At 74.0% G+C, this 55,422-nt stretch carries 56 protein-coding genes and 4 pseudogenes (2 of these 60 cut by a window edge); 17 read left to right on the top strand and 43 right to left on the bottom strand.

The genetic code is table 11. The features are described 5' to 3' along the window. The 4 genes in view from ABD990_RS22070 to ABD990_RS22055 are tightly spaced (at most 44 nt apart) and all read right to left on the bottom strand, a layout consistent with a single transcriptional unit that may run on beyond the window. Positions 1-396: the 5' portion of a fumarylacetoacetate hydrolase family protein gene (locus ABD990_RS22070; protein ID WP_345382621.1), read on the bottom strand. The gene continues 579 nt to the left of window position 1, outside the view; 396 of the gene's 975 nt are visible here — the first part of the coding sequence; its start codon is at positions 394-396; its stop codon lies beyond the left edge, outside the window. A 10-nt stretch (positions 397-406) separates the two neighbouring features. Then, on the bottom strand, positions 407-1,345 hold the full coding sequence (locus ABD990_RS22065) for a VOC family protein (RefSeq protein WP_345382620.1): 939 nt from the start codon (positions 1,343-1,345) through the stop codon (positions 407-409). 30 nt (positions 1,346-1,375) lie between these two features. Then, a complete protein-coding gene (locus tag ABD990_RS22060) occupies positions 1,376-2,506 on the bottom strand; it encodes an FAD-dependent oxidoreductase (protein ID WP_345382619.1) in 1,131 nt (376 codons plus the stop codon). Between the two features lie 44 nt (positions 2,507-2,550). Further along, a complete protein-coding gene (locus tag ABD990_RS22055) occupies positions 2,551-3,537 on the bottom strand; it encodes a cyclase family protein (protein ID WP_345382618.1) in 987 nt (328 codons plus the stop codon). 107 nt (positions 3,538-3,644) lie between these two features. Here ABD990_RS22055 and ABD990_RS22050 point away from each other — a divergent pair, with 107 nt between their 5' ends. Further along, positions 3,645-4,550: a LysR family transcriptional regulator gene (locus ABD990_RS22050; protein ID WP_345382617.1), complete on the top strand. Its 906-nt coding sequence runs from the start codon at positions 3,645-3,647 to the stop codon at positions 4,548-4,550. A gap of 156 nt (positions 4,551-4,706) precedes the next feature. Next, positions 4,707-5,948, top strand: a complete 1,242-nt coding sequence (locus ABD990_RS22045; RefSeq protein ID WP_345382616.1) for an MFS transporter — start codon at positions 4,707-4,709, stop codon at positions 5,946-5,948. Between the two features lie 17 nt (positions 5,949-5,965). On the opposite strand, the gene ABD990_RS22040 is transcribed toward ABD990_RS22045, so the two are convergent. After that, positions 5,966-6,769 (bottom strand): TIM barrel protein, encoded by an 804-nt coding sequence (locus ABD990_RS22040; RefSeq protein ID WP_345382615.1) that lies wholly within the window; start codon positions 6,767-6,769, stop codon positions 5,966-5,968. Further along, a complete protein-coding gene (locus ABD990_RS22035; RefSeq protein ID WP_345382614.1) occupies positions 6,766-7,797 on the bottom strand; it encodes a Gfo/Idh/MocA family oxidoreductase in 1,032 nt (343 codons plus the stop codon). The genes ABD990_RS22040 and ABD990_RS22035 overlap by 4 nt, the downstream gene beginning before the upstream one ends. 134 nt (positions 7,798-7,931) lie before the next feature. Here ABD990_RS22035 and ABD990_RS22030 point away from each other — a divergent pair, with 134 nt between their 5' ends. Together ABD990_RS22030 and ABD990_RS22025 are read left to right on the top strand one after the other, a co-directional pair. Next, on the top strand, positions 7,932-8,957 hold the full coding sequence (locus tag ABD990_RS22030; RefSeq protein WP_345382613.1) for a LacI family DNA-binding transcriptional regulator: 1,026 nt from the start codon (positions 7,932-7,934) through the stop codon (positions 8,955-8,957). An 80-nt stretch (positions 8,958-9,037) separates the two neighbouring features. Beyond that, positions 9,038-9,382, top strand: a complete 345-nt coding sequence (locus ABD990_RS22025) for an MmcQ/YjbR family DNA-binding protein (RefSeq protein WP_345382612.1) — start codon at positions 9,038-9,040, stop codon at positions 9,380-9,382. 61 nt (positions 9,383-9,443) lie between these two features. Here ABD990_RS22025 and ABD990_RS22020 read toward each other — a convergent pair whose 3' ends face one another. Beyond that, on the bottom strand, positions 9,444-10,292 hold the full coding sequence (locus tag ABD990_RS22020) for a class I SAM-dependent methyltransferase (RefSeq protein ID WP_345382611.1): 849 nt from the start codon (positions 10,290-10,292) through the stop codon (positions 9,444-9,446). Positions 10,293-10,333: 41 nt separating this feature from the next. Beyond that, positions 10,334-13,573 (bottom strand): acetyl-CoA carboxylase family protein, encoded by a 3,240-nt coding sequence (locus tag ABD990_RS22015; protein WP_345382610.1) that lies wholly within the window; start codon positions 13,571-13,573, stop codon positions 10,334-10,336. Between the two features lie 825 nt (positions 13,574-14,398). On the opposite strand from ABD990_RS22015, the pseudogene ABD990_RS34480 reads away from it, so the two are divergent. Next, positions 14,399-14,617, top strand: a pseudogene (locus tag ABD990_RS34480) (hypothetical protein); the annotation flags it as partial. A 169-nt stretch (positions 14,618-14,786) separates the two neighbouring features. On the opposite strand, the gene ABD990_RS22010 reads toward ABD990_RS34480, so the two are convergent. Continuing rightward, complete coding sequence (locus ABD990_RS22010; protein ID WP_345382608.1) at positions 14,787-15,005, bottom strand: hypothetical protein; 219 nt, start codon at positions 15,003-15,005, stop codon at positions 14,787-14,789. A gap of 35 nt (positions 15,006-15,040) precedes the next feature. Here ABD990_RS22010 and ABD990_RS22005 point away from each other — a divergent pair, with 35 nt between their 5' ends. Continuing rightward, positions 15,041-15,205 carry a hypothetical protein gene (locus tag ABD990_RS22005; protein ID WP_345382607.1) on the top strand — a complete coding sequence of 55 codons (165 nt, stop codon included), beginning with the start codon at positions 15,041-15,043 and terminating at the stop codon, positions 15,203-15,205. A gap of 368 nt (positions 15,206-15,573) precedes the next feature. After that, positions 15,574-15,882 (top strand): YciI family protein, encoded by a 309-nt coding sequence (locus ABD990_RS22000; RefSeq protein WP_345382606.1) that lies wholly within the window; start codon positions 15,574-15,576, stop codon positions 15,880-15,882. Positions 15,883-15,984: 102 nt separating this feature from the next. On the opposite strand, the gene ABD990_RS21995 is transcribed toward ABD990_RS22000, so the two are convergent. After that, positions 15,985-16,644, bottom strand: coding sequence for a maleylpyruvate isomerase family mycothiol-dependent enzyme (locus ABD990_RS21995; protein ID WP_345382605.1), 660 nt, complete (start codon positions 16,642-16,644; stop codon positions 15,985-15,987). Between the two features lie 290 nt (positions 16,645-16,934). On the opposite strand from ABD990_RS21995, the gene ABD990_RS21990 reads away from it, so the two are divergent. Next, the gene (locus ABD990_RS21990; protein WP_345382604.1) at positions 16,935-17,675 is read left to right on the top strand and encodes a gamma carbonic anhydrase family protein; all 741 of its coding nucleotides are present in this window, start codon (positions 16,935-16,937) and stop codon (positions 17,673-17,675) included. Between the two features lie 6 nt (positions 17,676-17,681). On the opposite strand, the gene ABD990_RS21985 is transcribed toward ABD990_RS21990, so the two are convergent. The 6 genes from ABD990_RS21985 to ABD990_RS21960 are packed head-to-tail and all read right to left on the bottom strand — an operon-like array spanning position 17,682 to position 24,315. Next, positions 17,682-18,656, bottom strand: a complete 975-nt coding sequence (locus ABD990_RS21985; protein WP_345382603.1) for a 5-oxoprolinase subunit C family protein — start codon at positions 18,654-18,656, stop codon at positions 17,682-17,684. Beyond that, on the bottom strand, positions 18,653-19,540 hold the full coding sequence (locus ABD990_RS21980) for a 5-oxoprolinase subunit B family protein (RefSeq protein WP_345382602.1): 888 nt from the start codon (positions 19,538-19,540) through the stop codon (positions 18,653-18,655). Before ABD990_RS21980 ends, ABD990_RS21985 begins: the two co-directional genes overlap by 4 nt. Then, a complete protein-coding gene (locus ABD990_RS21975) occupies positions 19,537-20,895 on the bottom strand; it encodes an acetyl-CoA carboxylase biotin carboxylase subunit (protein ID WP_345382601.1) in 1,359 nt (452 codons plus the stop codon). Before ABD990_RS21975 ends, ABD990_RS21980 begins: the two co-directional genes overlap by 4 nt. Next, the gene (locus ABD990_RS21970) at positions 20,892-21,137 is read right to left on the bottom strand and encodes an acetyl-CoA carboxylase (RefSeq protein WP_345382600.1); all 246 of its coding nucleotides are present in this window, start codon (positions 21,135-21,137) and stop codon (positions 20,892-20,894) included. The genes ABD990_RS21975 and ABD990_RS21970 overlap by 4 nt, the downstream gene beginning before the upstream one ends. Positions 21,138-21,166: 29 nt before the next feature. Next, complete coding sequence (locus ABD990_RS21965) at positions 21,167-21,889, bottom strand: LamB/YcsF family protein (RefSeq protein ID WP_345382599.1); 723 nt, start codon at positions 21,887-21,889, stop codon at positions 21,167-21,169. Between the two features lie 47 nt (positions 21,890-21,936). After that, a complete protein-coding gene (locus tag ABD990_RS21960) occupies positions 21,937-24,315 on the bottom strand; it encodes a xanthine dehydrogenase family protein molybdopterin-binding subunit (RefSeq protein WP_345382598.1) in 2,379 nt (792 codons plus the stop codon). A gap of 149 nt (positions 24,316-24,464) precedes the next feature. Between ABD990_RS21960 and ABD990_RS21955 the strand changes: the two genes are divergently transcribed. Both ABD990_RS21955 and ABD990_RS21950 read left to right on the top strand, forming a co-directional pair. Beyond that, on the top strand, positions 24,465-26,003 hold the full coding sequence (locus ABD990_RS21955) for a helix-turn-helix domain-containing protein (RefSeq protein WP_345382597.1): 1,539 nt from the start codon (positions 24,465-24,467) through the stop codon (positions 26,001-26,003). A 137-nt stretch (positions 26,004-26,140) separates the two neighbouring features. Further along, positions 26,141-26,284, top strand: a complete 144-nt coding sequence (locus ABD990_RS21950) for a hypothetical protein (protein ID WP_345382596.1) — start codon at positions 26,141-26,143, stop codon at positions 26,282-26,284. A gap of 99 nt (positions 26,285-26,383) precedes the next feature. Here the strand turns inward: ABD990_RS21950 and ABD990_RS21945 are convergent, their stop codons facing one another. From ABD990_RS21945 to ABD990_RS21935, 3 genes are all read right to left on the bottom strand, one after another. Next, on the bottom strand, positions 26,384-26,995 hold the full coding sequence (locus ABD990_RS21945) for an FMN-binding negative transcriptional regulator (RefSeq protein WP_345382595.1): 612 nt from the start codon (positions 26,993-26,995) through the stop codon (positions 26,384-26,386). Positions 26,996-27,109: 114 nt separating this feature from the next. Continuing rightward, positions 27,110-27,820 carry an alpha/beta fold hydrolase gene (locus ABD990_RS21940; RefSeq protein WP_345382594.1) on the bottom strand — a complete coding sequence of 237 codons (711 nt, stop codon included), beginning with the start codon at positions 27,818-27,820 and terminating at the stop codon, positions 27,110-27,112. 123 nt (positions 27,821-27,943) lie between these two features. Then, positions 27,944-28,393, bottom strand: a complete 450-nt coding sequence (locus ABD990_RS21935) for a hypothetical protein (protein ID WP_345382593.1) — start codon at positions 28,391-28,393, stop codon at positions 27,944-27,946. Between the two features lie 217 nt (positions 28,394-28,610). On the opposite strand from ABD990_RS21935, the gene ABD990_RS21930 reads away from it, so the two are divergent. Continuing rightward, positions 28,611-29,183: an SDR family oxidoreductase gene (locus ABD990_RS21930; RefSeq protein ID WP_345382592.1), complete on the top strand. Its 573-nt coding sequence runs from the start codon at positions 28,611-28,613 to the stop codon at positions 29,181-29,183. Next, a complete protein-coding gene (locus tag ABD990_RS21925) occupies positions 29,180-29,644 on the top strand; it encodes a cupin domain-containing protein (protein WP_345382591.1) in 465 nt (154 codons plus the stop codon). The genes ABD990_RS21930 and ABD990_RS21925 overlap by 4 nt, the downstream gene beginning before the upstream one ends. 171 nt (positions 29,645-29,815) lie before the next feature. On the opposite strand, the gene ABD990_RS21920 is transcribed toward ABD990_RS21925, so the two are convergent. The 24 genes and pseudogenes from ABD990_RS21920 to ABD990_RS21810 all read right to left on the bottom strand — a co-directional run bounded on the left by ABD990_RS21920 (position 29,816) and on the right by ABD990_RS21810 (position 51,103). Continuing rightward, on the bottom strand, positions 29,816-30,595 hold the full coding sequence (locus ABD990_RS21920; RefSeq protein ID WP_345382590.1) for a glycosyltransferase family 2 protein: 780 nt from the start codon (positions 30,593-30,595) through the stop codon (positions 29,816-29,818). Between the two features lie 187 nt (positions 30,596-30,782). Beyond that, positions 30,783-31,334 (bottom strand): (2Fe-2S)-binding protein, encoded by a 552-nt coding sequence (locus ABD990_RS21915; RefSeq protein WP_345382589.1) that lies wholly within the window; start codon positions 31,332-31,334, stop codon positions 30,783-30,785. Then, complete coding sequence (locus ABD990_RS21910) at positions 31,324-32,187, bottom strand: FAD binding domain-containing protein (protein WP_345382588.1); 864 nt, start codon at positions 32,185-32,187, stop codon at positions 31,324-31,326. The genes ABD990_RS21915 and ABD990_RS21910 overlap by 11 nt, the downstream gene beginning before the upstream one ends. Next, positions 32,184-34,445, bottom strand: a complete 2,262-nt coding sequence (locus ABD990_RS21905) for a xanthine dehydrogenase family protein molybdopterin-binding subunit (RefSeq protein ID WP_345382587.1) — start codon at positions 34,443-34,445, stop codon at positions 32,184-32,186. The genes ABD990_RS21910 and ABD990_RS21905 overlap by 4 nt, the downstream gene beginning before the upstream one ends. Positions 34,446-34,705: 260 nt before the next feature. Continuing rightward, entirely contained in the window at positions 34,706-34,978 is a 273-nt protein-coding gene (locus tag ABD990_RS21900) for an SRPBCC family protein (RefSeq protein ID WP_345382586.1), read from the bottom strand. A 192-nt stretch (positions 34,979-35,170) separates the two neighbouring features. Beyond that, entirely contained in the window at positions 35,171-35,716 is a 546-nt protein-coding gene (locus ABD990_RS21895) for an SDR family oxidoreductase (protein WP_345382585.1), read from the bottom strand. 68 nt (positions 35,717-35,784) lie between these two features. Then, positions 35,785-35,937: pseudogene (locus ABD990_RS21890) on the bottom strand (SDR family NAD(P)-dependent oxidoreductase); the annotation flags it as partial. Continuing rightward, the gene (locus ABD990_RS21885; protein WP_345382584.1) at positions 35,937-36,596 is read right to left on the bottom strand and encodes an enoyl-CoA hydratase/isomerase family protein; all 660 of its coding nucleotides are present in this window, start codon (positions 36,594-36,596) and stop codon (positions 35,937-35,939) included. The gene ABD990_RS21885 and the pseudogene ABD990_RS21890, both read right to left, overlap by 1 nt. Beyond that, positions 36,542-36,676 (bottom strand): hypothetical protein, encoded by a 135-nt coding sequence (locus ABD990_RS21880; protein ID WP_345382583.1) that lies wholly within the window; start codon positions 36,674-36,676, stop codon positions 36,542-36,544. The genes ABD990_RS21885 and ABD990_RS21880 overlap by 55 nt, the downstream gene beginning before the upstream one ends. Next, the gene (locus ABD990_RS21875; protein ID WP_345382582.1) at positions 36,673-37,728 is read right to left on the bottom strand and encodes a zinc-binding dehydrogenase; all 1,056 of its coding nucleotides are present in this window, start codon (positions 37,726-37,728) and stop codon (positions 36,673-36,675) included. The genes ABD990_RS21880 and ABD990_RS21875 overlap by 4 nt, the downstream gene beginning before the upstream one ends. After that, on the bottom strand, positions 37,725-38,030 hold the full coding sequence (locus tag ABD990_RS21870) for a DUF1330 domain-containing protein (protein WP_345382581.1): 306 nt from the start codon (positions 38,028-38,030) through the stop codon (positions 37,725-37,727). Before ABD990_RS21870 ends, ABD990_RS21875 begins: the two co-directional genes overlap by 4 nt. 54 nt (positions 38,031-38,084) lie before the next feature. After that, positions 38,085-38,237: pseudogene (locus ABD990_RS34475) on the bottom strand (SDR family oxidoreductase); the annotation flags it as partial. Between the two features lie 51 nt (positions 38,238-38,288). Beyond that, positions 38,289-38,510, bottom strand: a complete 222-nt coding sequence (locus tag ABD990_RS21865; RefSeq protein WP_345382580.1) for a hypothetical protein — start codon at positions 38,508-38,510, stop codon at positions 38,289-38,291. Next, entirely contained in the window at positions 38,510-40,522 is a 2,013-nt protein-coding gene (locus ABD990_RS21860; RefSeq protein ID WP_345382579.1) for a hydantoinase B/oxoprolinase family protein, read from the bottom strand. Before ABD990_RS21860 ends, ABD990_RS21865 begins: the two co-directional genes overlap by 1 nt. Then, complete coding sequence (locus ABD990_RS21855) at positions 40,519-42,690, bottom strand: hydantoinase/oxoprolinase family protein (RefSeq protein ID WP_345382578.1); 2,172 nt, start codon at positions 42,688-42,690, stop codon at positions 40,519-40,521. The genes ABD990_RS21860 and ABD990_RS21855 overlap by 4 nt, the downstream gene beginning before the upstream one ends. A gap of 32 nt (positions 42,691-42,722) precedes the next feature. Continuing rightward, positions 42,723-44,057, bottom strand: coding sequence for an MFS transporter (locus tag ABD990_RS21850; protein ID WP_345382577.1), 1,335 nt, complete (start codon positions 44,055-44,057; stop codon positions 42,723-42,725). Beyond that, the gene (locus tag ABD990_RS21845) at positions 44,057-44,371 is read right to left on the bottom strand and encodes a uroporphyrinogen decarboxylase/cobalamine-independent methonine synthase family protein (protein WP_345382576.1); all 315 of its coding nucleotides are present in this window, start codon (positions 44,369-44,371) and stop codon (positions 44,057-44,059) included. Before ABD990_RS21845 ends, ABD990_RS21850 begins: the two co-directional genes overlap by 1 nt. After that, a complete protein-coding gene (locus ABD990_RS21840; protein ID WP_345382575.1) occupies positions 44,257-44,661 on the bottom strand; it encodes a hypothetical protein in 405 nt (134 codons plus the stop codon). The genes ABD990_RS21845 and ABD990_RS21840 overlap by 115 nt, the downstream gene beginning before the upstream one ends. A 454-nt stretch (positions 44,662-45,115) precedes the next feature. Beyond that, positions 45,116-46,297: an iron-containing alcohol dehydrogenase gene (locus ABD990_RS21835; protein ID WP_345382574.1), complete on the bottom strand. Its 1,182-nt coding sequence runs from the start codon at positions 46,295-46,297 to the stop codon at positions 45,116-45,118. A 116-nt stretch (positions 46,298-46,413) separates the two neighbouring features. Further along, entirely contained in the window at positions 46,414-47,406 is a 993-nt protein-coding gene (locus ABD990_RS21830) for an NADPH:quinone reductase (RefSeq protein WP_345382573.1), read from the bottom strand. A 24-nt stretch (positions 47,407-47,430) separates the two neighbouring features. Next, positions 47,431-47,964: an MmyB family transcriptional regulator gene (locus ABD990_RS21825; protein ID WP_345382649.1), complete on the bottom strand. Its 534-nt coding sequence runs from the start codon at positions 47,962-47,964 to the stop codon at positions 47,431-47,433. A gap of 12 nt (positions 47,965-47,976) precedes the next feature. Then, positions 47,977-48,189 (bottom strand): annotated as a pseudogene (locus ABD990_RS21820) (helix-turn-helix domain-containing protein); the annotation flags it as partial. 148 nt (positions 48,190-48,337) lie between these two features. Then, entirely contained in the window at positions 48,338-49,495 is a 1,158-nt protein-coding gene (locus tag ABD990_RS21815) for an acyl-CoA dehydrogenase family protein (RefSeq protein WP_345382572.1), read from the bottom strand. 15 nt (positions 49,496-49,510) lie between these two features. After that, the gene (locus tag ABD990_RS21810; RefSeq protein WP_345382571.1) at positions 49,511-51,103 is read right to left on the bottom strand and encodes an AMP-binding protein; all 1,593 of its coding nucleotides are present in this window, start codon (positions 51,101-51,103) and stop codon (positions 49,511-49,513) included. 140 nt (positions 51,104-51,243) lie between these two features. Here ABD990_RS21810 and ABD990_RS21805 point away from each other — a divergent pair, with 140 nt between their 5' ends. The 5 genes in view from ABD990_RS21805 to ABD990_RS21785 are tightly spaced (at most 8 nt apart) and all read left to right on the top strand, a layout consistent with a single transcriptional unit that may run on beyond the window. Continuing rightward, complete coding sequence (locus ABD990_RS21805) at positions 51,244-52,422, top strand: thiolase family protein (RefSeq protein WP_345382570.1); 1,179 nt, start codon at positions 51,244-51,246, stop codon at positions 52,420-52,422. A 2-nt stretch (positions 52,423-52,424) separates the two neighbouring features. Then, positions 52,425-53,237: an enoyl-CoA hydratase/isomerase family protein gene (locus ABD990_RS21800; RefSeq protein WP_345382569.1), complete on the top strand. Its 813-nt coding sequence runs from the start codon at positions 52,425-52,427 to the stop codon at positions 53,235-53,237. A gap of 8 nt (positions 53,238-53,245) precedes the next feature. Further along, entirely contained in the window at positions 53,246-54,031 is a 786-nt protein-coding gene (locus ABD990_RS21795; RefSeq protein ID WP_345382568.1) for an SDR family NAD(P)-dependent oxidoreductase, read from the top strand. Further along, positions 54,028-55,152 (top strand): CaiB/BaiF CoA transferase family protein, encoded by a 1,125-nt coding sequence (locus ABD990_RS21790; RefSeq protein ID WP_345382567.1) that lies wholly within the window; start codon positions 54,028-54,030, stop codon positions 55,150-55,152. Before ABD990_RS21795 ends, ABD990_RS21790 begins: the two co-directional genes overlap by 4 nt. A gap of 3 nt (positions 55,153-55,155) precedes the next feature. After that, positions 55,156-55,422, top strand: partial view of a TetR/AcrR family transcriptional regulator gene (locus tag ABD990_RS21785; RefSeq protein WP_345382566.1) — the beginning only. The gene runs 306 nt beyond the window's last position; 267 of the gene's 573 nt are visible here — the first part of the coding sequence; the start codon lies at positions 55,156-55,158; the stop codon falls past the right edge of the window.

The following is a 55,422-nucleotide window of genomic DNA, read 5'->3' as shown; positions in this document are numbered from 1 at the left end:
GAACAGCCCCGAGCCCGGCGGCACCGCGACGTCGTCGTGCGCGCCGACCAGCGCGTACGGGTTGGTGAAGTAGAAGGTCGGGGCCTCGTACCACTCCGGCACCACCCCGGCGCCGCCGGACACCGACTGCACCACGCCCTCGACGTGCTCCTCGAACGCCACGAAGTCCCGGACCGTCGGCGGGTCGAGCGGGGGCAGCAGCCGCAGCCCGGCGAGCGGTACCGCGTCGTCGGCCGCCTGCGCCCGCTCCCCGGCGGCGTGCAGCTCCCCGGCCTGGATCAGGTCCAGCACGGTCGTGCCGGCGGGCAGCCGCAGCAGCGACTCCCCCTCGACCCCGCTCTCGACGACGCCGCACCGGACGGTGCCGTCCGGCTCCTCGACGGTCGCGAACCTCATCGCCGCCCCCTCACACCGGCGGGGCCACGAAGAGCCCCTTGTCGACGTCGTTGAAGGACCGGGAGGCGACGAACTCGTTCATCGCGTTGGCCGTGCCCCACTGGTCGGACACCTCGGGCAGGGTGAAGTCGTAGAGGTGCGGGTGCCAGGTGTCCTCGTCGATCAGCTCCAGCTCGGTGGTGTACTCGACGGTGTTGCCGTGCGGGTCGAGGAAGTAGCTGAAGGTGTTGTTGCCGGCCAGGTGCCGGCCGGGACCCCAGATCTTCTCCACGCCCGCCCGGAGCAGCCGGCCGGTGCCGCGCATGTACTCGTCGATCCCCCGCATCTCGAAGGACGCGTGGTGCAACGACGGGTGCGGGCCACGGGCGATGGCCATGCTGTGGTGCCAGGAGTTGATCCGCAGGAACCACATCATCTCGCCCATGCGCGGGTGCATGAGCGTGTCCGAGAGCCGGAAGCCGAGATGGCGCTCGTAGAAGGCGCGGGTGCCCTCGGGGTCCGCCGAGTTGATCACCACGTGGGAGAGCCGCACGGGGATCGACTCGCCCTCCTCGATTGTGCGGTGCGCGCGGACGGCCACGTCCGCGCTGATCTCGACGGTGCGGCCCTCGTTGTCGAAGAACCGGAACCCGTAGCCGCCGCCGGGGGTGTCCAGCTCGCCGGGCTCGCGCACCAGCTGCACCCCGGCGGTGGCCAGGCGGGCGGCGAGGGTGTCGACATCGGCCGGGGTGGCCACGCCGAACGCGATGAGGTCGATGCGCTTGTCGGCGGCCTGGCGCAGCCGCACGACGTACTGCTCGGGCGAGCCCTCCGCGGCGAGGAAGGCGATCCCGGTGTCGGTGTGCTCGGTCGTGAGGCCCCAGGCCCCGGTGTAGAAGTCCTGCTGGCGGGCCAGGTCCGGCACGGCGAGGTCGACGTGCCGCAGGTGGGTGATCAGACGCTCGGTCACGGTCTCTCTCCGGATCTCACGGGAAGGGGGTCAGGCGGGTTCGGTGACGAGGGCGGCGATACGGCCCATGAGGCCGGGGACGTCGCCCTGCTCGTGGTCGAGCAGCCACTGTCCGAGCTGGACGGACGCCTCGACCACCGCGGTGGCGCGGGCGACGCGCCGCTCGGTGAAGGCGGTCCACAGGTCCGCGTCGAGGGTGTCGGCGGCGAGCAGGAGCTCGGCGAGGACCGCGGCGTCCTCGAGCGCCTGGGCGCCGCCCTGGGCCAGGGTGGGCGGGCAGGAGTGGGCGGCATCGCCGATCAGGACGACGCGGCCGCGGTTCCACGGCGCGGGTAGCACGTGGGTCTCGAACCAGGTGTAGTGGACCCGGGAGGGGTCGGTCAGCGTGGCGCGGACGTCGTCCCACGGGCCGTGGTAGGCCGAGGCCAGCTCCCGCATCGTGGCGAGCCGCTGCTCGGGGGTCAGCGCGCTGCGGTCCTGCGCGTCCTCCACGACGTAGGCGTAGAGGGAGTCCTCGCCGGTCGGGCAGTAGCCCGCGATGTAGCAGGGGCCGCCGTAGAACAGGTCGGTGCGCGTGACCGAGGCCGGCCGCGGACCGAAGGCGCGCCAGATGCCCATCCCGGTGGGGCGGGTCTCCAGCTCGATCCCGAGCATCCGGCGGACCGCCGAGCGGATCCCGTCCGCGCCCACGACCAGGTCGTAGCGGCCCGCGGAGCCGTCGGAGAAGCCGACGTCGACGCCGTCGCCGTCCTGGCGCAGAGCCGTCGCGGTCAGCCCGAAGCGGATCTTGACCCCGGCCGCCGCGGCGCGGTCGTGCAGGATCCGGGCCAGGTCCGGCCGCGGCATGCCCAGGGTGGCGGGCAGGTCCGCGCCGCCGGTGCGGGCGTCGGGGATCTCGGCCAGCAGGGTCCCGTCCGGGTCGGGGGCGCGCAGGCCGAGACTGTCGAAGCCGTGGCCCTTCTCCCGTACGCGCTCCCACACGCCGAGGGTGCGCAGCTCGCGCAGGGCGTTGCCCTGCAGGGTGATCCCGGAACCGACGGCGGCGACGTCCGGCTCGATCTCGATCAGGTCGACCGCGACGCCGCGGTCGGCCAGGTGGATCGCGGTGGCCGTGCCGGCGAGGCCGCTGCCGACCACGAGGACGGTGTTGACGGCGGGCATGGGACTCCTTCGTCCGGTGGCGTCGGGGACGCGGGTCGGTTCGGCTACTTGACGGCGACGGGAGCGACCGGGGCCCCTACCGCGCCGGTCACGGGCAGCGGGTCGGCGGTCAGGAAGAACTCGTAGGTGCCGTCGGCGGCGCAGTCGGCGGCCAGTGCGTCGAGGTCCCACATCTCGCCGAGGAACAGCCCGATGTGCGGGATGGCGACCTGGTGCAGGGGCTGGAAGGCCTCGTCGAACTCGTTGGGCCGCACCTCGAAGCCCCAGGTGTCGGTGGCGATCGCGGCGATCTCGGTGCCGTGCAGCCAGTCCGCGGTGGTGAACGACACCCCGGGGGCGGGGCCGCCGGCGTAGTCGCCCCAGCCCTTCCCCTCCGCGATCTCGCGGCGGGCCCGGGCGAGCCGCCCGGTGCGGACGAGCAGCAGGTCGCCGCGCCCGACGGCCACCCCGTGGGCGGCGATCGTCTCCTCGAGGTGCTCGGCGGTGATGGCGAACCCGTCCGGCAGCTCCCCGTCGGTGCCGAGGGAGGGGCCGAGAACCCGGCCGACGTCCAGCAGCACCCCGCGGCCGGCGATCCGGCCGGAGGCGGTCTCGATGCCGGTGATCCGGTCGCCCTCGCTGGTCACGACGTCGCCGGCGCGGCGGCCGTTCCACGCCACGCCGTGGTCGAAGATGTGGCCGAGCCCGTCCCACTGGGTCGAGGCCTGCAGCGGCATGAACACGACGTCGTCCGCCCCGCCGATCCCGTGCGGGAAGCCCTGGGTGCCGCGCTCGGCGTCCAGGCCGGTGTCGAGCATGGTGTGCACCGGGTTGGTGCGCCGCCGCCAGCCCTTCTGCGGGCCGTCGGCGTCGAAGCGCTGGGCCAGTGGGAAGCTCACTCCGCGGCGGACCAGGGCGGCGCCCTCGCGGCGCTTGGCCTCGTCCAGGAGGTTCAGGGTGCCCAGCACGTCGTCGGCGCCCCAGCGGCCCCAGTTCGAGCAGCGCTTCGCGGCGGCGGCGATGGCCCCCTCGGGGTCGGTGCGGTCCAGCATGTCGGTTCCTCCTCGAGCGACGGCCTCCACGGTCGGTGATCCGAGCGCATCAGGGAAGACGAAATGGGTGATGCGCGGTATCGAAACGGTGGATACGCTGCCGCCTCGTGAACCTGGCGAGCCTGGACCTGAACCTGCTCGTGACGCTCGACGCGCTGCTCGAGCAGCGCAGCGTGAGCCGGGCCGCCGAGCAGATGGGGCTCAGCCAGCCGGCGGTGTCCGCGCAGCTCGCCCGGCTGCGCCGGCACTTCGGCGACGACCTGCTGGCCCGGTTCGGCAACCAGTACCGGCTCACACCGCTTGCCGTGCAGCTGCGCCACCGCGTGCGCACCGCGCTGTCCGGGGTGGAACGCGTCTTCGCCGCCGAACCCGACTTCGACCCCGCCACCACCACGCGCGAGTTCTCGCTGATCATGACCGACTACGGCGTGGCCGTGCTGGGGCCCGAGCTCGTCGCGTGCCTGCGCGAGGAGGCGCCCGGGGCCCGGATGCGGTTCACCGCGAACACCCCGCAGGTGGTCGACAACGCCACCCAGACCCTCACCCACGCCGACCTGCTGCTGATGCCGCACGGCTTCCTCGACGCGCTCCCGCACGTCGACCTGTACCGCGACGACTGGGTCTGCCTGGTCGCCTCCGGCAACGCGGCGATCGGCGAGGAGCTCACCGTCGAGCAGCTGCGGACGCTGCCCTGGGTCGTCACCTACCACGGCCCGACGGCCTCGACCCCTGCCCTGCGGCAGATGCGGATGCTCGGCATCGAGCCGGACGTGCAGGTCGTCACGGAGAACTTCCTGACCGTCCCCGGCCTGGTCGCCGGCAGCGACCGGGTCGCGCTGCTGCAGCGCCGGCTCACCGACCGGATCCCCCAGGAGCTCGGGGTGCGCGCGCTGCCCTGCCCCGTCGACGTCGCCCCGCTCGTCGAGGCGATCTGGTGGCACCCGATGTACGACGACGACCCGGAGCACCGGTACCTGCGCGACCTCCTGACCCGGGTGGCGGGGCGGCTGTAGCGCCCGGCCCATCCACCGGGCTGATAACGCACTTCGGGAGAAGTGATTTCCGCTCGGGGCGCGTCGTCCCCACACTTCGTCGCAGGTCACGGCGAGGCCGACGCCCCCGTGCCGCTCCACTCCCGACGATCCCCGACGACGAGGTCAGGTGTTCCCATGTCCGACAGCCCTGCCCTGAACGCACCGCCACCCGGGGCGACGCGCCCCGCGACGCCGCCCGCCGCGGAGCGGACCGCGGGGCCCGCACAGCTGGTCCTGCTGCTCGCCGGCAGCTGTCTGTCCGTGCTCGGCGCCGTGCTCATCGCCCCGGTGCTGCCGCAGATGACGCAGGCCTTCGCCGGGACACCCGGCGTCGACGTCCTCGTCCCGGTGGTACTGACCGCGCCCGCGCTGCTGATCGGGCTCACCGCCCCGTTCGCGGGCGTCGTGGTGGACAGGATCGACCGCAAGCGCCTGCTGCTGGTCGCGATGCTGGCCTACGCCGTGTTCGGCACCGCGCCGCTCTACCTCGACTCGCTGGGCGCGATCGTGGTCAGCCGGGTCCTGGTCGGGCTGTGCGAGGGCGCGATCATGACCTGCTGCACCACGCTGATCGGCGACTACTGGTCCGGGGCGCGGCGGGCGCGGTACCTGGGCCTGCAGACGCTCGTCGCCACGCTGTCCGCCACGGCCTTCCTCGCGCTCGGCGGCGTCCTCGGCGCCTCGGGGTGGCGGACCCCCTTCTGGCTCTATGCCGTGGCCGCGGTGCTCGCCGTGCCGATGGCGCTCGCGATCTGGCAGCCCGCCCGGCCCGCGGCGCCGGCCGGCCGCCCGGCGCCCCTGCCCTGGCGGCAGCTGTTCGTGCCGTGCCTGGTCACGCTGTTCGGTGGGATGGTGTTCTACGCCCTGATCGTGGAACTGTCCTTCGTGCTCAGCGGGATCGGGATCACCTCCACGGGCACCATCGGCGCGATCAGCGCGCTGATGTCGCTGGCCACCGCCGCCGGGGCGGTCCTCTTCGGCCGGCTGTCCGGCCGGACCCCGCGCGCCCTGCTGCCCGTCGAGTTCGGGCTGTCGGCGGTCGGCCTGGTGCTCGTGTTCGCCACCGCCTCGCCGGTCGTGATCACCCTCGGTGCCGTCCTCACCGGGTTCGGCACCGGGATGCTGTTGCCGACCCTGCTGACCTGGGCGGTCAACCGGCTCGGCTTCGACCGGCGCGGTCGCGGCACCGGCCTGTGGACGGGCGCGCTGTTCCTCGGCGAGTTCCTGTGCCCGCTGATCCTCGCCGCCGTCGGCGCCGGCGTCGGCGGTCTGCAGGGGGCCCTCGCCGTCCTCGGTGTCGCGAGCGCAGTGGTGGGGCTGGTGATCGCGCTCGTCCTGCGGCGTCACGACCGGCCCCTGAACGTCACCGAGGACTGACAGCCGGCATCGGCGGCTCAGCGGCGCACGGTGAAGGCCTCGCGGAAGCGGTCGAGCGCCCGGTCGGGGTCGCCGGAGGCCCGGCCCTCGAGTCCGACGACGCCGGTGTAGCCGAGCCGGTCCAGGGCGGCGGCGACGGCCGGGTAGTGGATCTCGCCGGTGCCGGGTTCGCAGCGCCCGGGGACGTCGGCGACCTGGATCTCCCCGACCAGCGGCAGGGCGCGCTCGACTAGTGCGACGAGGTTCCCCTCGCCGATCTGGGCGTGGTAGAGGTCCAGGTTGAGCCGCAGGTGCGGGTTGTCGACGGCCTCGACCAGGGCGATCGTGTCCGCGGCGGGCGCGAACGGGACGCCGGGGTGGTCGACGGCGGTGTTGAGGTTCTCCAGGGTGAACACCCGCCCGGCCCGCTCGCCCAGCTCGGCGACGCGGGTCAGCGTCCTCGCGGCGGTCAGCCACATCTCCGGCGTGACGACCTGGGTGGGGACCACGGGCAGGCCGCGGTCGTCGAGGCCGGTGCCGTGCAGGTTGAGCCGCGGGCAGTCCAGCTGCTCGGCGACCTTGAGCGACTGCTCGGCGGTGCGCAGGAGCTCCTCGGCGCCGTCGGGGTCGGCCAGGGTGCCCGTGACGTAGCCGGTCATCGAGGAGAACGTCGCCCCCGTCCTCGCGAGGGCGTCGACGTCCTTGCGGGTCCAGTCCCAGATCTCGACCTCGTACCCGCGGTCGGCCAGTCGGCGGACGCGCTCCTCGAACGGGAGGTCGAGGAACAGCATCTCGGCGGAGACGGCGAGGCGGTAGCCGCTCCCGGTGGTCACGGCGCTCATTTCGCGACCTCCGCGATCCGCACCGGGCGGTGCTCGCGGACCGACCGCGCTGCGGCGAGGGCGACGGCCAGCGCGGCGCGGGCGTCCTCCCCACCGACCGGGGCCGCGGCACCGGTGCGCACGGCCTCGACGAACGCGGCCAGCTCGGCCACGTAGGCGCCGGCGAGCAGTTCCTGGTCGCTGCGGGCGGTGTCGATCGCCCGTCCGGCAGGGCCGGAGAAGACCATGCCGGTGCGGCGCCCGTCGCCCAGGGTGGCCATCCCGCCGGAGCCGAACACCTCGCCGCGCACGTCGTAGCCGTAGGCGGCCTGGAAGCACGCCTCGGCGATCCCGGTGGCGCCGTTGTCGAACGTCACCGTGACGACGGCGGTGTCGAGCAGCCCGCGGTCGCGCCACTCCGGCTCGACGAGGGCGTCCGCGGTGGCGTAGACCTCGACGGCCTCGGCACCGGGGTTGAGGAACCGCAGCGTGTCGAAGTCGTGGATCAGGGTCTCGTTGAAGATCGTGTCGGCGGCGACCCGGGACGGGTCGAAGCCGCCGGGATCGCGGGTCACCGAACGCAGCAGCCGCGGGGTGCCCAGCGTGCCCTGGTCGAGCAGCGCCCGGGCCGCGGCCCAGTCCGGGGCGAAGCGCCGGTTGAACCCGACCTGCAGCACCACACCCGCGGCGCGGACGGCGTCGATCGCGCGGTCCAGGTCGCCGAGCGACAGCGCGGCCGGCTTCTCGCAGAACACCGCCTTGCCGGCCCGCGCCGCCGCGACGATCAACTCCGCGTGGAAGCGGGCCGGCGCGGCGATGACGACGGCGTCGACGGCCGGGTCGGCGAACGCCGCCGCCGCGTCGATGTACGCCGCCGGCGCGCCCCACGAGGCCGCGAGCGTCTCGGCGGCACCGGGGGCCGGGTCCGCGACGGCGACCAGCCGCGCGCCCGGGAGCCGCTGCGCGAGCGTCCCGCCGTGGTAGGCGCCCATCCGCCCCGATCCGATCAGGGCCACGCCGACCGGCGCACCCTCGTCGACCTGGCTCATCCCACTCCTCCTCGAGTCGCACGCCGCCGCGCAACGTTCTAGAACGTTATAGCGAGAGGAGTATGGGGGCGCGCAGCCTCGCCGTCAACGGTCGACGCTAGAACGTTCTAGAAGTAGGCCGCTAGACTCGCCGCATGACGGACGTGTCCGGGCCGAGCCGCGGCCGCCGCACGACCCTCGCGGACGTCGCCGCCCGCGCCGGGGTCTCCGTCCCCCTGGTGTCCATCGTGATGCGCGACGCCCCCGGTGCCAGCGCGGCGACCCGGGAGCGGGTGCGGCGCGCCGCCGAGGAGCTGGGCTACCGGCCCGACATCCGGGCACGGCTGCTGCGCCGGGCCCGGAGCCGGCTGATCGGCGTCGTGTTCGGCGTGCAGCATCCCTTCCACGGCGACCTGGTCAGCGGCCTGTACACCGCGGCCGAGGCGGTCGGCTACGAGCTCGCGCTCAGCGCGGTCACCCCCGGCCGGGACGAACGCCGGGCCGTGGCGAGCCTGCTGCAGGACCGGTGCGAGGCGCTGATCCTGCTCGGCCCCCAGCTGGCGGCCTCGGACCTGGCCGAGCTCACGGCCCGGATGCCGGTGGTCGTCGTCGCCCGCGCCGTCCGGAACCGCGCCGTGGACGTCGTGCGCACGGACGACGCCGCCGGCCTGCACCTCGCCGTCGACCACCTCGTCGAGCTCGGCCACACCCGCATCGCCCACGTCGACGGGGGACGCGCCCCGGGCGCCGCCGAACGCCGCCGCGGCTACCGCAAAGCCCTCCACGAGCACGGCCTCGGCGCCGGGGAGCTGGTCCTGTCCGGCGGGCTGACCGAGGACGAGGGCGCCGCCGCCGCCCGGGCCCTGCTCGAGGCCGATCCCCGGCCCACCGCGGCCACCGTGTTCAACGACCGCTGCGCCACCGGCGTCCTCGACGTCCTCCGCCGCGCCGGCCTCTCCGTGCCGCGGGACGTGTCCGTGGTCGGGTTCGACGACAGCAGCCTGGCCCGCCTCTCCCACGTCGCACTCACCACGGTCGCCCAGGACACCGAACGGCTCACGGCCCTCGCCGTCGCCCGCGCCACGGCCCGGCTCGACGGGACCGCCCCGGCGTCCGAGCGGGAACAGGTCGTGCCACCCCACCTCGTGGTACGCGGGACCACCGCTCCGCCCCCGGGCTGACCCGCAGGATGATCGGCCTTCCGCGCGTGCACGGGATGTCGGGGTCCCCCGCTACGCTCCCGGCGTGCGCGGGAGGGGCGGTGGCTGACGCGGAGGACGTGCGCCGGCTCGCGCTGTCCCTGAAGGGCGTCGAGGAGATCGACAGCGACGGCTTCGACTTCCGCGTGGGCGGGCGCGGCTTCGTCTGGTCCTACCCGGAACGGACACCGGGGCAGCGGCGGGTGATCCGCACGGACGTGGCGGTGCTCTACGTCGGCGACGAGGCCGAGAAGCAGGCGCTGCTGCTCGGCGAGCCGGAGCTGTTCTTTACCACGCCGAGCTACGACGGACTGCCGCTGGTGATGGTGCGGCTGGAGCGGGTCGGGCCGGAGCGGCTGGAGGAGCTGGTGGTCGACGCCTGGCGGATGCGCGGCGAGCAGGCGTGAGCGATCGAGCGGATGCGCGCGGCCGGGCGACCGAGCGCGACCGGGCGGGGTGGCGGACGCCTCAGGGCCGGGCGAACTCCCAGATCACGACGCCGGGCAGCCCGGCGTACGCGGTCTCGGTGGCCTCGGGCACGAGCTCCGTGGTCGGGGTACGGGCGGCCTCGGGAGTCAGGGCCGGCTCCTCGACCCCGCTCACGACCAGGCCCGCCGCCAGCGCGGCCGCCGCGTAGTCGGTCACCCGGTGCCGGTGCAGCCGCACGAACGCCCGCCCGTCCCCGACCGGGAACTGCGCCTGCCAGCCCAGCTGCACGAGGAACGGGTGGACGTCGCTGATCAGGATCCGGCCGCCCGGCCGCACCACCCGTGCCAGCTCCGCGACGGCCGGGGCCACGTCCGGCAGGTGGACCAGGGCCAAGGCGCACAGCGCGGCGTCGACCGCGGCGTCGGGCAGCGGCAGGTCGGTGAGCCCTCCCTCGACGAACCGGCCGCCGGGGACCTTCGCCCGCGCCCGCTCCAGCATCTCCGCGGACTGGTCGACCCCGATCACGGTGTGGCCCCGTCCGGCCAGCCGGACGGCGTGCCGCCCCGTCCCGCACGCGGCGTCGAGCACCTCGCCGACCGGCCACGCCTCGAGCCGGCGCCGCACCGGCGGCTCCTCGATCGAGAACAGCCGCAGCGGGCCGTCGTACGTCGCGGCCCACCGCGCGTACCCCTCGCGCAGGCCGAGCTCGACGCCCAGCGGGCCCCGCAGCGACGGCTCCCGCCCGAGCCGTTCGAGCACCTCCCGGGTCTCCGCCATCCGGGCCGCCCGGGCGACCTGGGCCGCCCCGCGGTCGTCGGCGTGGAGCAGGCGCAGCAGCGCCAGGCCCTCCACACCGACGGTCAGCTCGCCCAGCGTCGGGTCGGTCACGGGCCCACGCTACCCAGGGGACGCAAGGGCCCCGGTCCTTCTCACCAGGTGTCGATGTTCGGCCGCACCTTCTCCGGCTGCGGGCCGACCTTGCGCTCCGGGAACGAGGAGACGATCCAGCGGCGGGTCTCGGCCGGGTCGACGACGTCGTCGATCTCGAAGACGGTGGCCACGGACAGCGCCTTGCCCTTCTCGTACTCGGCCGCGACGTACTTGCGGAACAGCTCCTCCCGCTCGGCCGGGTCGGCGACCGCCTCCAGCTCCTTGCGGTAGCCCAGCCGGACCGCGCCCTCCAGGCCCATCCCGCCGAACTCCCCGGTCGGCCACGCCACCGCGAACGCCGGCGCCTTCAACGAGCCGCCCATCATCGCCTGGGCGCCGAGGCCGTAGCACTTGCGCGTCACGACGAGCCCGATCGGCACGGACAGGTTGGCGCCGACGGAGAACATCCGGCTGAAGTGCCGCACGGTCGCGTGCGTCTCCGACTCCGGGCCGACCATGAAGCCGGGGGTGTCGCACAGCGAGACCACCGGCAGCCCGAAGGCGTCGCAGAGCTGCAGGAACCGCGCGGCCTTGTCGGCGGCGTCGTGGTCGATCGCGCCGCCGAGGTGCGTCGGGTCGTTGGCGATGAGCCCCATCGGCCTGCCCTCGACGCGGATCAGCGCGGTGATCATCCCCGCGGCCCAGGCGCGGCGCAGCTCCAGCACCGAGCCCACGTCGGCCAGGCCCTCGATCGCGGCGCGCATGTCGTAGACGCGCACCCGGTTCTCGGGGACGACGTGCCGCAGCGCGCGCTGGTCGGGCGCCTCCCACTCGCGCAGCGGACCCTGGAAGTAGGACAGGTACTGCCGCGCGACGCGGGTGGCCTCGGCCTCGTCGGGCACCAGGACGTCGACCACGCCGTTGGCGGCCTGCACGGACATCGGGCCGACCTCGTCCGGCGCGACCACGCCGAGCCCGCCGCCCTCGATCATGGCCGGCCCGCCCATGCCGAGGCTCGCCCCCTCGACGGCGATGATCACGTCGCACAGCCCGGCCAGCGCGGCGTTGCCCGCGAAGCACCGCCCGGCCACCACGCCGACCAGCGGGACCCGGGCGGAGAGCCGGGCGAACAGCTCGAAGGCCGGGACGTCGAGCATCGAGGCCCAGCTGCCGTCCGTGTCGCCGGGCCGGCCGCCGCCGCCCTCGGCGTAGATCACCACCGGCCAGCGCCGCCGCTCGGCGAGCTCGAAGACACGGTCCTTCTTCTTGTGGTTGGTGTGGCCCTGGGTGCCGGCGAGCACCGTGTAGTCGTAGGACAGCACGACGGCGTTCGCGTTCTCCTCGCCGACCAGGTCCCGGTTGATCGTGGCCGTGCCGGCGAGCATGCCGTCGGCGGGGGTGCGCTCGATCAGGTCGTCGAGCGAGCGGCGCAGCCGCTGGGCGGCGATGGCCAGGGGCCCGTACTCGATGAAGCTGCCCTCGTCGCAGAGGTCGGCGAGGTTCTCCCGGGCGGTCCGCAGGCCCGTGCGGTGCCGCTTCTCGACGGCGGCCCCGCGGCGGTCGTCGAGCCCGAGGGCGTGCCGCTCGCGCACCTCGGCGAGGTCCGGGCGGACGTGGTCGAGGTCGACGGCGGCCGCGGCCTCCGCCTCCTCGGCCGCCGCGGCGTCGGAGGTGAAGGCGAGCAGCGCGTCGCCGGGCGCGACCGTGTCCCCCGGCGCGACGACGACCGCGCCCACCCGGCCGGCCGCGGGCGCGGCCACGACGTGCTCCATCTTCATCGACTCGACGACGACCAGGGTCGCGCCGGCGCGCACGACCTCGCCCTCGGCGACCTCGACGGCGACGATCGTGCCGGGCGCATCGGCCCGGACCGCCTGCCCGTCCACCTCCCGCCGCTGCTCCGGCCCCGCCTCGGCCACGGTCTCGACGTACCGGTGCGGCCGGGTCGCGGCGAGGATCTCGGGGAGGTGGGCGTCGAGGAAGTCCGTGGTCAGCTCTCCGGCCACGAAGGCGGGGTGCCCGACGATCCCGGCGAGGACGTCGACGTTCGTCTCGACCCCCGCGAGGTGCACCTCCGACAGCGCCCGGTGCGCCCGGGCCGCCAGGGCGGCGAAGTCGGGCGACCGGTCGTGCACCACGAGCTTGGCCAGCAGCGGGTCGTAGCGGGCGCTGGTGCGGTAGCCGGAGTGGCCGGCGGCGTCGACGCGGATCCCGCGGCCGGCCGGCAGCTCGAAGGCGGTGAGCACCCCGGCGGACGGGGTGGTCGTGCCGTCGGGGTTCGTGCGTTCGAGGGTGATCCGGGCCTGCAGCGCGGCGCCCCGCGGCTCCGGCGCCTCCGCCTGCGTCAGCCGCAGCTCCGCGAGCGTGGCCCCGACCGCGAGCCGGATCTGGGTCTGCACGAGGTCGACGCCGGTGACCTCCTCGGTGATCGTGTGCTCCACCTGCAGCCGCGGGTTGACCTCGATGAACGCGATGCGTTCGCCGCTGACGAGGAACTCCACGGTGCCCAGGCCGGAGTAGTTCACGGACACGCCCAGCCGGACGGCCGCGGCGAGCAGCCGCGCACGCACCTGCGGGTCGAGCCCCGGGCTCGGCGCCACCTCGACGATCTTCTGGTGCCGGCGTTGCACCGAGCAGTCGCGCTCGCCGAGCTGGGTGACCGCGCCCGTGCCGTCGCCCAGGATCTGCACCTCGACGTGCCGTGCGGGGGCGAGCAGCTCCTCCACGTAGACCCGGTCGTCGCCGAACGCCGCACCGGCCTCGGACGCGCAGCGGGCCAGGGCCTCGTCGAGCAGCGCGGGATCGGTGACGCGGCGCATCCCGCGGCCGCCCCCACCGGCGACCGCCTTGACCATGACCGCCCCGGTCTCCGCCAGCAGGGCGTGCGCACCCTCGCGGTCGGCGGCGGCGGGCACCGGGATCCCGGCCGCGTCGGCCAGCGCGCGGGCCCGGGTCTTGTCGCCGAGCGCGGCGAGGATCTCCGGGGACGGCCCGACGAACCGGATCCCGCGCTCCCCGCACGCCTCGGCGAACCGGGGATTCTCGCTCAGGAACCCGTAGCCGGGGTGGATCGCGTCGGCGCCCGCCTCCTCCGCGGCCCGCAGGACGTCGTCGGCGTCGAGGTAGCCGGCCACGCCCGCACCCCGCAGCGCGACGGCGGCGTCGGCCTTCGCGACGTGCGGGGCGTCCGGCTCGTCCGTCGTGTGCACCGCGACGGCGGGAACACCCAGGTCGGCGGCGGCGCGGGCGATCCGGACGGCGATCTCGCCGCGGTTGGCGATCAGGAGGCGGGTGAACACGCTGGTCAGAACCTCGGCAATCGGTGGAGCGCGGCCGGGACCGCGACGGCGTCGTCACGAAGAGCGTTGTTGACGATGGCGTCACCGTCAATGACGTGGGCCTCTCGGGCATGGTGACGTGCCGGAACGCCCGGCCGCGTCCCCCGTCCGATCGACGAGCCGGACGAAGCAGTATCCGGGGCACGAGTCGCTCGTTGCACCGCCCAGCGGGCAGCCGGCCTGCTGGATGCGTTCCTTCTCTGGCATCGCCCTTCCGGGGCCGGCACCCGCGTCATCCCTCCCGCAGGGACGACGGCGGTGACCCGTGATCACGGGCGGAGGGCCGCGCCGACCGGCCTCGACCACCCTCCGGCCGTGATCGCCGCACCCGCCCGCGCGGCGCGGGCTCGTCGAGACGAACCTCACGGGTCGGTGCGGCCGCCTGGCGTTCTCCTCGCCGTCCGACGGCTTCTCACCCCGACCGGACGAGGCCGGACCCACGGGCGGTGGGACGGTGCCGCCCGCACCGGGCCCGCCGGGTCGCGGTGCCGGCACGGGGAGGGGACATGGACGAGCACACGAACGCCGTGCGGTCCCGGGTCGCCGGGCGCCGCGAGCAGGCGAGGACGGCGCTGCTCGAGCGCGAGGGGAGCTGGCTGATGGGCCGCTTCGCGCCCCGCGAACTGCTCGCCGCTGTTCGACGGCGACCGGGACCGGACGGTCCGCTACCTGCGGCGGGTGTTCGGGGCTTTGCTGCGCCGCACCGTCGACGCCGCGTTCGGCGCGCTCGCCCGCAGGGAGGACCCGCTCGGGGCGGTCGACGACGCCTGCCGGGCCGACTTCGCGATGTACGGCAGCTACTACGAGACCACCTTCGAGCGGACCGACGACCTCTTCGAGATGCGGATCGGGCGCTGCTTCTTCCGCGACTTCTTCGACCGGCACGACGCCCGGCCGGTCACCACCGTGCTGTGCGCCTGGGACGCGAACTGGATGACCGCGCTCGACCCCGCGCTGGGCGCGCTGGTCTCCGAGCGGACCTCGCTGCTGTCCCTCGGCGACGACGCCTGCCGCTTCCCGTCCTGCGCACGGACGACCCGCTCGCGCAGCACACGGACGCGCTGGACCGGTTCGGGAGCGGGGAGGAGTAGCCGGCCCCGCGACGTCGCCTCGACGTCAGGACGACGCCGGCCGCACGCCGGCGGGGCCGGACCCCCGCGGTCAGAACCCGCGGTCAGAACTCGCCGAAGTCCCCGCCCTCGAAGCCGCCGTCGAACCCGCCCTCGTCGACGGGCTCCTCCCCGGCGGCGAGGTCGCCGTCGAGGCCCGGGTCGTCGAAGAGGGCGTCGGCGATCGCGGTGCCGATGAAGGCGCCGGCCACGCTGGCCAGCAGGGTGCCGGCGATCATGCCGCCCGTCCCGGGCCCGCGGCCGCCGCCGAGGGTGCGTTCCATCGTGCCCGGCCGGCGCATCTCCGCGCGGGTGGGCCATGCGCGCGAGGGCCTGCGGGTCGCTCGAGGTCGCCCGCTCCGCCGGTGGCACCTGGTCGCTCAGCTCGGCCAGCACCTTCTGCCGCTGCTCGGGGGTCAGCTTCGCGAAGGCCTCGGCGTGCGCCTGCTCCACCGTCTCCGGCGGCGCGGTGCGCAGCATGTAGCGGTAGCGCTCGATCGCCGCCTCGTCCGGGTCCTGGGCGGCGCGCGGTCCGCCGTACCCGCCCTGCCCGTACCGCCCTGTCCGTGGCCGCCCTGTCCGTACCCGCCCTGTCCGTGGCCGCCCGGCGACCCCGCGGGTCCGGACGGTGCGAAACGCTCCTTGAGCTTGTCAAACAGGCCCACTCGAGTTCTCCTTCTCCGTGCACGACGGCAGGTCCACGCCCGCACCCGGACTTATCGGGCGAAACGGGCACGGCCGCTCAACGACCGCCGTCGCCCCGCGGTTCCCGCCCGCCGCATGTTCCCGCGACGATCAGGCCGGGCCGGTGATCGTCGTGACGGCGGCCGCCCGCGTGCGAGGATCGGCGGCATGGCCACGACCTTCGCCGTCATCTACTCCTACACGGACGACTCCGCCCTGCGGGACGACACCCGCCCCGCTCACCGCGACTACCTGCGCGGGTTCATCGACGACGGCACGCTGCTGGTCGCCGGGGCCTGGGCACCCGGCGAGGCACCCGGTGGCCTGTTGGTCTTCCGCGCCGAGGACAAGGCCGCGGTGCAGGCGATCGTGGACAAGGACCCCTTCACCACGGCGGGCGTGGTCGCCGGCGCCGACATCCGCGAGTGGGCGCCGCCGCTCGGGCCGCTGGCAGGCGCGCTCACCGGCCAGGCGTAGCCGACGCCGGGCCGACCTCGGCCGACCTCGGTCCGGCCTCGGTCCGGGCGTCGGTTCGGGCGTCGGCGCCGCGGGCCGGTCGACCCGCTCGCGGCGGAGGGCTCAGGCGAGCCGCCGGGCGAGCAGGTCCATGCCGGGGCCGCTCAGCCCCGCCAGGCCGGCGGGCCGGCCGGACGCGACGAGCAGCAGGTCCACCACGGTGCCGTGCACGGCCGGGCCCTGCCCGCCGGACCACTCCGCGTCCGTCGCGACCAGCTCGAGGCCGGTCACCCGCTTCGGCCCGCCGAGGAAGCGGCTGCCCGCGACGTACACGAGCGAGGGCAGCGCGACCGCGGGCGAGGTCGGGTACGGCCGCCCGAGGGGGCGGGCGATGTCCTGGGCGTGGATGACCAGGTCCATCAACGGGTCCATGGGGCCGCTGCCCGGGAACCGGCGCGACGAGTCCGCGCTCTCCCGCAGCTGGGCCACGAGCTCGGCGGGCGTGAACCGGGCCGCCCGCTCGCGCGCCACGGTCACCTCCATACGGTCGAAGCTGCCCCGGGCCCGGATCGCCTGGACGAGCACGAACCGGATCGTCGCGCGGGTGGTGACCGTCAGGTGGGCGACCACCTCCCGCACCCGCCATGCGGTGCACAGGGACTGAACGTCCCAGTCCGCGTCGTCGAGCCCGTCGAGGAAGCCGCAGAGGTTCAGGCGCTCGGTCCGCACGGCGGCCTCGATCTCGCCCGGCTCCAGGGTGGTCGCGTGCCGGTCGGCGTGCATGGGCGTCCATCCTCCGAGGTCGTGATCACGTTCCGCCGTTGGAGACCTCGGAGGCGCGCGGAACTCATCTGTGGGGCGAGGGAGGTGCGGCCGGTGAGGCCCGGCGTCGCACCCCCGCAGGCACCCGGACCTCCCCCGTGCGACGCGCAGCCGAGTGACGGACGTCCGTACCTTGTCGGCGCCCGGGTACCCGAGGACAATTTCCGTCCGCGCGAGGACCGGCAGGGAGCGCCGGGGTCGGCGGGACGCCCGCCGCCCCGGGCTCGTCAGGCGTTCACCGGGAGGCCGCCATGGCCGAGGAGTACCAGCCCCTTCCGCCGCCCGTGGGCCGCGACGCGTTGTTCGTCCGGCACCGGCTGCAGAGCCCGCGGGTGGCGCAGTCCGCGTACATCGCGCCGAACGCGGTGCTGTGCGGGGACGTCACCGTCGGCCCGCACAGCCGCGTCCTGTTCGGAGCGGTGATCACGGCGGAGGGCGGCCCGGTCGAGATCGGCGCCCACTGCGTGATCATGGAGAACGCCGTGGTCCGCGGCGTCGCGCGGCACCCGGCCCGGCTCGGCGACCACGTGCTCGTGGGGCCGCACGCCGCCCTGACCGGCTGCGTGATCGAGGGGGACACCCGGATCGCGACCGGCGCGATGGTGTTCAACGGTGCCCGCGTCGAGGTCGGCGCGGAGATCGACTTCCATGCCGTCGTGCACGTCAACACGCGCGTCCCCGCCGGCACCTTCGTGCCGATGGGCTGGTTCGCGGGCGGCGACCCGGCCGAGCTGGTCGCCCCCGGGGAGCACGAACGCATCCGGGAGCTGCTGGGCCCGCTCGACTACTCCGGCACCGTCTTCGGCGTCGGCCGCACCGACATGCCCGACATCGCCCGCCGCTACGCCCGGGCCCTGGCCCTGCACCACCGGGACACCATCCTGCAGCCCAGCCAGCACGACGTCCTGCCGGAGGAGCCGGCCGAGGGGAACGGCAACCAGCGGGGCCGGAGCTCCTCGACGAAGGTGACCGCGGACCAGCGGTTCCTGTAGCGGCGGTCAGGGCGCGAGCGCCTCCCGCAGCCGGTCCAGCCGCCGGCGGCGCTCCGCGCGGGCGGCGAGGGCCCCGTCGAGATCCACCTCCACGAACCGGGTCCTCGTGCGCGGCGCCGACTGGGCGACGACGTCGAGGTCCCCGGAGAGGACCGTCGCGACCATCATGTAGCCGCCGCCGGAGACGGCGTCCCGGTGCAGCACGATCGGCTCCACCCCGCCCGGGACCTGGATCGAGCCGATCGGGTAGGGCGCGTCCACGATGTTCGACGGGTCCTGCCCGGCCCCGAACGGGGGTTCCCGCTCGACGGTCTCCAGCTCCGCCCCGCCGTAGCGGAAGCCGATCCGGTCGGCGACGGGCGTGAGCGTCCAGGTGGTGTCGAGGAAGGTCGAGCGCCCCGCGGCGGTGAGCCGGTGGTCGTAGAGCCCCATCAGCACCCGGACCTCGACCTCCTTGCCCAACGCCGGTCGCAGGTCCGCCGGCACGCTCAGTCCGGCCCGCCCCGGCGCGCCGCCGATCGGCAGCACGTCCCCCTCGGTGAGCGGGCGCCCCTCGAGGCCGCCGAGGGCGCCGAGCCCGTAGGTGGAGCGGCTGCCGAGGATCTCGGGGACGTCGACCCCGCCGGAGACCGCCAGGTAGGCCCGGGCCCCCGCCTGCAGGTAGCCGAAGTCGAGCACGTCCCCCTCGGCGACCGGGAACGACTCCCAGACCGGGCGTTCCTCGCCGTTCACCTTCGGGACCATCTCGGCGCCCGCCACCGCGACCGTGGCCGCCGCGGTGAACCGCAGCTCCGGCCCCATGTAGACCATCTCCAGCACGGCGGCGCCGGCCGGGTTGCCGACGAGCAGGTTCGCCGCCGTCAGCGAGTACTGGTCGAGCGCGCCCGACGGCGGGATGCCCAGGTGGTAGTAGCCGGTGCGGCCGGCGTCCTGCACGGTCGTGGCCAGCCCGGGCTTGCGGACCTCGATCGTGCCGCTCATACCAGCACCTCCAGCAGGCGCGCGTTGTAGCCGTCGGGGTCGTCGAGGAAGGGCTGCAGCGCGAACTCGACCTCGCGGGCGGTGATGCGGAAGGTGCCCGCCTCCACCTCGGCGACGGCGGCGTCGTACTGCTCGCGGTCGATCGGCCGGAACTTGACGATGTCCCCGGGCCGGAAGAACACCAGGAAGTCCGTGAAGTCCGGCAGCGTCTGCGTCGGGTCGTAGATCGGGGCCGGGGTGATCCCGAACATCTGGTACCCGCCCGCGCCCCGCACGGAGTAGATGCAGGAGAAGCAGCCGCCGTAGCCGACCGTCTGCTTCGGGGTGTCCGTGCGCGGCCGCAGGTACTTCGGCACGAGGATCTGCCGCTCCCGGGGCACCATCTGGAACTTGAACGGCAGCCCGGCCACGAAGCCGACCATGGAGGTGAACCAGGGCGAGCCGGAGTGCGCGGCGATGAAGTCGTCCACGGACGAGTAGCCGTTGATCCGGGCCGCGTACTCGATGTCGGTGGCGTCCGGGTCCTGGTGGCGGTCCCGGAACCGCATCAGCGTCTCGGTGGTCCAGGGGTCGCGGTAGAACACCGGGATGTCCAGCACCCGGCTGGGCAGTGCCACGCTGCGCGCGTCGCCGACCTTGCGCTCGAGGTCCTTGAGGTGCTCGAGCAGGGTGCCCGGGTCGAGCACGTCCGGGTCGTAGCGGACCTGGTAGGACGCGTTCGCGGGGCAGATCTCGAGCAGCCCGTCGGGCCGTTCGTCGCGCAGCGCGGTGGTGATGGCCATGGCCCGGAAGTTGGCCTGCAGGCTCATCTCCTCGGCCAGCTCCACGAACACGAACTCGTCCCCGCCCCAGCTGTAGCGGGCCGCCTGCACAGCGGTGCTCACGCGCTCTCCTCCCGTTCGGCGAGCCAGCGCTCGAGGGTCCCGGTGTGGAACCGGCCGGCGGTGAACCAGTCCTGGTCGAGCAGCTCGCCGAACAGGCCCGCCGTCGTGGGGACGCCCGCGACGGAGAACTCGGCGAGCGCACGGCGGCCGCGGCGCAGGGCCTCGTCCCGGTCCGCGCCCCACACGACGATCTTGGCCACCAGCGAGTCGTAGAAGGGCGGCACCGCGGCGTCCGGCTCCAGCCAGGTGTCGCAGCGCACCCACGGGCCGGCGGGCAGCACGACCCGCCCGACGTTCCCGGGGGAGGGCAGGAAGTCCCGGGCCGGGTCCTCGGCGAGCACCCGGAACTCGACGGCGTGCCCGCGTGCCACCGGGACCTCCGGCAGCACGGCCCGCAACGGCTCCCCCGCCGCGATCCTCAGCTGCGCGGCCACGAGGTCGACGCCGGTGACGAGCTCCGTGACCGGGTGCTCGACCTGGATCCGGGTGTTCATCTCGATGAAGAAGAACTCGCCGGTCTCGTCGTCGACCAGGAACTCCACGGTGCCCGCGCTGCGGTAGCCGACCTCCCGGCACAGCGCGACCGCCGCCTCGGTCATGCCCCGGCGGGTGTCCTCGGCGAGCGTGGGGGCAGGGGCCTCCTCGACCAGCTTCTGCCTGCGCCGCTGCAGCGAGCACTCCCGCTCGTCGAGGTGCTCGGCGGCGGTGCCGTCGCCGAGCACCTGCACCTCGACGTGCCGGGCCCGCGTCACGAACCGCTCCAGGTACATCGTCCCGTCGCCGAAGGCCTTCTCCGCCTCCGCCGAGGCCTGACCGAACGCCGCCCGCAGCTCGCCGGCGTCCCGCACCACGCGGATGCCCCGGCCACCGCCGCCGGCGGCCGCCTTGAGCATCACCGGGTAGCCGACCTCGTCCGCCGCGGCCAGCGCCTCGTCGACGCCGGCCACCCCGCCGGGGGTGCCCGGCACCGTGGGCATCCCGGCGGCCCGGGCGACCTCGCGGGCGGCGACCTTGTCCCCCATGCGCTCGATCACCGCCGCGTCCGGGCCCACGAAGGTCAGCCCGGCATCCGCGACCGCGGCGGCGAAGGAGGCGCGCTCGGAGAGGAAGCCGTACCCGGGATGCACCGCGTCGGCCCCGGTCTCCTTGGCCGCGCCCAGGATCGCGTCCGCCACCAGGTAGCTCTTCGACGCCGGCGAGGGTCCGATCGCCACCGCGACGTCCGCGAGCCGGGTGTGCAGGGCGTCCGCGTCCGCCTTCGAGTGGACGGCGACGGTGCGGATCCCGAGGTCCCGCGCGGCCCGGATGACCCGGACGGCGATCTCGCCGCGGTTGGCGACGAGCAGGGTCCTCATCCGGTCTCCACCACCGCCACGGCCTGCCCGGCGTCGACCTCGTCCTCGTCCTCCACCAGGAACTCGACGACCCGCCCGCCGGCGCCCGCGGGGACCTGGTGGAAGGACTTCATGACCTCGACCAGGCCGACCGGCGAGTCCGCCCCGACCTCGTCGCCGTCGGAGGCGAACGGCGGGCTGCCGGGGTCGGGGCGCCGGTAGAACACGCCGGGGATCGGGGATCGGACCTCGTGTCGGGTCACCGCTGCACGCTCCTGGTGGGGTCGCCGGATCAGGACAGGTGGGGCTCGAGGGCCGCGTGGACCGCCCGGGCGAGCTCGACGGCGTTCGGCGTGTCCGAATGCACGCACACGCAGTCCGCCCGCACGGTCAGCTCCTTGCCGTTCACCGAGGTCGCCTTGCCCTCGGTGACGGCCCGCAGCGCCCGCTGCGCGGAGGTCGCCGGGTCGAACGCCTCGTGCTCGCGGGTGATGATCAGGGAGCCGTCGTCCCGGTAGTCCAGGTCGGCGTAGTACTCCGAGAGGAACCCGGGCCCGCGCGCGCCCCAGACCTCCTCGTGGACCGTGCCGGCCATGCCCATCAGGGGTACGCCGAACACGTCCGCGGCATCGGCGACCGCCTCCGCCACCTCGGGGTCCCGGGCGGCCATGCCGTACAGCGAGCCGTGCGGCTTGACGTGGTTGAGCTCCATGCCCTCGCGCCGCAGGAAGCCCTCCAGCGCGCCGATCTGGTAGATCACCGCGGCCGTCAGCTCGTCGCGCTCCATCTTCATCTCGCGCCGGCCGAAGCCCTCCCGGTCCGGCAGCGACGGGTGCGCGCCCACCTTCACGCCGTGCTCCTTGGCCAGCGCCACGGTCCGCGACATCACCCGCGGGTCCGACGCGTGGAAGCCGCACGCGACGTTGGCGACCGTGACGTAGGGCATCAGCCCCTCGTCGTCGCCGCAGCGGTAGATGCTGAACGCCTCGCCCATGTCGCAGTTGATCGCCACCATCGCCGGCTCTCCTCCCGTGCTCGCGGGGTGGGTGTCACTGGTGTCCGTCAGGGGTGTCGGTGAGTCTGCCCGCGCGCCTCGGTGATCGCCCGCCACACGGCCTGCGGGGTCGCCGGCATGTCCACGTGCCGCACGCCCAGGTGGGCCACGGCGTCGATCACCGCGTTGACCACGGCCGGTGAGGAGCCGATCGCCCCGGACTCGCCGATCCCCTTCACCCCCAGCGGGTTCGTCGACGACGGCGTGACGGTCTGGTCGAGCTCGAACCACGGCAGGTCGGTGGCGGAGGGGATGGTGTAGTCGGCGAGGGTGCCGGTGGTCGGGTTGCCCTCGGCGTCGAAGGCGGCCTGCTCGTAGAGCGCCTGCCCGATGCCCTGCGCGATGCCGCCGTGCAGCTGCCCCTCCACGATCTGCGGGTTCACCACGTGCCCGCAGTCGTCCACGGCCACGTAGCGGCGGATCCGGGTGTGGCCGGTCTCGGTGTCCACCTCGACCACGCACACGTGCGTGCCGAAGGGCCACGTGAAGTTGGGCGGGTCGAAGTGGTGCTCGGCGGTGAGGTTCGGCTCCATGCCCTCGGGCAGGTCCGCCGCGAGGGACGCCGCACCCGCCACCTCCTGGATCGTCACACCCGGGCCGGACGTGCCGGCCACCGAGAACCGCCCGCCGACGAACTCGACGTCCGCCTCGTCCGCCTCGAGCAGGTGGGCGGCGATCCGGTGCGCCTTGTCCAGCACCTTGCCCGCGGCCAGGTACACCGCGGTGCCGCCGACGGCGAGGCTGCGCGAGCCGTAGGTGTCCCGGCCGAACGGGGCGACCGCGGTGTCGCCGTGCAGCACCACCACGTCGTCGGGGTGCACGCCGAGCTTGTCCGCCACGAGCTGCGACCACGTCGTCTCGTGGCCCTGGCCGTGCGGCGAGGTCCCGGTGACGACCTCGACCCTGCCGCTGGTCGTCATCCGCACGGTGGCGGCCTCCCACCCGCCGGACTGCAGGCGCACCCCGGCCGCCACCTTCGACGGCGACAGCCCGCCGCTCTCGGTGAAGTTCCCGATGCCGACGCCGAGCTGCACCACCTCGCCGGACTCGCGGCGCCGCGCCTGCTCCTCGCGCAGTGCGTCGTAGTCGACCAGGGCGAGGGCCTTGCGCATGCACGCCTCGTAGTCGCCGGAGTCGTAGAGCACCCCGGACGGCACGGTGCGCGGCTCGAGGAACTTCGGGTGCAGGTTGCGCAGCCGCAGCTCGGCGGGGTCCATGTCCAGCTCGCGGGCCAGGTCGTCCATGATCCGCTCGTGGGCGTAGGCCGCCTCCGAACGGCCGGCGCCGCGGTAGGCGTCGGTCGGGGTGAGCGTGGTGAACACGCCGCGGCAGGTGAAGGAGTAGGCCCCGAAGTCGTAGAGCCCGCAGTAGGTGAACGCCCCGAACACCGCGATCCCGGGCGTGAGCAGCTGCAGGTAGGCGCCCATGTCCGCGAGCAGCTCGACCTTCATCCCGAGGATGCGGCCCTCCCGGGTGGCGGCCACCGCCATCCGCTGGACCTGGCCGCGGCCGTGCGTGGTGGCCAGGTGGTGCTCCGAGCGCGTCTCGGTCCACTTCACCGGCCGCCGCGTGCGCCGGGCCAGGACGAGCGCGAGGGCCTCCTCGGCGTACACGTTGAGCTTGGCGCCGAAGCCGCCGCCCACGTCCGGGGCCACCACCCGCAGCGCGGTGTCCGGCACCCCGCAGATCGCGGCGAGGATGTCGCGCACGAAGTGCGGCACCTGGGTGGAGGTGTACATCGTGAAGCGCCCGCCCACCGGCTCCGGCACGACGACGACCGCCCGCGGCTCCATCGGCGAGGCGATCACCCGCTGCTGCAGGTAGCGACCCTCCACCACGACGTCCGCCGCGGCGAACGCGGCGTCGACGTCCCCGGTCGCGAGCGGCCAGGTGTAGCAGTGGTTCGTGCCCAGCTCCGGGTGGACGAGCGGGGCGCCGGGCTCGAGCGCCGCCTCGACGTCGACGACGGCGGGCAAGGGCTCGTAGTCCACCTCGACCAGGTCGGCCGCGTCCCGCGCGGCGGCGGCGCTGCCGGCGAGCACGACGGCGACCCCGTCGCCCACGTGCTTGACCTCGGACACCGCGAGCGGCCGGTGGTCCGGGATCTTGATGTCCTCGGTGACCGGCCACCCGCAGGGGATGCCGGCGGCGAACTCGCCGTCGACGTCCCGCGCGGTGAGGACCTCGACCACGCCGGGCACGGCCCGGGCCGCGGCGGTGTCGATCCGGGTGATGCGGGCGTGCGGCACGGGGCTGCGCACCATCGCCAGGTGCAGCGTCCCGGCGGGCGCGATGTCGTCCGTCCACGTGGCCCGGCCGGTGAGCAGCGCCGCGTCCTCCTTGCGCGGCAGGCTCCGGCCGACGTAGCGCTCGGCGGTCTGGGTCACCGGATCACGTCCTTCGCGGTCGAGGAGTGGGACGGCACGCGCCTCGCCAGAGTGATCCACACCACGACGATGCACTAGTGTCCAGTTCGTCCCGTTACCCCGCCGGAACCAGACGATCCGTCCACCCGCCCGCGAGGAGGGGAGGCCCGATGCCGGTCACGCTCGGGGACCTGCTCGCCGACCGCGAGCTCGGCCTGTCCGTCGCGGTCGCCGGCCGGGGCCTCGACCGGCCGGTCAGCTGGGTGCACAGCAGCGAGCTGGCCGATCCCACGCCGTACCTCGACGGCGGCGAGCTGCTGCTCACCACCGGGCTTGCCCTCACCGGCACGGCGCCCGAGGACTACGCCGCGCGCCTGGCCGCCCACCGCCTCGCCGGCCTCGGCTTCGGCACGGACCTGGGCTACGCGCGGGTGCCGGCGGCGCTCGTCCGCTCCTGCACCGCGCACGGCCTGCCGCTGCTGGTGGTGCCCGAGCGCACCCCGTTCCTCGCCATCGCCAAGGCGGTGTCCGCCGCGCTCGCCGCCGAGTCCTACGCCCAGGTCGTGCGCACGGACCAGGCGCAACGCTCGCTCACCGCGGCCGCGCTGGGCCGCGGTGGCGCCGGCGGAGTGGTCCGCCGCCTCGCCGAGCTCCTCGACGGCTGGGCCGCGGTGGTCGACGCGGGCGACACGGTCCGCGTCTGCGCACCGCGCACCGCGGCCCGCCGGCTGTCCGGGCTGCGGTCGGAGCTGGCCCGGGTGCGCGGCCGGCACGGCGCCACCAGCGCGACCGTCGCGGACGGCGCGGACCACGTGGTGCTGCACCGGCTGCGGCTCCCCGGCCCCGGGGTGCTCGCCGTCGGCCGCCCGGCGCCGTTCAGTCCGGTGGACCTGCAGGTCGTCGGGGCGGCGGTCTCGGTGCTCACGCTGCTGCAAGCGCGCACGACCGCGGTCGGGCGGGCGGAGCGCGCACTGCGCACGGCGGTGCTGCGCGCGATGGTCGAGCTCCCCGGTCCGGGCGTGGCCGCGATCGGCGAGCCGCTCTGGGGCCGGCCGCCCGGGGAGGGCGCGCTGGTCCTGGCCCTGCGCGGGCGGTCCGGCTCGGCGGACGAGCTGCTCGACGCGCTCGAGGCGCTCGACGACGGGCCGCTGTTCTTCGCCGAGCTCGACGGCGCCGTCGTCGTGGTCGCCGAACCGGAGCTCGAGGCGGACGTGCTGGCCGCGACCGCCCGCGTCCCGGACGTGCGGGCGGGGGTGTCGGAGCCGGTGCGCGGGGCCGGCGACCACCCGCCCGGCGGCGCCCACAACGGCCTCCCGGTCGCCGGCCCGCTGCACACCGCCGTCGAGCAGGCCTCCCGCGCGCTCGACGCGGCCCGCCGGCTCGGGCGCGCCCGGGTGCGGTTCGCGGACCTGGCCGGGAGCGGCCTGCACGAGCTGGTGCCCGGGCGGGACGCGGCCGCCTTCGCCGAGGCGCTGCTGCACCCGCTGGTCCGGCACGACGCGCGCGGCCGGGGCGACCTGGTCGCCTCGCTGCGCGAGTGGCTCGCCCACCACGGGCAGTGGGATCCCGCGGCCGCGGCGCTCGGGGTGCACCGGCACACGCTGCGTGCCCGGATCGACAAGGCGGCGGAGCTGCTCGGGCGGGACCTCGACTCGCCGGGGGTGCGGGCGGAGCTGTGGTTCGCCCTGCACGTCCCGGCCCGCCCCTGACCGGGTGTCGGCCGATCGACCGACACCGGCGTCGTCCTGCGCGTCGACCGCCGGGCCGACGGTGCCGGGCAGCGATCCGGGGGACGGTTCTCGGTGTGGGGCCCGACCGCCCCGGATCACGCCGAAGGAGAGTCGCCATGAGCGCCACCGACACCCGCACCGCCACCCCCGCCGTCCCGGCCGGGCAGGGCTCCCCCGCCCGGACGGAGCCCGCCCGTCCCGGCACCCCCACGGCCGCCCTGGCCCTGCAGCGCCGGCTCGTCGCCGGCCTGGTCGGGTGACCATCGGGTCAGGGGCAGCCCCGCCGGGTGCGTCCGTCCGTCACGACGCCGGCGCTCCCGGGGCCGGCGCCTCAGGGCCGGTGCTTCAGGGCCGGTGCTTCAGGGCCGGTGCGCCGCGACGGCCTCCGCGCCGCGGGCGTCGCCGACCGAGTACAGGCCGTCGACGACGCCGTCGATGTCCGCGGCGGGCCGGTTCTGGCTCAGCTTGAACTTCGCCTCCACCCGCTCGATACGCACCTCGACGCCCACGATCGCGCGCAGCTGCCCGCGGAAGTACCTCTCCGGGGCGTCCTCGACGCGCCACGGCGCCGGCCGGCCCGCCTCGTGCAGGTCGGTCAGCCGCCGCACCACGTCCTCGATCCAGACGACGTCGTCGTGGACGGTCACGGTCCCGTGCACGTGCGCGGTCACGTAGTTCCACGTGGGGACGACCCGGCCGTGCTCGGCCTTCGAGGCGTACCAGGACGGGCTGACGTACGAGTCCGGGCCGCGGACGATCACCAGGCCCGGCCGGCCGTCGGCCCGCTTCCAGTGGTCGTTGGTGCGGGCGAGGTGGCCCAGCAGCACGCCGCGGACCGGGTCGTGGACGAACGGCAGCATCGTCGCCTCCAGCCCCTCCGGACCGTGGGTGACCAGGTCCGCGGCACCGTGGTGGGTCAGCAGCTGCTGCACGTCCCGGTCGTCCGGGGCGAAGTGGGTCGGCACGTACACGGGTGGCCTCGCTCCTCGTCGTCCGTCGTGGGACCGTCAGTCTGCGACGGTGAACGGCCCTACACGACGGCCGATCCGCGGTCGTTCCACCAGGCCATTTCGCGCGGCGTGTCCTCAGCTCCCCGACCGGACCGCCTCGGCGGCGGCCTCGATCAGCTGCAGCACGTCCTCCGGGTGCGAGACCATCGCCACGTGGTTCGTCGCGACCTCGACGGTCGTGGCGCCCATGCGGGCGGCGAACTGGCGCTGGGCCTCGGGCGGGATCGTCTGGTCGCCGTCCGCGACCAGGAACCAGGTCGGCTGCGACCGCCAGGCCGGGACGCCCATGACCTCCTCGACCGCCGACCAGGCCAGCGGCTGCTGCACGGCGCACATCACCCGCGCCCGGACCGGGTCGACGTCGGCCGCGAAGTGGTTCACGAAGTCGTCCTCGGGCAGCCACGCGAAGCCCTGCTCGTCGACGTCCAGGTGCGCCAGGGCCGGGCCCGGGGGTCCCTGCGCCAGCAGCTTGCCGATGGACTCGCCCTCGTCCAGGCCGAAGGCGGCGATGTAGACGATGCCGACGACGTTCGGTGCGTCCGCGCCCAGCGCGGTGACGATCTGACCGCCGTACGAGTGCCCGGCGACGAGGGTCGGGCCGTGCTGGCGGGCCAGCACCTGGCGGAGCCGGGCGACGTCGGCGGCCAGCGAGGACTCCGGGAACTGGGGCGCGGTCACGGTGTAGCCCTCGGCCTGCAGGCGTTCGACGACCGCGCTCCAGCTGGAGCCGTCGGCCCAGGCGCCGTGCACGAGGACGATGTTCGGTCGGCCGCTGGAGGTGGTCATGTCGTGCTCACGCCCGCGACGGTGTCGTGGACGTCCCGGTACTGCTCCACGGATCCGGCCCGGGTGGGTACGTCGTCGGCCATCGTTCGCTCCTCCGTCCAGCTCGGCTGTTCTCGGCTCGTCTCAGGAGGGCCAGGGGCTCGTGCCGCTGGTCCCGGTTCCGGCGGAGGTCCGCCGGTGGTGCACCGCCGCGTCCCTGAGCTCGGGGAGGTATCTCAGGACGTGCCCGGAGATGTCGGTGGCCGCCGACACCACGGCGTGGCTGAGCGCGCTGTCGTCGCCGGCGATGCGCATCTCGTGCGCGAGGGACTCGAGGAGCCGGGCGACCCCGGACAGCACGTACTCGCCGGGGAAGCGCTCGTCGAAGATCTGCTCCGCCCGGGCGCCGCGCAGCGCGGTGGCCGCCTCCATGAGCAGGGCGGGATCGCCGCGGAGGGTCCAGCGGTTCGAGAAGTCGTCCGTGCCCATGTCCTGCTCCAGCCCATCGCGAGTGCGCGTGCCGGCGGCGGTCGGCGTCGCGGCGGTCGTCGCGGTCGTCGCCCGGTGCGACTCGTCGACCGGCCGGGCGATCATCGGGATCCGTCCACGGGCCCGTCCCGGCCCTCGCTCCCGGGCGCCGCCCCGCCACACGAGACGGGGGGCCGCGTCCGGCATTCGACGCCGACGGCCGCGACGGCACTTCACCCGCCGGGGGTGATGGGCCGGGACACCGGCCTCCCCGAGGTCCGGTGTCGACACCCTCACCGGTGCGGGGCTCGAGGTCCTCCGGGGTGCGGACGTCGTCGTCGACGTGTCGAACTCGCCGTCGTTCGCGGACGACGACGTCATGCACTTCTTCCGCACCTCCACCACGCACCTGCTCGAGGCCGCGGCCGAGTACGGCGTGGCGCACCACGTGGCGTTGTCGGTGGTGGGCACCGAGCGGCTGGCGGGCTCGGGCTACTTCCGCGCCAAGATCGAGCAGGAGCGGCTGATCCGGGTGTCCGGGCAGGCGTACTCGATCGTGCACGCCACCCGGTTCTTCGAGTTCGTGCGGAGCATCGCGGACTCCGGCACCGTCGACGGCACGATCCACCTCGCGCCCGTCCTGATCCAGCCGATGGCGTCGGACGACGTCGCGGCCGCGGTCGCCCGGGTCGCCGTCGGCCCGCCGCCGAGGGCGGTGCGCGAGGTCGCCGGCCCGGAGCAGTTCCGGCTGACCGAGCTCGTGGCCAGGGGTCTGGCGGCCACCGGCGACCCCCGGCGGGTCGTCGCCGACGAGCAGGCCCGCTACTTCGACGTGCTGATCGACGAGAAGACCCTCCTTCCCGGCCCGGACGCCGAGCTCGGCCGGATGACCTTCGACGAGTTCCTGGAACGGTGAGCACCCATGTCCGTCGACCAGCCGCACCACCTCGAGGACCGGACGCGACGAGCCCGCCCCCGCAGTTCGAGGTCGTGGGCTCGGTGCCGACCCCGCCGGTACCGGACCCGTCCGAGACCATGACGCTCCTGGTCACCCTGCCGCCCGGCAGCACCGGCACCCCGCCGCACCGGCACACCGGGCCGGCCTTCGGGTTCGTGATCGAGGGCGAGATGATCGTCGACCTGGAGGGCGACCCCGAGCGCGTCGTGCGCGCCGGCGAGACGTTCTGGGAACCCGGCGGCGACCTGATCCACTACCAGCACGGCAACAACCTCGCCGACGCGCAGACGCGGTTCGTCGTGACCATGTTCGCCGTCCCCGGTCGGCCGATGCTCGTCCCGGTCGACGCCGAGGAGGACGTTCCTCAGGCAGGTCGCCCTCAGGTCAGCAGGGCCGCGGCCCGGGACGCGCCGCTGTAGACCCCCGCCCGGACGCCGTTGCGGGCGGCGCGCATCCGGGCCCGCCCGCCGGTGCCGCTGCGGTGCCAGGCCAGCAGCGCCTGACCCCACCGGTTGCGGGCCAGCCGGGCGGCGCCGGCGGTCAGCGCGATCCCGGCCCAGCGCTCGGCGACGTCGTCGAACCCGTCGCGGTTAGGCGAAGACCGCGGGCTGCACGTAGGCGAGGCCCATGGGCAGCCGGCGCATCATCGGCGCGTACTCGGTGAGCAGCTTCTCCAACGCGTCGTAGCGGGCGCCGCGGTCGGAGCTGATGCTCCCGGTCCGCATGAGCCGCATGTCCACCAGGTACCGGCGGACACCCCGGAACAGCGGCGTCGACGACCGGGCGCCGATCCGCAGCCACATCTCCTGGTCGACCGCGCTGGCCAGGCCGGTGTCGAACACGCCGACCTCGTCGAAGCAGCTGCGCCGCACGAGCAGCGAGCTGCCGTTGTGCGCGGGGTTGTTCTCGGCCAGGAAGCGGTCCATGTCGCAGACACCCGCGGGCTGCCAGCGCGGGCCCACGACCCGCCCGTTCTCCAGCATCACGCGGGTGTGGCAGAAGGTGGCGCCGACCCGGCCCCCGGCGCCCTCCAGAACGTCCAGCTGACGACGCAAGAACTCCGGGTGCCATCGGTCGTCGCCGTCCAGGAACGCGACGAACGGCGCCGACGACTCGACGATGCCGAGATTGCGCGCCGCGCCGGACCCGGCGTTGGGCGTGGAGATCAACCGGATGCGCGGATCGAGCGCCGCACGGGCCCGGACGACGTCGGCGGTGTCGTCGGTGGAGCCGTCGTCGATCACGAGGTACTCGAACCGACCCTCGGTCTGCCGCCGCACCGAGTCGATCGCCTCCCCGATCCAGGGGCCGACGTCGTAGGCCGGGGTGATCACCGACACGAGCGCGCCGCTCCGGCGCGAAGTGCTCATACCGGCTCCAACGATCCGGTTCTCCGCGCAACGTTCACCCTGACGGGTGGAACGGGACCTGCACAGAAGGGCGTATTCGTACAATTCCCCGAAATTTCCCCGGGCGATGCGAAGCCGGTCGGCTCGCCGCCGCAATCCCCTCGTTCCGGGCGGATCGGTGGTGTTCGGACGCCGACCGGCAGCCGGGTCAGGGCCCCTCTTCGGGCGGCGTCGGGGCGGCCGGTGCGTCCGGGCGCTCCCAGGCGCGGTCGGCGTGCAGGATCGCGTCGACGATCCCCTGGTAGCCCGTGCACCGGCACAGGTGACCGGACACGACCGTCCGGACCTCGTGCTCGTCGAGACCGCGGCGCTCGGTGAGCAGGCGGTGGGCGGTCATCAGCAGGCCGGGCGTGCAGAACCCGCACTGCAGGGCGTGATGGTCGGTGAACGCCTGCTGGATCGGGTGGAGCGGCTCGTCCGGTGCCGCCAGTCCCTCGACCGTCCGGACCTCGGCGCCCTCGGCCTGGACCGCGAGCAGCAGGCACGCGCGGACGGCCTCGCCGTCGACCTCGACGGTGCAGGCGCCGCACACGCCCTGCTCGCACGCGACGTGCGTCCCGGTCAGCCCGAGCTCGTCGCGCAGGGCGTCGGCCAGCGAGGTCCGGGTCTCCACGGTCATCCGGGCGGGTTCACCGTTCACGGTCAGCGCGACGATGACGGGGTCCGCCGCAGGGCGGACGAGCCGGTGGTCAGGCAGCACCGGGGACCTCCGTGTCCGGGCGGAGCACCCGCTCCAGCGCGCGGCGGACCAGGGTGCGGACGAGTACGCGGCGGTGGGCGGCGGTCGTGCGCTCGTCGTCGGTCGGGCGGCACTCGCGTGCGGCGATCTCGGCGATCTCCTGGGCGAGAGCGGGGTCTCCCGCCCCGCGCAGGCCCGCGACGGGGACCGCCCAGGGCACGTCGTGCACGCCGGCGCAGGCCACCCGCACCGCGTCGACGACGCCGGCGTGGACCCGCACGACCACGCCGACCCCGACGAGCGGCAGGTCGCCGGGACGCCGACCGAACTCGAGCCACGCGCTCCTGGTGTCGGCGGTGTCGAGCGGGACCGTCACGGCGACGGCCAGCTCGTCGGCCGCCAGCGCGGTCCGTCCCGCGCCGCGGTAGAGCTCCGCCGCTTCGACGGTCCGGTTGCCGCCCGCCGAGCGGACCTCCAGCGACCCACCGGTGGCGAGCAGCACCGTGGGCAGCTCGGCCGCCGGGTCGGCGAAGCAGAGGCTGCCGACCACCGTGCCGCGGGCCCGCGTGCCGGGACTGCCGACCCAGGGCAGGGCCGCGTCGAGCAGACCCGCCCCGGAACCCGCGCGGAGCACGGCGGCCTGCCGCACCGTGGCGCCGAGGCGGAGCCCCTGCCCGGTCGTGGTCCGCGTGCCCAGCCCGGCCACCCGGTTGACGTCGACCAGCAGGCCGGGCCGGTCCTGCCGCAGCGCCATCCGGGGCAGCAGGCTCTGTCCGCCCGCGAGGACCCGGGCGGCGGCGCCGCGCTCGGCGAGGAGGCCGAGTGCCTCGTCGATCGTGGACGGGCACGCGTAGTCGAACGGCGCGGGCTTCACCGGGCCGGTCCCCGGTGCGGGTCGACGAGCTCGTGCGGGCGGATCGGAGTGTGCGTCACGGTGATCCCGAGCGGGGCGACCGCGGCGGCGACCGCGCAGGCGACCGCCCCCGGCGTCGCGATCATGGCCGACTCGCCCATGCCCTTGATGCCGCCGCGGGTGTGCGGCGCGGGCGACTCCAGGTGCTCGAGGGCGACCCGCGGCAGGCAGCGGGCGGTCGGCAGGAGGTAGTCCGCGAACGAGGTGGCGCGCGGTACGCCGTCGGCGGCGTGGTCCGCGTCCTCGTAGAGGGCCGCGCCCACGCCCTGGGCGAACGCGCCGAGGGTCTGCCCGTCCACGATCATCGGGTTGATCACGGTGCCGCAGTCCTCGACCACCGCCGCGTCGACCACGTCGACCCGCCCCGTCCCGGGATCCACGTCGACGACCACGGCGACGCACCCGTTCGAGTAGGTGGCCGGCGGGTCGTAGAAGGCGGTGGCGGTGAGATCCGGCTCCGGCAGCGCCGCGCGGACGGCGGGGTCGGCGACGGCCGCGGTGGCGATCTCGGCCAGCCCGACCGAGCCGGAGGGGGCGACGGCCCGGCCGTCCCGGAAGGAGATCTCCCCCGGGTCGGCACCGAGCAGGTGTCCGGCCACCAGCGCGAGCTTCTCGGCGAGCCGTTCCGTCGCGTGCAGCAGCGCCCCGCCGATCACGGTCGCGACCCGGCTCGCGCGGGTGCCCGCGGTGCTCAACGGGGTGCCGGCGGTGTCGCCCGTCACGACGCGGACCCGCCGCGGGTCGCAGGTCAGCACGGACGCGACGACCTGGGCCAGGCTCGTGGCGTGGCCCTGTCCCTGCGACGGGGTCCCGACCACCGCGGTGACCGCACCGGACGCGGCCATCTCGACCCGCACCGAGTCGTGCGAGGCGAACGACCAGGAGGACTCCGCCGCCCCGGCCGAGCCCCAGCCCGACGGCTCGACGTACGGGCTGATCCCGACCCCGCGGTAGTGCCCGTCCGCGGTGGGCCCGGGGAGCACGTTCGCCGCGTCGACCAGCTTCGCCGCCCGCTCGATCGTGGCGAGGTGGCTGCCGCTGTCGTAGGTCATGCCCGTGGGCGTGGTGTAGGGCAGGTCGCCCGGCCGGATCAGGTTCTGCCTGCGCAGATCCAGCGGGTCGCGGCCGAGCAGCCGCGCGGCCCGGTCGATCAGCAGTTCCCGGGCCGTGTGCCCGCCCGTCCAGCCCACGCCCCGGTAGGGGGCGATCGGTGCCTTGGTGGTGAGCACCGAGCGCACGCGCCAGCCGGTCTCCGGGATGCGGTACGCGCCGGGCAGCAGCCCCGCCGCGAGGTAGGCCTCGATCAGGGCGCTCGCGGAGTTGAAGGAGTAGGCCCCGGCGTCGCCGAGCACGTCGCAGCGCAGGGCACGGAACGTGCCGTCGGCGTCGAGCGCCAGCGCCAGCTCGACGCGCTGGTCCTTGCCCTGCGGCCCGGCGACCGTGTTCTCCCGGCGGTCCTCCACCCACAGGACCGGACGGCCGACCGCGCGGGCCGCCAGCGCCACGGCGACCTCCTCCGGCGACGCCGGGATCTTCTGCCCGAACCCGCCGCCGACGTCGTCGACCAGCACCCGGACCGCGGCGAGGTCCATGCCGAGACAGGTCGCGATCTTCCGCTGGAGCAGGTGCGGGGACTGGGTGGAGGAACGCACGGTCAGCGCCCCGGCCACGGGGTCGAACGTGGCCGAACACGCACGGCCCTCCATCGGCGCGGCCGTGAGCCTGCCCGTGCTGAACGTCCCCTCGACGACGTGGTCGGCGGCGGCGAAGGCCGCCTCGAGACCGGGGGTCGCGCGCTCGCCGCGGTACACCTCGTTGCTGCTCAGGGTGGGGTCGAGAGGTGGCAGCGCCGTCGCCGTCCTCGGGTCGACGACCGGGGGCAGCACCGCGTAGCGGACCTCGACCAGGTCGGCGGCGTCCTCGGCCAGGGCCCGGCTCCCGGCCAGCACCATCGCCACGGCCTCGCCCACGAACCGCACGCGCTCCCCCGCGAGCGCGGGCTGCGGGGTCCTGACGAGGCCGGGCACGGCGACCGCGTCCACGAGCGGGATGTGCGGCAGGTCGGCCGCGGTCAGCACGGAGACCACCCCGGGGGCCGACATCGCCCTCGCGACGTCGACGCCGTCGACCAGGGCGTGCGGATGGGGCGAGCGGACGAAGCCGGCGTGCAGGCACCGCGCCGGCGGGACGTCGGCGGTGAACCTCCCGCGCCCACGCACGAGGGGGCCGTCCTCGAACCGTGGGAGGCGCGCCCCCAGGGAGGAGCTCGCGTCCGCGTCACGCACACCGACCACCCGCCGTCCTCGGCCGATCACTCCCCAGGTGTCGTGCCGCCGGCACACGTGCCCGGCGTCGCTCCGCAGTGCGGTGACGGCGGGAGCCGACGCCCCGCCGCACCGCTGCGGACGGTAACGGATCCCGGCGTGGGCGGGCGAGCGTTCGGATGGACGACTCGAGGCGGAGGTGCGAGCCGGAACGCTCACTCCCCCGGCGTCTCCGCCCGCCGCTTCAGCCCTTCGGCCTCGAGATCGACGTACCGCCGGACGGTCCGCACCATCAGACGCCAGACCGGGCCGGCCAGCAGACCGGTCTGCGCGAAGCGGAGGACGAGCGTGCACCCGCCGGCCGCCCGTCGGATCTCGTGCTCGGCCGTGGAGCGCAAGCCCGGAGCGTGCGAGGACCACGTGAACGAACGGCCGGGATCGACGTGGGTGACGGTCCACACCGCCGGCGGCAGGCGGGGCTGACGCACCCGGACCCGACGACCTACTGTTCACAAGGGAGCGCGGCAGGCTGCTCTGACGCTTCTACGAGCGCCAGGAGCACCCCGGGTCGCGCGTCGCGGGGACCTGGGCACTCCGGGGTCCTCTGATTCGCGTCATGGTTGATGTCATGGACGTCCCCAGAGTCGGCGGCGGCTCTCCGCGCCGGGTCGTCGGTGAACTCACGCTGCGCGCGGTGTCCGCCTCCTCATCAGGCCAGGCGCTCGCCCCCGTCGATCACCAGGGTCTCGCCCGTCACCCACACGGGCATCGTCGGAGACGAGGTAGGCCACCGCCGCGGCGACCTCCTCGACCGTGCCGAGGCGTCCGAGCAGGGTGTTCGCGCCCGCGGCCGCCTCCCGGCCCTCCCACAGCGACCGGGACAGGGCGGTCCGCACGACCCCGGGCGCGACGGCGTTCACCCGCACCCCCGGCGCGAGCTCGATGGCCAACTGCTGGGTCATGTGGACCAGCGCGGCCTTGGACGCACCGTAGACGCCGAGACCGGGCGCGTTGACGTAGGCGCCGACCGACGCGATGTTCACGACGACGCCGCCGTGGTCCCGCATCCACGCCCGCCACGCCACCCCCGCCCACAGCGCCGGCGCCCACAGGTCGACCTCGAGCGTCTTGAGGAACCGGGCGCGGTCCTGGTCCACGATCGGGCCGTGGGCCGGGTTCGTCCCCGCGTTGTTGACGAGGACGTCCAGCGACCCGAACGCGTCCACGGCGAACGCGACAGAGGCCTCGGCGGCAGGCTCGCGGTGTGGGCACCGAACCCGCGCACCCGCTCCGAGCCCAGGGAGTCCGCGGCCGCCTTGGCCGCCTCCTCCCGCCGGCTCGTGAGCACCACCGACGCGCCCCGGTCGAGCAGGGTCCGGGCGATCGCCAGGCCGATGCCGCGCGATCCTCCGGTGACGACGGCGGTGCGGCCGTCGAGGGTTCCCATCAGCGTTTCCCCGTGGTCTGTTCGAGGTAGCGGGCCGTCCAGCCGTCGTCGACGCGGCGGCACCACATCTCCAGCACCTCCCCCGGGTCCGCGCGCGCGATGCGGTCGGCGCCCTCCCGCCGCAGCTGGGCCTTGGTCAGCGCGAACGCGTCGGCGGGCGCGCCGACGGCGAAGGCGTCCGCCGCGGCGACCGCCTGGTCGAGCAGCGCGTCCGGCGCCACGACCTCGTCGACGAGTCCGAGGGCGTGGGCCTCGGCCGGGCCGTGGGTCTCCGCCTCCACGACCACCCGCCGCAGCGCGACCTCCCCGACCCGGTGCCGGAGGATCTCCAGCGCGGACTGTGGGAACGCCACCCCGACCTTCAGCTCCGGTGCTCCGAAACGACCGCGTCCGTCGGCCATCAGCACCCGGTTCGCGGCTGCGGCCAGTACGGCGCCCCCGGCGATCGCATGCCCGTTGACCGCCGCGACGGCCGGGACGTTCAGCGCGAACGCCGCGGTGAACAGCTCGTCGAGGGCGGGGAGGAACTCGCGGACGTACGCCGTACCCCCGTCCAGCAGCCGTCGGAGGTCGACGCCCGCCGAGAAGGCACGCCCGGCGCCCGTCAGAAAACCACCGGCCCGGTCACCGTGGAGAGCTCGGCCGTGAGTGCGCGGCACAGCTCCAGGTCCATGGCGTTGACCGGGCCGTGCTCGATCGTCAGGACGGTGACGGCCCCGCGCTGCTCGCGGGCGATCATCGGGCCGGGTCCAGGACGACCTTGCCGACGCCGCCGGTGCGGGCGGCGAGCATGGCGTAGGCGGCGGGCCCCTCGGAGAGCCCCCACCGGTGGGTGATCAGCCGGTCCGGCGCGAGCCGACCCGCCGCGGCGAGCGAGATCAGGGCGGGCAGCTCGCGCTGCGCCGAGCAGAGGCCGATCGCGAACTCCAGCTCCTTGGTCTGCGCCGCCTCCATCCGGAACGGGAAGGCGCCGTTGCGGCTCACCCCGATCACGCTCACCCGTCCCGCCTGCCGCGCCGCGCTCACGGCGAGCGCGATCGTCTCGTCCGCGCCGACCGCCTCGATCACGGCGTCGCACCCCTCCCCCGCCGTCAGCTCCTTGATCGACGCCTTCGGGTCCGTCGGGTCGACGGGCTCGGCGCCGTGCTCCACCGCCCACGCGCGTCGGTGGTCGACGGGGTCTGCGGCGAGCACGCGCGCGGCCCCCATCAGGAACGCCGACTGCACGGCCAGCTGGCCGACCGGCCCCAGACCGATCACCGCGACGACGTCCCCGGGCGTGATCCGGGCCCGTCGCGCCCCGTACCAGGCGGTGGGGGCGTTGTCGGTCAACAGGATCGCGGTGTCGTCGGTGACGCCCGCGGGGACCCGCAGCATGTTCATGTCGGCGTGGGGCACCGCGACCGCCTCGGCCTGGCAGCCGGGGAGGCGCTGGCTCATGCCGTAGCAGAACTCCTTCCACGGCTCGCGCCGGTGCTCGCACGCCACCACATGGCCCCGAGCGCAGGTGGCGCACCAGGCGCAGCCGATCGAGGCCGGGAGCAGCACGCGGTCGCCGACAGCGAAGCGACGCACCTCGCTTTCGACCTCCACCACCTCGCCGACGGCCTCGTGGCCGACGCAGTACCCGGTGTCGTGGCTGAACCCGTGTCCGGCGTAGACGTGCAGGTCGCTGCCGCACACGCCGGCTGCGCTCACCTGGACCACCGCGCCCAGCTCGTCGGCGGGCTTGGCGTCCGGGACGTCGACGACGCGGACGTCCTGCGGCCCGCTGTAGGTCAGTGCTTTCATTCCGGGAGGTGCACCCCGCTGCCGAACGCCACCCCGAGCAGTACGGTCGCGGACTTCTCCCGCAGGTGCTTGACCTCCGTGTACTCCGGGCTGTTCCACCAGCGGTCGAACTCGGCCTCGTCGGCGAACTCCAGCAGCACGACGACGTCCGGGTCCCCCTCCCCCTCGATCACCTTGTGGCCGGTGTTCACGCTCAGCGGTCTGCACTCGTAGGCACCGAGTGTGGCGGCCGTCCGCTGTTGGTACTGCGCGAACACCTCGGCGTCGTGCTTCTGGAGGGCGGCCAGCATGTAGTAGCTCATCGTTCTCCTCGGTTCGGGGTGGCGGTGGTGGCATAACCATCGGCGTGTGTGGACGATCCCCGGCGCGACGGCGTTGACCCGGATGCCCTCGGGCCCGTGCGTCATGGCCACGGAGCGGGTCAGCGACAGGACCGCACCCTTGGTCGCGGCGTAGGCCGGGCGGGGACGGGTGAGGGTCCCGGCCAGCGAGGACACGTTCACGATCGAGCCGCGCCCCGACGACCGCGCGGCAGTCCGCCTCGCGGGTCACGTCCGCGATCACCGCCAGGGGCTCCCCGCCGACCTCCTTGACCAGGTCCACCGCCTCGTCGAGCCGGCGGCCACCGCGTCCACCAGCACCACGCGGGCTCCGGCCCGGGCGAGCAGCACCGCGGCGGCCCCTCCGTTGCCGATGCCGGAGGTCTGGGAACCCGCGCCGGTCACGATCGCCGTGCGGCCCTCGAGACCGTCCCCGGTGTGGGCGGGGCCGACCGGCGCCATCAGGCGTCCTCGGCGACCAAGACCTCGGTGCGCACCAGCGCACCGGTCTCCGGGTCCGCGAACTCGGCAAAGGTCACGCCCTCGCGCGGCGAGCACCACTGCCCCAGCTCGACGAGCCTCTCCGACGCAGGGCCCCGTCGCACCGCCAGACCGTCCTCGCGCGCCCAGCTCCGGCGCTCGGTGCGGATCCGGTCCCGCGCGGCGGCGGTCGCGGCCTCGTTGGCCACCCCGTCGGCGACGACCACGCCGTAGGACACCTCGGCGGCGTGCGTGGTCAGGATCCCCGCCCGGACGTCCGCGGCCACCAGCTCCGGCTCGCGCTCCAGCGGGTCGCCGTAGCCGCCGCCCCCGCCGGACCGCAGGGTCACGACGTCGCCGGGCAGCACGATCATGCCGAACTGCTTGCCCTGCAACGCCTGCGGCTCGGCGTCGAGCTCCGCGAGCGAGGCGGGGATCCGCCCCTCCGCCAGTGCCTTGTCCGCGCCCGCGCCGTTGGTGAGGGTGAACCGGCTCGACGTCCCCGGGTAGCCGCCGAAGGCCCCGTTCGGCGGGACCTGCCAGCAGGACAGCATGGTGTGCTCCTGCCCACCGGTCGTGTACCAGGGCGTCCAGGCCAGGTCCAGACCCGTGCCGCCGCGGTACTTCCCGGGCCCGCCGGAGTTCTGGTTCAGCCTGCGCCACAGGTAGAGGATCGGGTAGGCGAACTCGTTGATCTCGATGTCCGGCAGGCTGTTCTGCGGCTGCGCGAGGGCGCCGCCCACGTCCATGCCGTCGCCGATCGGCTGCGCACCGGCCCCGCCCGAGCCGCCGTTCATGTCCGGGAAGGGCACCAGGGCGCCGTTCTCGTCCGGGGCGTAGAAGAACCCGGCACACCACGAGTCCTGCCACGTCGCCATCACGTGGTCACGGATGAACGGGTCCGCGGCCTTCGCCTGGACCTCGCCGAGCAGCCGGGTGACGGCACGGCAGACCCGCAGCCCCGTCTCCAGGTGTCCGGACGACACCGGTGCCGGCATCTGGACGTCGCAGATGGTACCGGGCTTGGTGATCACCTCGATCGGGCGGAGCGTGCCCTGGTTGATCGGCAGGTCAGGGAACAGCGTCATGAGCAGCGGCGACGCTACGCAGCCCAAGGTGATCGCCGCGCTGCAGTTCACGAACCCGTCGGTCTGCGGTGCCGACTCGGTGAAGTCGAAGGTGAGCTTCTCGTCCTCCACCGTCATCGTGCACTTGACGGGGTAGATGTCGTTGGTGTGGCCGTTGTGCTCCTCGTACTCGACGGCCGTGTAGACCCCGTTCGGGAGCTCGGAGATCCGGCTGCGCACCGCCTGTGCCGCCAGGTCCTTGGCCACCTCGATGTACCGCTTGTAGGTGTCCAGGCCGTACTCGGCGACGAGGGCGTTGATCCGATCGTCGCACCGGTTGCACGCGGCGATGAAGCAGCGGATGTCGCCGAGCACGATGTCCGGCACCCGGATGTTGGTCTCGATGATTCGCCAGATGTCGTCGATGATCTTGCCCTGGGACACGATCTTGACGCCCGGCAGCCGCAGCGCCTCGCCGTAGGTCTCGGTCGCCATCGGGGCCATGGAGCCGGGGGCGAACCCGCCGAAGTCGTTGACGTGTGCCTCCGACCAGCACCAGGCCACGATCTCGTCGCCAATGAAGATCGGGCGGACCACGCCGACGTCGACCTGGTGGGCGTTGCCGGTGGTGAAGGGGTCGTTGCAGATGAACACGTCGCCGGGATGGATGTCCTCGCGCGGCGTGGTCTTGAGGATGTGCTTCACGGCCTGGCGCGCGGTGCCCATGTAGAGCGTGATGTAGCCCGCGTAGCAGACGATGTCGCCCTCGGCGTCGGAGATGAAGGTCGAGAAGTCGACCGCCTCGGCGATGACCGGGCTGCCCGAGGCGCGCATCATGACCACGCCCATCTCGTGGGCGATGTTCTGCAGGGCCTTCGAGAAGATCTCGATCGTCACCGGGTCGTCGGCGAGCTCGGCGGTGGTCACTGGGAGGCTCCCTCGGTGGTCGGTGCCGTGCTCGATGCCGTGCTCGATGCCGTGCTCGATGCCGTGCTCGGTGCCGTGCTCGATGCCGTGTCGGTCAGCACGTAGTTGCTCCACTCGTCGACCCGCAGCCGCCAGCCCGGCGGGACCTGGATCGTGGTCAAGGGGTGATCGACGACGGCGGGGCCTGCGATCTCACTGCCCGCCGGGGCGGCGACGGCGTCGTAGACCTTCAGCTCGGTCTCCTCGCCCACCAGCGGGAGGAAGACCGTGCGGCTGCCGATCGGCTCGACGGCGGGAGGGGTCGCAGGCAGCTCGGCGGGCTTGGGCTCGAGCGCCGCCACCTTCCCGGTCGCGGTGACCCGGATGGACATCAGGACGATCGGTGCGCCCGTCCAGGCCGTGCCGCTGCCGTACTCGGCCTCGTAGAGCGCCGGGAACTCGGCCTGTGCCGCCTCGAGATCGGCCTCGGTCAGGTCCGCCTTGCGCGGGATGCGGACGGGCAGCTCCCACTGCTGGCCCAGGTACTTGAACTCGCCCTCCCACTCGACCTCGATCTGGTCGTCGGCGTGGCCCGCCGCCTTCAGCGCCCCGACGAGCCGGCCGTCCAGCTCGCGCAGCCCGGCTGCCACGTGGGAGACGTCGCCGCCCGCCCATGCTGCCGACCGGGCCTGGGTGCGCACGTCGTCGGAGTTGAGCAGGCCGTAGGCGGAGAACACCGCCGCGCCGGCGGGGATGACGACGGTCTTGATCCCCGCGGTGCGGGCGATGTCGGCGCCGAAGATCCCCAGCGCGCCACCGTAGGCGACCATCGCGAAGGTCCGCGGGTCGTGGCCGCGCTCGACGGTCACGGTGCGGACCGCGTTGCTCATGTTCGCCGTGACCATGCGGTAGATCGCCGCCGCGCCGCGAACGGCGTCCACCCCGAGGGGCTTCGCGACCTCGCGCTCGATGGCCTCGCGGGCGGGCTCGACCGACAGCTCGCGGCGCCCGCCCAGGAAGGCCTTCGGGTCGAGGAAACCCAGGACCGCGGACGCATCGGTGACCGTCGGCAGGCTACCGCCCTTGCCGTAGCAGACCGGGCCGGGCTCGGCGCCGGCGCTGTGCGGGCCCACCTGCGGGATGCCTCGTGCGTCGATCCAGGCGATGGAGCCGCCGCCCGCACCGATGGGCAGGACGTCGATCTTGGACAGCGCGGTGAGGAACTGGTCGCGCAGCATCACGCGCTCGGTGACCAGCGGCTTGGTGCCCTGCAGGACGGAGACGTCGAACGAGGTGCCGCCCATGTCCGCGGTGACGACGTCGGTGATGCCCAGCCGCCGGGCCAGCGCCTGGGATCCGATGACGCCGCCCGCCGGACCGGAGTCGATCAGCGTGATGGGCTTGTCGCGGGCCTCCTCGGCGGACAGCGTGCCCCCGAAGCCCTGCATGAACGCCACCGGAACCCGTAGCCCGCGGTCGGCGAGCTCGCGTTCGATGCGGCCGGTGTACTCGGCCACCCGCAGCCCGGTGAAGGCGTTGAGGACCGTGGTCATGGTGCGCTCGTACTCGCGGATCACCGGGTGCAGCCGCGACGCCACGCTCACGAAGATCTCGGGATGCTCCTTCTCGACGATCGAGGCCAGCATCTCCTCGTGCGCGGGCTCGAGGAACCCCCACAACAGCGAGATCGCGATCGCCTCGACGCCCGAGCCCACCAGCTCGTCGACGGCCCCGCGGGCCTCGGTCTCGGTCAGCGGGACGACCCTGCTGCCCTTCTTGTCGATCCGCTCGGTCACCTCGACCACTCGCTCCCGCGGGACGATCTGCGGGAGGTTGAGCTGCTTGTGGTGGTCGCGGTGGGCGTTGCGCGCCGACCGGGCGATCAGCAGGCTGTCGCCGAAGCCCTTGGTCGTGAGCAGACCGACCTTCGCCCCGCGCAGCTCCGCGACGGAGTTGGTGACCACGGTCGTGCCGTTGACGAACCGGGTCGTGTGCGCGAGCACGTCGGACAGGTCGGACCCGATCCGGCCGGCCAGGTTCTGCAGGGCGGCCAGCAGGCCGATCGACAGGTCGTGCGGGGTCGTGTCGGACTTGTCGGAGTAGACCGTGCCGGTGCCGTCGACGGCGGTGACGTCGGTGAACGTGCCACCGATGTCGCAGCCGATCTGGTACTCCACCAGGGGACTCACGTCGTCATGGTCCTTTCAGGGGTCGGATCGGATCAGGTCGTGCGGAGGTCGGCCCACGCGGTCTCGCGGACACCGAACGTGACGGCGCCGCTGACGAGCGCGACGGCGAGCAGGTACCAGGCGGGGGCCGTCGCGCTGCCCGTCGCGGTCACCAGCAGCGTCGAGATCAGCGGCGCGGTGCCGCTGAAGACCGCGGTCACCAGCGCGTGCGGGAAGGCCATCGCGGTCGTCCGGTTCCGGGCGGGGAACAGCTCGGCGAACAGCGACGGGCACACGCCCAGCCCGATGCCGACGGGGATCCAGAGCAGCAGCTGCCCGGCGAGCGCGGGCCAGAAGCCGCCCGCCGCCAGCAGCAGGTAGCCCGGGAAGGCGAGCACGGCCAGCGACGCCGCCGCCGCGATCATGAGTGGCTTGCGCCCGAACCGGTCGGACAGGTGCCCGGCCGCGAGGACGAAGAAGGCCCCGACGACCGTCGCGACCAGGGCCGAGCCATAGGCGACCGCGGGGGTCTGCTTCACCACGACCAGCAGGTACGAGAGCACGAAGCCGAGCACCGTGTAGGAGCCGACCGCGATGGCGATCCCGATGCCGAAGACCTGCAGCATGGGCTTGATCGGCCTGCTGGGCGGTGTCGAGACCGCCGTCCCGGCCGCGGCCACGAGCTCGGCCTCCGCCTTCATCGCCTGGAACACCGGCGACTCGGTCGCCCGCCGGCGCAGGTACCGGCCGATCAGCAGCAGCGGCAGGCTCAGCAGGAAGGTGAGCCGCCACCAACCGTCGACGACGCCCTGGGGTGAGACCACGGCGTTGAGCAGGACGACGACGCCGAGGCCGAGCGCGAACCCGAGCGCCGCGGTGACGTAGGTGATCGAGCCGTACAGCCCGCGCCGCCGCGGCCCGGCGATCTCGACCAGGTAGGTCGTGGCCGTGGCGAACTCGCCGCCGATCGCCAGCCCCTGCGCGACCCGGAGCAGCACCAACAGAATCGGGGCCGCGACGCCGATGGCGGCGTAGGTCGGCAGCAGGCCCATCCCGAGCGTCGCCACGCCCATCAGCACGATGATCACGACCAGGCCGGACCGGCGGCCCTGATGGTCGGCCAGCCGACCGAAGACCAGCGCCCCGACGGGCCGGGCGACATAGCCGACGGCGAACACGGACAGGCTCGCCAGCAGGCTCGCCGAGGCACTCGCGGACGGGAAGAACAGCGGCCCGAGGACGCTCGCGAGCGTCGCGTAGACCGCGAAGTCGTACCACTCCAGCAGGTTGCCGATCGCGATCGCGCTGATCGCCCGGCGGCGGCCCGCGGCGGTGGGCAGTTCGACGACCTGGACCTCGGGCTCGGCACTCTCGGCGGGGACGGTCATCATGGGGCTCCTTCGGTGGGGGTCACGCCGGGATCTCGGCGGAGCATCTCCGCCGCCCTGGTCATCGCGGCGAGCTTCCCCCTGGCCATGGCCCGCGGGAAGCTGAACATGCCGCAGTCGGTGGTGAGGTGGATCCGCGCGGGCTCGACGAACTCCAGCGCCTTCCGCACGCCCGCGACGATCTGCTCGGGGGTCTCCATCACCATGCGCTTGATGTCGGCGACCCCGATCCCGATCCGCTTGTCGCTGGGGTACTCCTTCCACCATCGCAGCTGTCCTCGGGGAACCCGGTCTCGGCGAGGGCGTACTCGCACGCGTCGACCTCGAGGTCCTTGGCCACCATCTCGGCGAACAGCCCGGAGGGCGTGGAGCCCACCGGGACGCCCGCGGTGAGGTGGCAGATGTGGTAGAGCGCCTTCCGGTCCTGGTAGTGCTGGTCGACGAGCCACGCGGCGATCGTGGCCGGGCCCATGCCGCTGACGAACTTGACCGTCTTCGGGCTGACGGACTGCGCGACGCGGTACAGATCGGCGGCGCGGAAGGTGCCGCGCCCGATCGGCCCGGTCACGCGGACGGCGTTGGTGGTGTCGCCGTGGGTGGCCATCAGCCCGTCGTCGTAGGCCGGATGATCGGTAGACCTCGGGGTCCATCGTGATGCCGTCGAGGTGCTGCGCAGGGTAGTGCAGGAACGAGGTGTTGAAGCCCTGGTGCGGGTCCCACCACAGGTGCCCGTCGGTGGGGACGTCGAGGCCGACCTGGAGCTGGTCGCCGATCACGGCGCGGGTGGCATCGAGGTACTGCCCGGCGTAGTCGGCGTGTCGCATCGCAGCGCGGAAGTCGCGCTCGCCCAGCTCGAGCCGGAACCAGCCGGGCCGGGGGTAGGAACCGGTCTGGGTGGTGGGGAACAGACACCCCACCAGGTCGCTGAGGTTCTGTGTGGACGGACGCGGCATGGTCGACCTCTCTGTCGGCTCAAGTCGGCTCGGTCGGTGGTGCGGCTCGATCAGCGGTGGCGCTGTCGGCGGGGGGCTGTCGGCGGTGCGGCTCGGACTGCGAGGTCACCAGGCCGCGCGGAGCAGTGCCAGGACGTCCTCGCGGGTCACCTCGCGGGGGCAGGCGGCCACGGCGGCGTCGCCCATCACGTGGTCGGCGATCTTCTCCAGGGCGTCGGGGGTGCCGTCCGCCGCGGAGATCCGGTCCGGGACCCCCAGCCTGGTCACGAGGTCACGCACCGCGGCGATGGCGGCGTCGGCGGCCGACCGGTCCGTGAGGTCGCGGGTGTCGACACCCATCGCCTCTGCCACGAGCCGCAGCCGCGGCAGGGTCTGCTCCCGGGTGAACTCCATGACCAGCGGCAGCATGACCGCCGACGTGATGCCGTGGATCATGTCGAACTCGGCGGCGAGCTGGTGCCCGATGCCGTGTGAGAGCCCCACACCGACGTTCGTCAGCCCGAAGATCGACAGCCAGGTGCCGAGGAGACAGTCCGTGCGCGCCTGCTCGTTGTGCGGGTCCGCCGCGCTCGCGGCCAGGTTGTCGGTGAGCAGGCGGAGCGCGCCGGCCCCGAGGGCGTCCGTCATCGGCATGTGTCGGGCGGACAGGATCCCCTCGACGGCGTGGTCGACGGCTCGCATCCCCGAGGCCGCCCACAGCCAGTCGGGGGTTCCGGCGGTGACCCACGGGTCGAGGACGACGGCGCGGGGCTGCAGCTTCGGGCTGGTGTAGGCGTCCTTCGAGCGTGTCGCGTCGTCGGTGACCCCGCACAGGCCGGTGTGCTCACCGCCCGACAGCGTCGTGGGCACGGCGACGTGCGGCACGATGTCGCCCTCGATCGGCGGCACCTCGTAGGTGCTCGGGTAGGTGAAGCGCACCCGGTACCGCTCGAAGTCGGCGGGCTCGGCGATGCCGGTGCCGAGTGCCAGCGCGACGGCCTTGCCGCAGTCGATCGGGGTGCCGCCGCCCAGGCTGAGCACGCAGTCCGCCCGGTTCTCCCGGGCGACCTGCACCGCCTCCAGCACCGAGGTGCGGGGCACGTGCTGCCGGGTCCGCGAGTAGACCCCGACGACGGTGGCGCCGAGTCGTTCGTGCAGCGCGGCCTCGACCGGTCCCCCGGCGAGCGAGCCGGACAGGACCACCATGACGCGGCTGCCGCCGACCCGCTCGACCTGCGCGGCGATCTGGTCGAACGCGCCGGGGCCGTAGGTGACGGTGTCGACGGGCGGGACGAGGAAGGACCTCATGGGACTCCTGTCGGCGGTGGCAGGGGTGGTTGGTGGTCTGCGGTGTCTGATCGACTCTGGTCGATGGGTGGGCCGGGGGGAAGCCGGCGCTGATAGTGGTGGTCGGACCACCACCGTCAGGCGGGGACCACCTCGACGACGACGTTGCCGCCACCCGTCCCGGACTCCACGGCGTCGTGCGCCGCGGCGACCTCGGCGAGCGGGAAACGCCGCCCGACGCGCATCGCGATCGACCCGTCGGCGAGCCACCGGTTCAGGTCGTCCGCGGCCTGGCGATGGGCGGTGTAGGGCAGGTTGTAGAGCAGTTCGAAGTGCACGGTCACACTGGCGTTCATCAGCCGCCACACGGGCACGACGGGCTTGTGCCCGGAGTCGGTGCCGTAGACCGCGATCGCGCCGTTGACCGCCACGCAGCGGGCGTCGGTCTCGATGTTCGCGGCCAGGTCGACCTCGACGATCCGGTCGACGCCGCGCCCGTCGGTAGCGTCCAGGGCCGCGGCGGCGACGTCGTCGCGCCGGTGGTCGAGGACGAGCGCGCAGCCCGCGGCGCGGGCGATCTCGCGGTTCTCCTCCCGGCCCACCGTGCCGATCACGGTGGCCCCGGCGGCCACGGCCTGCTGCACGGCGGCGTGCCCGACCGCGCCCGCGGCTCCGGCGACCAGCACCGTCGTGCCCTTGATCGATCCGTCCCGGAAGAGGCAGCGGTGGGCGGTGCGGCCCGGGATGCTGACGCACGCGCCCTCGACGAACCCGACGGCGTCCGGGAGGGGTTCGGCGTTGCGGTCCGGCACGCAGACGTACTCGGCGGCGGTGCCGATCGGCCTGCCGACGCGGGTGTCGTAGAGCCAGACGCGGCGGCCGATGCGGGCGGGGTCCACCCCGGGGCCGACGGCGTCGATCACGCCGGCGCCGTCGTCGTGCGGGACCTGGCGGGGGAAGTCCATCCGTAGCCCGGCCCAGCCGCGGCGGCGTTTGACGTCCGCCGGGTTGACCCCGGAGGTGTGGACCCGGACGCGGACCTCTCCGGGGCCCGGTTCGGGATCGGGGAGCTCGCCGTGGACCAGCACCTCTGCGGCCGGTCCGGTGCGGTCGTACCAGGTGGCTCTCATACCGTCCTCGAATCCAGGATTTCCTCAGCTCGGACAGGGCAGGAAGGTGTGCATCCGCAGGCTCGCCCCGTGGTCGACGGTCGTGGCCACGAAGTCGAACCGCAGCGGGCCCAGGACGTCGTGGCGATAGGCGATGGAGCCTGCGGAGCGGCGGTGCACCTCGCGCAGCGGCCACAGGGCACGGAACAACGCGCTGTCCCGCAACAGGTCCTCGACCTGCGCCTCGAACTCCGGGTCCCCGATCAGCAGGGCGGTGTCCGCCCGGAACTGCGCGACGTGCAAGTGGGCACTGCGGACAGGGTCGACGAACCGCAGCGGAGCATGGCGGCCCAGCAGCGCGAACCGCAGCGCGTTGCGGTCCTCGACCGGCACCTCGTCGAGCGGGGTGCCGAACAGGGCGGCGGCCGCCTCGTTCCAGTCCACGATGTTCCAGCGGCGGTCCACCAGGTAGGCGGGGGCGTCGGGGAGCTGGTGGATCATGCGCCGCAGGGCCCGGTCCTCGGCCGAGTCGGGACACGGCCCCGGGTCCGGCGGCGGGTGCCCGGCCAGCGCGAACACGTGGTCGCGTTCCTCCGCGGTCAGCCGCAGCACGTCGGCCACCGCGGCCAGGACCTGCTCGGAGACCTGCATCTGCCTGCCCTGCTCGAGCCAGGAGTACCAGCTGCAGCTGATCGCGGCGAGCTGTGCCACCTCCTCGCGCAGCAGGCCGGGCGCGCGCCGGCGCGCGCCGACCGCGAGGCCGTGCTCCGCGGGCTTGACGCGTTCGCGCGCGGCCCGCAGGAAGCCCGCGAGCTCGCGGCGGCGCGCCTCGGCCCGCTGCTCGCGGGCCGTCCGTCCGTGCCGTCCGTGCCGTCCGTGCCGTCCGTGCTGTCCGTGCTGTCCGTGCTGCCGTCACCGGTGCCGTCACGCTCTCTCCGATTGTCAGAGCCCGTCAGGCGCCGACGGCGTCCCGACCGAGGACGTCGCGGGCGATGATGATCTTCTGGATCTGCGGGGTGCCGTCCCCGATCTGGTAGCCGGAGACGTCGCGCAGGAGCGACTGCAGCGGCATCTCGTCCGACCAGCCGACCTGGCCGTGGAGCACGACGGCCTCCTGGATCGCGGCGAACGCGACCCGCGGGGCCCACCACTTGAGCATCGCGGCCTGGGTGGTGTGCGGGAGATCGGCCATCCGCAGCCCGATCGTCTGGTATGCCAGAGCCCGCACCGCCGCGAGGTAGGTGGTGTGCTCGGCGATCGGGAAGGACACGCCCTGGTTGGCGGCCAACGGACGGCCGAACGTGGTGCGTTCCTTCGCGTACGCCGCCACCATGTCCAGCGCCCGCTGCACGGAGCCGACGCAGGTCAGTGCGATCAGCGTCCGGCTGAGATCGAACTCGGCCATGATCTGGCCGAAGCCCTTCCCAGGCTCGGCGAGCACCCGCTCGTCGGGCACGAAGGTGTCGTCCATGGTGACCGAGCCGCGGCCGAGCGGCTTGAAGCCGGGGTCGGCGAAGCTCTGCGAGCCAACCGTCTCGTCCGCGCACTCGACGAGGAAGCAGCCGATCCCCCGGGCCTTGAGGGCGGGATCGGTCTGGGCGAGCACGATGGCGATGTCCGCGTGCGGGGCCTGGGTGACGGAGGTCTTCTCCCCGTTCAGGATCCAGCCGCCGTCGACCCGCACAGCCCTGGTTCGGATGCCGGACGCATCCGAGCCCGCGCCGGGCTCGGTCACCGCCCAGCAGCCGAGCGCGTCCCCGGCCGCCACCCTCGGCGACCAGCGCCGGACCGCCTCGGACTCCTGCTCGGCCAGCAGCGTGACCAGGCTGTTGGTGCTGAAGAGGATGTAGGCCATGTTGGGGTCGGCGTAGGCGACCTCCTCGCAGGCCACGGCCAGCGCGAGCAGGTCGGCGCCCTGGCCGCCGCGCTCCTCGGCGAGGGTCAGGTCCGTCAGACCGGCCTCCGCCAGCTTCTTCAGCTCCTGGTAGGGGAACTCCGTGCGCGCGGCCCGCGCGTGATACCCGTCCAGGAACTCCCGCCGGGACAGGTCGCGGACCGAGTCCCGAAAGGCGATGTGGTCGGAGTCGAGGACGAAAGCGTTGTCGGACAACGGGATTCCTTCGGTTCAGTGGACGCGACGGTCCTGGCCTGCCCAGTGGGCGGCGCGCAGCGCCTTCTTGTCGATCTTGCCGACGCCGGTGGTGGGGAGCTCGGGGACGACCTCCACCCGCTTCGGCGCCTGGTGGGCGCCCTTGCGGTCCTTGACCAGTGCCATGAGCGCGGTGGGGTCGATCTCCGCACCGGGCCGGGCGACCACGAACGCGGTCACGGACTCGCCCCACTTCTCGTCCGGCAGGCCGATCACTGCGGCCTCCCACACGGAGTCGTGTCCGGTGAGGACGTCCTCGACCTCCCTGGGGTACACGTTGAACCCGCCGGTGACGATCATGTCCTTCTTGCGGTCGACGATGTGCAGGAAACCGCCGGGGTCCCGCACACCCATGTCGCCGGTGCGCAGCCAGCCGCCGCGCAGCGTGTCGGCGGTCTCCTGCTCGCGCTTCCAGTAGCCGTTCATCACCACGCGGGAGCGCACGCTGATCTCGCCGACCTCGCCGTCCGGGATTGGAGCTCCGTCGTCGTCGAGGATCTCGAGGCGGATGCCCGCCGCCGCTCGCCCGCAGGAGGTGAGCAGGTCCGGCCGGTTGACCGGGTCGTGCTCGTCCTTGCGCAGGCTGGTGGTCATGCCGATGCACTCGGTCTGGCCGTACACCTGCATCATCACCGGGCCGAAGGCCTCGTGGGCCTCCAACAGCCGTGACGGCGTCATCGGGGCGGCGCCGTAGCAGAGCGTCTCCAGCGACGAGGTGTCCCGCGCGGCCGGATCGGCCTTGTCCAGCATCGTGTAGAGCATCGTCGGGACGACGAAGGCGTAGTTGACCCGCTCGGTCTCCAGCGCGCCCAGCCACCTGTCCGGGTCGAAGCCCTGCTGCAGGACGACGGTCCCGCCGCGGGCGAGCACCGGGACCACCGGCAGCACCGCGGCGTGGGTGATCGGCGAGGAGGCCAGGTAGATCGGCGACTCGGGCAGCCCCCAGGACGCGGTGAGGGTCTGGACCTCCTGGACGAGCGCGCGGTGCGAGAGCATCGCGCCCTTCGGCCGCCCGGTCGTGCCGCCGGTGTACTGCAGCCAGGCGGTGGTGTCCTCGGCGACCTCGGGTGCCCGCAGCCGGTGCGAACCCGCTGCGGCACAGAGGGTGAGCAGATCGGGCCCGGCCTCCGACGGCCCGATGCTCAGCACGTGCTTCACCGAGCCCGCGCGCTCGGCGACCTGCACCGCCGTGCCCGCGAAGGACGGGTGGACGACGAGCACCTCGATCTCCGCGTCCTCACAGAGGAAGACGTGGTCGTCGACCGAGCCCATCGGGTGCAGGCCGGTGTAGCGGGCGCCGGTGAGGAAGGTCGCGGCCTGGACCACGAACACCTCGGGCGCGTTGGGGCTGAGCACACCGACGCCGCGGCCCGCGCGGATGCCGTGGTCGGCGAGCACCCGCTGGGTGCGTCCGACCAGGTCGGCGGCCTCGGCGTAGGTCATGCGGCGCTCGTCGAGCACGAACGCGTCCCGCGTGGAGTAGCGGGTGAGGGCCTCGACGACCACGTCGCCGTAGGACGGTCCCAGGGCGTACGGCGGGACAGCTGAAGAGCTGGATTCGGGAGCCACGTCGCTCTCCCCTCTCCGCGCTGCGCCCTGCGGCGCGCGCTCCGGATCGGTGTCGCCGGCAATCTTGACTTATCAGTTAGTATTCTGCAAGCCTCGATCCGGAGACAGTCACCGTGGACGGAAGGCACGCCGTGCGAGACGTGAGCATCACCGGCGTCGGGATCACCGGGTTCGGCAAGTTCCCCGACACCTCACTACGCCACCTGGGCACCACCGCGATCGACGAGGCGTTGGCCGACGCCGGGCTGAGCCCCGGCGGCGTCGACTTGGTCGTGCACGCCAACGCCGTGGCCGGCCTGCTGACCGGTCAGGAGATGACCCGCGGGCAGGTCGTCGCCTCCGGGACGGAGCTGGTCGGCAAGCCCCTGGTCAACGTGGAGAACGCCTGCGCGGGCAGTTCCACCGCCGTGCACCTCGCACTGATGGCGATCCGCTCCGGCACGTACGGCACCGTGCTGGTCGTCGGGACGGAGAAAATGAGCGGCAAGGGCACCCGGGCCGCGCTCGACGCCCTGACCACCGCCGCGGACGTCGACCGCATCGAGGAGTTCAACCGGGAGCTGACCGGCCGCGACGGACCCGCCGACTCCTTCTTCATGGAGGTCTACGCCAAGACCTGCGCGGACTACATGGCCCGCTCCGGCGCCACCGCCGCGGACTTCGCCGAGGTCGCCGCGAAGAACTCCCTGCACGGCTCGCTCAACCCCAAGGCCCAGTACCGCACCGCCCGGACTGCAGACGAGATCCTCTCCAGCCGGACCGTCGCGGGGCCGCTGACCATGCTGATGTGCTCCCCCATCGCCGACGGTGCGGCCGCACTGGTCCTGCAGGCATCCGATGCCGTCGCCGACCCGTCGGCCGCGGTCCGCGTGCGGGCGTCGGCGCTGCGCTCGGGGATCCCCGGCGGCGCGGACCCGGTGCTCGAGGAGCGGACGATCGCCGCTGCCTATGCCGAAGCGGGCCTGGGCCCCGAGGACTTGGACGTCGTCGAGGTGCACGACGCGGCCTCCCCCAACGAGCTGATCGTGACCGAGGAGCTCGGCCTCTGCGGACCGGGCGAGGGCGCCAAGTTGCTGCACTCCGGCGCGACCCGACTCGGCGGGCGCGTGCCGGTCAACCCGAGCGGCGGACTCGTCTCGCGCGGCCACCCGGTCGGCGCGACGGGCGCGGCCCAGCTGGTCGAGCTGACCACCCAGCTGCGCGGCCGGGCGGGTGAACGCCAGGTCGCGGACGCCCGCGTCGGGCTCGCCGAGAACGCGGGCGGCTACACCCATCCCGAGGGCGCGGCGTGCGTCGTCACGATCCTCAGCAAGGACTGACCATGACCTCGACCCTGACCGCTGCAGTGGTCCAGGAGCGCCGCGGCGCGGCGCTGTGGTTGCGACTCAACCGCCCCGAGGTGTTCAACGGGCTCAACCAGGAGGTGCTCGACGGGCTCGCCGCCGGCCTCGACGCCGCCGAGGCCGATCCCGAGGTCCGGGTCCTGGTGATCGCCGCCGAGGGCAAGGCCTTCTGCGCGGGCGCCGACCTGCGCTACGCCCGGTCCCTCGCCGACGAGCCGGTCCCGGACGGGGCCGCCAGCGCCACGAACGCCTTCCTGCATCGCGTCCGCGTGGTGCTCGACCGGATCGAGTCCTTCCGCAAGCCGGTGGTCGCCGCCGTCAACGGCGTGGCGATCGGCGGCGGCCTCGAGCTCGTCCTGGTCTGCGACCTGGCCGTGGCCTCCCGCGGCGCGAAGCTGGGCGACGGGCACGCCGTCTACGGGCAGATCCCCGGCGGGGGTGCATCGGTCCGGCTGGTCCGCAGGCTCGGTCTCTCGACCGCGAAGCACCTCATGTTCACCGGCGAGCTGTACCCGGCGGAGCGCTACCTCGGCACCGACCTGGTGGTCGACGTCGTGGATCCTGACGAGCTGGTCCCCGCCGTCGACCGGCTGGTCGACGTGATCGCGCAGCGCAGCCCCGTCGGTCTCGCCGCGATGAAGCGGCTGGCCAACGCGGCGGAGGACACCCCGCTGCCGGTCGCGGTGACCCGCGAGCTGGAGGCCTCGGCCCTGCACGAGCGCTCGGCGGACTGGCGCGAGGGCATCAGCGCCTTCGCCGACAAGCGCACCCCTCACTACCCCGGCAAGTAGGAGACCCGATGAACGTTCTGGACATGACCGGGCGCGTGGCCCTGGTGACCGGCGCAGGCCAAGGCGTCGGGCGGCAGGTGGCGCTGCACGTCGCGGCCCACGGCGGCGCCGTCGTGGTGAACGACTACCACGCCGACCGCGCCGAAGCGGTGGCCGCGGAGATCACCGAGCAGGGCGGCCGGGCCGTCGGGCTGCGGTGCGACGTGACCGATCTCGACGACGTCACCGCGATGGTCGCGCGCGGCACCGAGGCGCTCGGGCCGATCGACGTGCTGGTCAACAACGCGGGCAACGCCGGTCCGGCCGAGGATCCGCTGGCCCACACCCCGCCGTTCTGGGAGACGGGGCCCAAGGACTGGGAGCCGTGGATCGCGACGAACTTCTACGGGGTGCTCCATTCGAGTCGGGCGGTCCTGCCCGGGATGGTCGAGCGCGCCTACGGCCGGATCGTCTCGGTCATCTCCGACGCCGGCCGCACCGGCGAGCCGAACCTCGCGGTCTACGGCGGCGCGAAGGCAGGCGCGGCGGGTTTCTCGCGAGGGCTCGCGAAGTCGGTCGGGCGGCACGGCATCACGGTCAACTGCGTGGCGCTGTCCACCATCAACACGCCCGGCATCGCCCCGGCGATCGCCGATCCCGAGGTGGCCCGGAAGGCGTTGCGCGGCTATGTGATCAGGCGGTTCGGTGAGCCGACGGACGCGGCCAACGCGGTGCTGTTCCTGGCCTCGGACGCCGCGCAGTGGGTGACCGGGCAGACCTACCCGGTCAACGGCGGCTACGCGATCACGCCGTGAGCGCGCTCCCGCTGACGGGCTACCGGGTCGTGAGCCTCGCCGAGCAGTACCCCGGGCCCTTCGCCACGCTGATCCTCGGCGACCTCGGCGCGGACGTCGTGCAGGTCGAGCGCCCCCAGGGCGGCGACCCCTCACGGATCTTCCCGGGCCACCACGCCGCCCTCAACCGCGGCAAGCGCTCGGTGGCCCTGGACCTCAAGACCCCGGAGGGCCTGGCCGCCTGCCGGGCCCTGGTCGCTCGTGCGGACGTCCTCCTCGAGGGGTTCCGGCCCGGCGTGCTCGCGCGGTTGGGGCTCGACCCGGCCGACCTCTCCGCGGAGAACCCCGGCCTGGTCGTGGTCTCGGTGTCCGGCTTCGGCCAGGACGGCCCCTACCGTGACCGGCCCGCGCACGACCTGTCCTTCCAGGCCGTCGCGGGCCTGCTCGACCCCGACGCACCCGTGGTCCCGCCTGCCGCCCTGGCGGACGTGGCCGCGGGGCTGTTCGCCGCGGTAGCCGCCCTGACCGGGCTGGCCGGGCGGGTCCACAGCGGTAGGGGCGGGCACTACGACGTCGGCATGTTCGACGCGCTGGTGTCCTTCGTCGTGACCCGGCTCGTGCCCGCCGCGAACGGGATGCCGCCGGACAGCCTCGGCCAGGACCCCGGCTACGGCCTGTTCGCGACGGCGGACGGGCGGTGGGTCTCGTTCTCGATCGCCTTCGAGGACCATTTCTGGCGCGCCCTGTGCGTGGCTCTCGACCTCGCTGCCCTCGCCGAGGTCCGGGGGCCCGAGCGGGCCGTTCGGCGGGACGAGATCCGCGGGGTCCTCGCGGAGCGGATCGCCGCCGAGCCGTTGGCGCACTGGGAGAAGATCCTGCCAGCGGCCGGGGTCGCCTACGGCGCGGTGCAGGACCTGGCGGGGCTGGTCGACGATCCGCACCTGCAGGCGCGCGGCCTTCTGCAGAGCGTCGGCGAGCACCGGTACCTGCGGCAGCCGCTCGTCGTCGACGGCGACGCGCCCGGCCCGCGGACCGCCGTCCCCGCCCTCGGCGAACACACCGAGGACGTGCTCCGCGAGGCCGGGGTGGCGGACGAGACGGTGGCCGCGGTGCTCGCCGCTGAACTGACCAGGCAGTATTAGCCCATGGCACGGGAACGGGCGACGGACACCACCGCACTGGTCGCCGCGGCCGCCGAGGCCTTCCGCCGCAAGGGCTATCGCAACGCCACGATCGACGACATCGCCGAGGCGGCCGGGATCTCGCGGCCCACCGTCTACAAGTACACCCGCAGCAAGCAGCACCTGCTCGACCTCATGGTCGACGAGGTCACCGGGGACCTGGGCAGGCGGCTCAAGGAGGTCCTGGAGAGCGGCGAGCCCCCGCAGACGCGGCTGCGGGAGATGATCTGG

This window comes from Pseudonocardia yuanmonensis (genome assembly GCF_039542425.1).
GTDB lineage: Bacteria > Actinomycetota > Actinomycetes > Mycobacteriales > Pseudonocardiaceae > Pseudonocardia > Pseudonocardia yuanmonensis.
The sequence above is the reverse complement of the archived record's forward strand: the minus strand, read 5'-3'. Positions and strand labels throughout refer to the sequence as shown.

What these genes read in the sequence shown, in the direction of transcription:
- ABD990_RS22060 (WP_345382619.1), bottom strand. Translation starts at nt 2,506, where the DNA reads ATGCCCGCCGTCAACACCGTCCTCGTGGTCGGCAGCGGCCTCGCCGGC.
- ABD990_RS22055 (WP_345382618.1), bottom strand. Translation starts at nt 3,537, where the DNA reads ATGCTGGACCGCACCGACCCCGAGGGGGCCATCGCCGCCGCCGCGAAG.
- ABD990_RS22045 (WP_345382616.1), top strand. Translation starts at nt 4,707, where the DNA reads ATGTCCGACAGCCCTGCCCTGAACGCACCGCCACCCGGGGCGACGCGC.
- ABD990_RS22040 (WP_345382615.1), bottom strand. Translation starts at nt 6,769, where the DNA reads ATGAGCGCCGTGACCACCGGGAGCGGCTACCGCCTCGCCGTCTCCGCC.
- ABD990_RS22035 (WP_345382614.1), bottom strand. Translation starts at nt 7,797, where the DNA reads ATGAGCCAGGTCGACGAGGGTGCGCCGGTCGGCGTGGCCCTGATCGGA.
- ABD990_RS22030 (WP_345382613.1), top strand. Translation starts at nt 7,932, where the DNA reads ATGACGGACGTGTCCGGGCCGAGCCGCGGCCGCCGCACGACCCTCGCG.
- ABD990_RS22010 (WP_345382608.1), bottom strand. Translation starts at nt 15,005, where the DNA reads ATGGAACGCACCCTCGGCGGCGGCCGCGGGCCCGGGACGGGCGGCATG.
- ABD990_RS22005 (WP_345382607.1), top strand. Translation starts at nt 15,041, where the DNA reads ATGCGCGCGAGGGCCTGCGGGTCGCTCGAGGTCGCCCGCTCCGCCGGT.
- ABD990_RS22000 (WP_345382606.1), top strand. Translation starts at nt 15,574, where the DNA reads ATGGCCACGACCTTCGCCGTCATCTACTCCTACACGGACGACTCCGCC.
- ABD990_RS21995 (WP_345382605.1), bottom strand. Translation starts at nt 16,644, where the DNA reads ATGCACGCCGACCGGCACGCGACCACCCTGGAGCCGGGCGAGATCGAG.
- ABD990_RS21990 (WP_345382604.1), top strand. Translation starts at nt 16,935, where the DNA reads ATGGCCGAGGAGTACCAGCCCCTTCCGCCGCCCGTGGGCCGCGACGCG.
- ABD990_RS21985 (WP_345382603.1), bottom strand. Translation starts at nt 18,656, where the DNA reads ATGAGCGGCACGATCGAGGTCCGCAAGCCCGGGCTGGCCACGACCGTG.
- ABD990_RS21975 (WP_345382601.1), bottom strand. Translation starts at nt 20,895, where the DNA reads ATGAGGACCCTGCTCGTCGCCAACCGCGGCGAGATCGCCGTCCGGGTC.
- ABD990_RS21965 (WP_345382599.1), bottom strand. Translation starts at nt 21,889, where the DNA reads ATGGTGGCGATCAACTGCGACATGGGCGAGGCGTTCAGCATCTACCGC.
- ABD990_RS21955 (WP_345382597.1), top strand. Translation starts at nt 24,465, where the DNA reads ATGCCGGTCACGCTCGGGGACCTGCTCGCCGACCGCGAGCTCGGCCTG.
- ABD990_RS21950 (WP_345382596.1), top strand. Translation starts at nt 26,141, where the DNA reads ATGAGCGCCACCGACACCCGCACCGCCACCCCCGCCGTCCCGGCCGGG.
- ABD990_RS21940 (WP_345382594.1), bottom strand. Translation starts at nt 27,820, where the DNA reads ATGACCACCTCCAGCGGCCGACCGAACATCGTCCTCGTGCACGGCGCC.
- ABD990_RS21935 (WP_345382593.1), bottom strand. Translation starts at nt 28,393, where the DNA reads ATGATCGCCCGGCCGGTCGACGAGTCGCACCGGGCGACGACCGCGACG.
- ABD990_RS21920 (WP_345382590.1), bottom strand. Translation starts at nt 30,595, where the DNA reads ATGAGCACTTCGCGCCGGAGCGGCGCGCTCGTGTCGGTGATCACCCCG.
- ABD990_RS21880 (WP_345382583.1), bottom strand. Translation starts at nt 36,676, where the DNA reads ATGATCGCCCGCGAGCAGCGCGGGGCCGTCACCGTCCTGACGATCGAG.
- ABD990_RS21875 (WP_345382582.1), bottom strand. Translation starts at nt 37,728, where the DNA reads ATGAAAGCACTGACCTACAGCGGGCCGCAGGACGTCCGCGTCGTCGAC.
- ABD990_RS21870 (WP_345382581.1), bottom strand. Translation starts at nt 38,030, where the DNA reads ATGAGCTACTACATGCTGGCCGCCCTCCAGAAGCACGACGCCGAGGTG.
- ABD990_RS21865 (WP_345382580.1), bottom strand. Translation starts at nt 38,510, where the DNA reads ATGGCGCCGGTCGGCCCCGCCCACACCGGGGACGGTCTCGAGGGCCGC.
- ABD990_RS21850 (WP_345382577.1), bottom strand. Translation starts at nt 44,057, where the DNA reads ATGACCGTCCCCGCCGAGAGTGCCGAGCCCGAGGTCCAGGTCGTCGAA.
- ABD990_RS21840 (WP_345382575.1), bottom strand. Translation starts at nt 44,661, where the DNA reads ATGGCCACCCACGGCGACACCACCAACGCCGTCCGCGTGACCGGGCCG.
- ABD990_RS21835 (WP_345382574.1), bottom strand. Translation starts at nt 46,297, where the DNA reads ATGAGGTCCTTCCTCGTCCCGCCCGTCGACACCGTCACCTACGGCCCC.
- ABD990_RS21830 (WP_345382573.1), bottom strand. Translation starts at nt 47,406, where the DNA reads ATGAGAGCCACCTGGTACGACCGCACCGGACCGGCCGCAGAGGTGCTG.
- ABD990_RS21800 (WP_345382569.1), top strand. Translation starts at nt 52,425, where the DNA reads ATGACCTCGACCCTGACCGCTGCAGTGGTCCAGGAGCGCCGCGGCGCG.
- ABD990_RS21795 (WP_345382568.1), top strand. Translation starts at nt 53,246, where the DNA reads ATGAACGTTCTGGACATGACCGGGCGCGTGGCCCTGGTGACCGGCGCA.